This window comes from Polaromonas sp. CG_9.7 (genome assembly GCF_015752205.1).
Classification (GTDB): domain Bacteria; phylum Pseudomonadota; class Gammaproteobacteria; order Burkholderiales; family Burkholderiaceae_C; genus Polaromonas.
This window is the reverse complement of sequence record NZ_JADOVG010000005.1, coordinates 110,156-165,885: the sequence shown is the minus strand read 5'-3', so window position 1 is coordinate 165,885 and position 55,730 is coordinate 110,156. Positions and strand designations below refer to the sequence as shown.

General features: G+C 62.9%; 55 protein-coding genes (2 of these 55 running past the window's edge). 31 read left to right on the top strand and 24 right to left on the bottom strand.

Annotation, left to right across the window (positions count from 1 at the left end):
* Window positions 1-2,258: the 3' portion of a hydantoinase B/oxoprolinase family protein gene (locus tag IWX87_RS07165; RefSeq protein WP_196862835.1), read on the top strand. 1,333 nt of this gene lie to the left of the window's left edge; the window shows 2,258 of its 3,591 coding nt (coding positions 1,334-3,591); its start codon lies beyond the left edge, outside the window; its stop codon occupies window positions 2,256-2,258.
* Window positions 2,259-2,576: 318 nt separating this feature from the next.
* On the opposite strand, the gene IWX87_RS07160 is transcribed toward IWX87_RS07165, so the two are convergent.
* The 7 genes from IWX87_RS07160 to mtnP all read right to left on the bottom strand — a co-directional run bounded on the left by IWX87_RS07160 (window position 2,577) and on the right by mtnP (window position 8,450).
* Window positions 2,577-3,383 (bottom strand): phosphonate ABC transporter ATP-binding protein, encoded by an 807-nt coding sequence (locus IWX87_RS07160; protein WP_231374650.1) that lies wholly within the window; start codon window positions 3,381-3,383, stop codon window positions 2,577-2,579.
* A complete protein-coding gene (gene phnE, locus IWX87_RS07155) occupies window positions 3,380-4,258 on the bottom strand; it encodes a phosphonate ABC transporter, permease protein PhnE (protein ID WP_196862834.1) in 879 nt (292 codons plus the stop codon). Before phnE ends, IWX87_RS07160 begins: the two co-directional genes overlap by 4 nt.
* Window positions 4,259-4,260: 2 nt before the next feature.
* Entirely contained in the window at window positions 4,261-5,124 is an 864-nt protein-coding gene (locus IWX87_RS07150) for a phosphate/phosphite/phosphonate ABC transporter substrate-binding protein (protein ID WP_196862833.1), read from the bottom strand.
* 110 nt (window positions 5,125-5,234) lie between these two features.
* Window positions 5,235-5,879 carry a TIGR04282 family arsenosugar biosynthesis glycosyltransferase gene (locus IWX87_RS07145; RefSeq protein WP_196862832.1) on the bottom strand — a complete coding sequence of 215 codons (645 nt, stop codon included), beginning with the start codon at window positions 5,877-5,879 and terminating at the stop codon, window positions 5,235-5,237.
* Window positions 5,880-5,886: 7 nt separating this feature from the next.
* The gene (locus tag IWX87_RS07140) at window positions 5,887-6,570 is read right to left on the bottom strand and encodes a TIGR04283 family arsenosugar biosynthesis glycosyltransferase (RefSeq protein WP_196862831.1); all 684 of its coding nucleotides are present in this window, start codon (window positions 6,568-6,570) and stop codon (window positions 5,887-5,889) included.
* A gap of 7 nt (window positions 6,571-6,577) precedes the next feature.
* Window positions 6,578-7,540, bottom strand: coding sequence for an arsenosugar biosynthesis radical SAM (seleno)protein ArsS (gene arsS / locus IWX87_RS07135; RefSeq protein ID WP_196862830.1), 963 nt, complete (start codon window positions 7,538-7,540; stop codon window positions 6,578-6,580).
* A gap of 31 nt (window positions 7,541-7,571) precedes the next feature.
* Entirely contained in the window at window positions 7,572-8,450 is an 879-nt protein-coding gene (gene mtnP / locus IWX87_RS07130; protein ID WP_196862829.1) for an S-methyl-5'-thioadenosine phosphorylase, read from the bottom strand.
* 229 nt (window positions 8,451-8,679) lie between these two features.
* Between mtnP and IWX87_RS07125 the strand changes: the two genes are divergently transcribed.
* The 3 genes from IWX87_RS07125 to IWX87_RS07115 all read left to right on the top strand — a co-directional run bounded on the left by IWX87_RS07125 (window position 8,680) and on the right by IWX87_RS07115 (window position 12,822).
* Window positions 8,680-10,842 carry an FAD-dependent oxidoreductase gene (locus IWX87_RS07125; protein ID WP_196862828.1) on the top strand — a complete coding sequence of 721 codons (2,163 nt, stop codon included), beginning with the start codon at window positions 8,680-8,682 and terminating at the stop codon, window positions 10,840-10,842.
* A gap of 118 nt (window positions 10,843-10,960) precedes the next feature.
* Window positions 10,961-11,632, top strand: coding sequence for a DUF3047 domain-containing protein (locus tag IWX87_RS07120; protein WP_196862827.1), 672 nt, complete (start codon window positions 10,961-10,963; stop codon window positions 11,630-11,632).
* Window positions 11,629-12,822, top strand: a complete 1,194-nt coding sequence (locus IWX87_RS07115; RefSeq protein ID WP_196862826.1) for an FAD-dependent oxidoreductase — start codon at window positions 11,629-11,631, stop codon at window positions 12,820-12,822. Before IWX87_RS07120 ends, IWX87_RS07115 begins: the two co-directional genes overlap by 4 nt.
* Window positions 12,823-12,885: 63 nt before the next feature.
* Here IWX87_RS07115 and IWX87_RS07110 read toward each other — a convergent pair whose 3' ends face one another.
* The 9 genes from IWX87_RS07110 to grpE form a co-directional block, all read right to left on the bottom strand.
* Window positions 12,886-13,263 (bottom strand): monovalent cation/H(+) antiporter subunit G, encoded by a 378-nt coding sequence (locus tag IWX87_RS07110; protein WP_196862825.1) that lies wholly within the window; start codon window positions 13,261-13,263, stop codon window positions 12,886-12,888.
* Window positions 13,260-13,538, bottom strand: a complete 279-nt coding sequence (locus IWX87_RS07105; protein WP_196862824.1) for a K+/H+ antiporter subunit F — start codon at window positions 13,536-13,538, stop codon at window positions 13,260-13,262. The genes IWX87_RS07110 and IWX87_RS07105 overlap by 4 nt, the downstream gene beginning before the upstream one ends.
* On the bottom strand, window positions 13,538-14,026 hold the full coding sequence (locus tag IWX87_RS07100; protein ID WP_196862823.1) for a Na+/H+ antiporter subunit E: 489 nt from the start codon (window positions 14,024-14,026) through the stop codon (window positions 13,538-13,540). Before IWX87_RS07100 ends, IWX87_RS07105 begins: the two co-directional genes overlap by 1 nt.
* Window positions 14,023-15,744, bottom strand: coding sequence for a monovalent cation/H+ antiporter subunit D (locus IWX87_RS07095; protein ID WP_196862822.1), 1,722 nt, complete (start codon window positions 15,742-15,744; stop codon window positions 14,023-14,025). Before IWX87_RS07095 ends, IWX87_RS07100 begins: the two co-directional genes overlap by 4 nt.
* A complete protein-coding gene (locus IWX87_RS07090) occupies window positions 15,741-16,103 on the bottom strand; it encodes a Na+/H+ antiporter subunit C (RefSeq protein ID WP_196862821.1) in 363 nt (120 codons plus the stop codon). The genes IWX87_RS07095 and IWX87_RS07090 overlap by 4 nt, the downstream gene beginning before the upstream one ends.
* Window positions 16,103-19,048, bottom strand: a complete 2,946-nt coding sequence (locus IWX87_RS07085; protein ID WP_196862820.1) for a monovalent cation/H+ antiporter subunit A — start codon at window positions 19,046-19,048, stop codon at window positions 16,103-16,105. The genes IWX87_RS07090 and IWX87_RS07085 overlap by 1 nt, the downstream gene beginning before the upstream one ends.
* A gap of 230 nt (window positions 19,049-19,278) precedes the next feature.
* A complete protein-coding gene (gene dnaJ / locus IWX87_RS07080; RefSeq protein WP_196862819.1) occupies window positions 19,279-20,421 on the bottom strand; it encodes a molecular chaperone DnaJ in 1,143 nt (380 codons plus the stop codon).
* Between the two features lie 184 nt (window positions 20,422-20,605).
* Window positions 20,606-22,540 (bottom strand): molecular chaperone DnaK, encoded by a 1,935-nt coding sequence (dnaK, locus tag IWX87_RS07075; RefSeq protein ID WP_196862818.1) that lies wholly within the window; start codon window positions 22,538-22,540, stop codon window positions 20,606-20,608.
* Window positions 22,541-22,684: 144 nt separating this feature from the next.
* Complete coding sequence (gene grpE, locus IWX87_RS07070; protein ID WP_196862817.1) at window positions 22,685-23,257, bottom strand: nucleotide exchange factor GrpE; 573 nt, start codon at window positions 23,255-23,257, stop codon at window positions 22,685-22,687.
* Window positions 23,258-23,437: 180 nt separating this feature from the next.
* Here grpE and IWX87_RS07065 point away from each other — a divergent pair, with 180 nt between their 5' ends.
* Window positions 23,438-23,602 carry a hypothetical protein gene (locus IWX87_RS07065; RefSeq protein ID WP_196862816.1) on the top strand — a complete coding sequence of 55 codons (165 nt, stop codon included), beginning with the start codon at window positions 23,438-23,440 and terminating at the stop codon, window positions 23,600-23,602.
* Here the strand turns inward: IWX87_RS07065 and IWX87_RS07060 are convergent.
* The 3 genes from IWX87_RS07060 to IWX87_RS07050 form a co-directional block, all read right to left on the bottom strand.
* The gene (locus tag IWX87_RS07060) at window positions 23,589-23,918 is read right to left on the bottom strand and encodes a helix-turn-helix domain-containing protein (protein WP_196862815.1); all 330 of its coding nucleotides are present in this window, start codon (window positions 23,916-23,918) and stop codon (window positions 23,589-23,591) included. The genes IWX87_RS07065 and IWX87_RS07060 overlap by 14 nt on opposite strands.
* A 225-nt stretch (window positions 23,919-24,143) precedes the next feature.
* On the bottom strand, window positions 24,144-25,217 hold the full coding sequence (locus IWX87_RS07055; RefSeq protein ID WP_196862814.1) for a Gfo/Idh/MocA family protein: 1,074 nt from the start codon (window positions 25,215-25,217) through the stop codon (window positions 24,144-24,146).
* 107 nt (window positions 25,218-25,324) lie between these two features.
* Window positions 25,325-26,152 (bottom strand): FadR/GntR family transcriptional regulator, encoded by an 828-nt coding sequence (locus IWX87_RS07050; RefSeq protein ID WP_196862813.1) that lies wholly within the window; start codon window positions 26,150-26,152, stop codon window positions 25,325-25,327.
* A 137-nt stretch (window positions 26,153-26,289) separates the two neighbouring features.
* Between IWX87_RS07050 and IWX87_RS07045 the strand changes: the two genes are divergently transcribed.
* The 11 genes from IWX87_RS07045 (at window position 26,290) to IWX87_RS06995 (ending at window position 37,855) form a co-directional block, all read left to right on the top strand.
* On the top strand, window positions 26,290-27,099 hold the full coding sequence (locus IWX87_RS07045) for an NAD(P)-dependent oxidoreductase (protein ID WP_196862812.1): 810 nt from the start codon (window positions 26,290-26,292) through the stop codon (window positions 27,097-27,099).
* Between the two features lie 7 nt (window positions 27,100-27,106).
* Window positions 27,107-28,027: an SMP-30/gluconolactonase/LRE family protein gene (locus tag IWX87_RS07040; protein ID WP_196862811.1), complete on the top strand. Its 921-nt coding sequence runs from the start codon at window positions 27,107-27,109 to the stop codon at window positions 28,025-28,027.
* A 22-nt stretch (window positions 28,028-28,049) separates the two neighbouring features.
* Window positions 28,050-29,039 carry a TRAP transporter substrate-binding protein gene (locus tag IWX87_RS07035; RefSeq protein WP_196862810.1) on the top strand — a complete coding sequence of 330 codons (990 nt, stop codon included), beginning with the start codon at window positions 28,050-28,052 and terminating at the stop codon, window positions 29,037-29,039.
* 69 nt (window positions 29,040-29,108) lie between these two features.
* Window positions 29,109-29,636, top strand: coding sequence for a TRAP transporter small permease (locus tag IWX87_RS07030; RefSeq protein WP_196862809.1), 528 nt, complete (start codon window positions 29,109-29,111; stop codon window positions 29,634-29,636).
* Window positions 29,636-30,919, top strand: coding sequence for a TRAP transporter large permease (locus IWX87_RS07025; protein WP_196862808.1), 1,284 nt, complete (start codon window positions 29,636-29,638; stop codon window positions 30,917-30,919). The genes IWX87_RS07030 and IWX87_RS07025 overlap by 1 nt, the downstream gene beginning before the upstream one ends.
* 182 nt (window positions 30,920-31,101) lie before the next feature.
* The gene (kdgD, locus tag IWX87_RS07020; protein WP_196862807.1) at window positions 31,102-32,013 is read left to right on the top strand and encodes a 5-dehydro-4-deoxyglucarate dehydratase; all 912 of its coding nucleotides are present in this window, start codon (window positions 31,102-31,104) and stop codon (window positions 32,011-32,013) included.
* Window positions 32,014-32,029: 16 nt separating this feature from the next.
* Window positions 32,030-33,589 carry a galactarate dehydratase gene (gene garD, locus IWX87_RS07015; protein WP_196862806.1) on the top strand — a complete coding sequence of 520 codons (1,560 nt, stop codon included), beginning with the start codon at window positions 32,030-32,032 and terminating at the stop codon, window positions 33,587-33,589.
* Window positions 33,590-33,629: 40 nt separating this feature from the next.
* A complete protein-coding gene (locus IWX87_RS07010) occupies window positions 33,630-35,069 on the top strand; it encodes an aldehyde dehydrogenase family protein (protein WP_196862805.1) in 1,440 nt (479 codons plus the stop codon).
* A 76-nt stretch (window positions 35,070-35,145) separates the two neighbouring features.
* Window positions 35,146-35,928, top strand: a complete 783-nt coding sequence (garL, locus tag IWX87_RS07005) for a 2-dehydro-3-deoxyglucarate aldolase (protein ID WP_196862804.1) — start codon at window positions 35,146-35,148, stop codon at window positions 35,926-35,928.
* A gap of 39 nt (window positions 35,929-35,967) precedes the next feature.
* Window positions 35,968-36,849: a 2-hydroxy-3-oxopropionate reductase gene (glxR, locus tag IWX87_RS07000; protein WP_196862803.1), complete on the top strand. Its 882-nt coding sequence runs from the start codon at window positions 35,968-35,970 to the stop codon at window positions 36,847-36,849.
* A 37-nt stretch (window positions 36,850-36,886) separates the two neighbouring features.
* Complete coding sequence (locus tag IWX87_RS06995) at window positions 36,887-37,855, top strand: tripartite tricarboxylate transporter substrate binding protein (protein ID WP_196862802.1); 969 nt, start codon at window positions 36,887-36,889, stop codon at window positions 37,853-37,855.
* An 83-nt stretch (window positions 37,856-37,938) separates the two neighbouring features.
* Here IWX87_RS06995 and IWX87_RS06990 read toward each other — a convergent pair whose 3' ends face one another.
* The 3 genes from IWX87_RS06990 to IWX87_RS06980 form a co-directional block, all read right to left on the bottom strand.
* The gene (locus IWX87_RS06990) at window positions 37,939-38,691 is read right to left on the bottom strand and encodes a hypothetical protein (protein WP_196862801.1); all 753 of its coding nucleotides are present in this window, start codon (window positions 38,689-38,691) and stop codon (window positions 37,939-37,941) included.
* Window positions 38,688-39,683 (bottom strand): hypothetical protein, encoded by a 996-nt coding sequence (locus IWX87_RS06985; protein WP_196862800.1) that lies wholly within the window; start codon window positions 39,681-39,683, stop codon window positions 38,688-38,690. The genes IWX87_RS06990 and IWX87_RS06985 overlap by 4 nt, the downstream gene beginning before the upstream one ends.
* 152 nt (window positions 39,684-39,835) lie before the next feature.
* The gene (locus tag IWX87_RS06980; protein ID WP_196862799.1) at window positions 39,836-40,108 is read right to left on the bottom strand and encodes a hypothetical protein; all 273 of its coding nucleotides are present in this window, start codon (window positions 40,106-40,108) and stop codon (window positions 39,836-39,838) included.
* A 201-nt stretch (window positions 40,109-40,309) separates the two neighbouring features.
* Here IWX87_RS06980 and IWX87_RS06975 point away from each other — a divergent pair, with 201 nt between their 5' ends.
* The 6 genes from IWX87_RS06975 (at window position 40,310) to otnI (ending at window position 46,467) form a co-directional block, all read left to right on the top strand.
* Window positions 40,310-41,083 carry a FadR/GntR family transcriptional regulator gene (locus IWX87_RS06975; protein WP_196862798.1) on the top strand — a complete coding sequence of 258 codons (774 nt, stop codon included), beginning with the start codon at window positions 40,310-40,312 and terminating at the stop codon, window positions 41,081-41,083.
* A gap of 461 nt (window positions 41,084-41,544) precedes the next feature.
* The gene (locus tag IWX87_RS06970) at window positions 41,545-42,516 is read left to right on the top strand and encodes a tripartite tricarboxylate transporter substrate binding protein (protein ID WP_196862797.1); all 972 of its coding nucleotides are present in this window, start codon (window positions 41,545-41,547) and stop codon (window positions 42,514-42,516) included.
* A gap of 10 nt (window positions 42,517-42,526) precedes the next feature.
* On the top strand, window positions 42,527-43,420 hold the full coding sequence (gene ltnD, locus IWX87_RS06965) for an L-threonate dehydrogenase (RefSeq protein ID WP_196862796.1): 894 nt from the start codon (window positions 42,527-42,529) through the stop codon (window positions 43,418-43,420).
* A complete protein-coding gene (gene otnK, locus IWX87_RS06960; RefSeq protein WP_196862795.1) occupies window positions 43,417-44,769 on the top strand; it encodes a 3-oxo-tetronate kinase in 1,353 nt (450 codons plus the stop codon). Before ltnD ends, otnK begins: the two co-directional genes overlap by 4 nt.
* A 94-nt stretch (window positions 44,770-44,863) precedes the next feature.
* Window positions 44,864-45,538 (top strand): aldolase, encoded by a 675-nt coding sequence (locus IWX87_RS06955; protein WP_196862925.1) that lies wholly within the window; start codon window positions 44,864-44,866, stop codon window positions 45,536-45,538.
* Window positions 45,539-45,633: 95 nt separating this feature from the next.
* Complete coding sequence (gene otnI / locus IWX87_RS06950; protein ID WP_196862794.1) at window positions 45,634-46,467, top strand: 2-oxo-tetronate isomerase; 834 nt, start codon at window positions 45,634-45,636, stop codon at window positions 46,465-46,467.
* Window positions 46,468-46,644: 177 nt separating this feature from the next.
* Here the strand turns inward: otnI and IWX87_RS06945 are convergent, their stop codons facing one another.
* On the bottom strand, window positions 46,645-47,697 hold the full coding sequence (locus IWX87_RS06945) for a quinone-dependent dihydroorotate dehydrogenase (RefSeq protein ID WP_196862793.1): 1,053 nt from the start codon (window positions 47,695-47,697) through the stop codon (window positions 46,645-46,647).
* A 126-nt stretch (window positions 47,698-47,823) separates the two neighbouring features.
* On the opposite strand from IWX87_RS06945, the gene rpiA reads away from it, so the two are divergent.
* From rpiA to mdcH, 9 genes are all read left to right on the top strand, one after another.
* A complete protein-coding gene (gene rpiA, locus IWX87_RS06940; protein WP_196862792.1) occupies window positions 47,824-48,495 on the top strand; it encodes a ribose-5-phosphate isomerase RpiA in 672 nt (223 codons plus the stop codon).
* Window positions 48,496-48,593: 98 nt separating this feature from the next.
* Complete coding sequence (locus IWX87_RS06935; protein WP_196862791.1) at window positions 48,594-49,124, top strand: DUF2062 domain-containing protein; 531 nt, start codon at window positions 48,594-48,596, stop codon at window positions 49,122-49,124.
* Window positions 49,125-49,274: 150 nt separating this feature from the next.
* Window positions 49,275-50,933: a malonate decarboxylase subunit alpha gene (gene mdcA / locus IWX87_RS06930; protein ID WP_196862790.1), complete on the top strand. Its 1,659-nt coding sequence runs from the start codon at window positions 49,275-49,277 to the stop codon at window positions 50,931-50,933.
* Entirely contained in the window at window positions 50,933-51,811 is an 879-nt protein-coding gene (locus IWX87_RS06925; RefSeq protein WP_196862789.1) for a triphosphoribosyl-dephospho-CoA synthase, read from the top strand. Before mdcA ends, IWX87_RS06925 begins: the two co-directional genes overlap by 1 nt.
* A gap of 8 nt (window positions 51,812-51,819) precedes the next feature.
* Complete coding sequence (locus IWX87_RS06920) at window positions 51,820-52,143, top strand: malonate decarboxylase subunit delta (protein ID WP_196862788.1); 324 nt, start codon at window positions 51,820-51,822, stop codon at window positions 52,141-52,143.
* Window positions 52,140-53,036, top strand: coding sequence for a biotin-independent malonate decarboxylase subunit beta (locus IWX87_RS06915; protein ID WP_196862787.1), 897 nt, complete (start codon window positions 52,140-52,142; stop codon window positions 53,034-53,036). Before IWX87_RS06920 ends, IWX87_RS06915 begins: the two co-directional genes overlap by 4 nt.
* Window positions 53,029-53,835: a biotin-independent malonate decarboxylase subunit gamma gene (gene mdcE, locus IWX87_RS06910; protein WP_196862786.1), complete on the top strand. Its 807-nt coding sequence runs from the start codon at window positions 53,029-53,031 to the stop codon at window positions 53,833-53,835. The genes IWX87_RS06915 and mdcE overlap by 8 nt, the downstream gene beginning before the upstream one ends.
* On the top strand, window positions 53,832-54,518 hold the full coding sequence (locus IWX87_RS06905) for a malonate decarboxylase holo-ACP synthase (RefSeq protein WP_280757462.1): 687 nt from the start codon (window positions 53,832-53,834) through the stop codon (window positions 54,516-54,518). The genes mdcE and IWX87_RS06905 overlap by 4 nt, the downstream gene beginning before the upstream one ends.
* Window positions 54,515-55,450 carry a malonate decarboxylase subunit epsilon gene (gene mdcH, locus IWX87_RS06900; protein ID WP_196862784.1) on the top strand — a complete coding sequence of 312 codons (936 nt, stop codon included), beginning with the start codon at window positions 54,515-54,517 and terminating at the stop codon, window positions 55,448-55,450. The genes IWX87_RS06905 and mdcH overlap by 4 nt, the downstream gene beginning before the upstream one ends.
* Before the next feature lie 246 nt (window positions 55,451-55,696).
* Here mdcH and madM read toward each other — a convergent pair whose 3' ends face one another.
* Window positions 55,697-55,730 carry the final stretch of a malonate transporter subunit MadM gene (gene madM / locus IWX87_RS06895; protein WP_196862783.1) on the bottom strand. It continues 740 nt past the right edge of the window, so the window shows 34 of its 774 coding nt (coding positions 741-774); the start codon falls outside the window, past its right edge — the gene reads right to left on this strand; the stop codon is at window positions 55,697-55,699.

The window sequence follows — 55,730 nt, the reverse complement described above, 5'->3', positions numbered from 1 at the left end:
CGCTGCAGTGTTTTGGCGGCGCGGGCGGACAGCACGCCTGCCTGGTGGCCGATGCGCTGGGCATGACCAAGGTGTTTGTGCATCCGCTGGCCGGTGTCCTGAGCGCCTACGGCATGGGGCTGGCCGACCAGAACGTGATTCGCGAGCAGGCGGTGGAACTCAAGCTGACAGACGCTGCCTTGCCCGAGATTGCCGACGCACTCAAGACGCTGGCCGCCACGGCCGAAGCCGAACTGCAGCGCCAGCAGGTCAGCACGGGCGCCATCACCACGCATCAGCGCGTGCATGTGCGTTACGACGGCAGCGACTCGGCGCTGATCGTGCCGTTTGGCAGTTTGCCGCAGATCGAAGCCGGTTTCGAAGCCGCTTATCGCCAGCGCTTTGCCTTCCTGATGCAAGGCAAGGGCCTGGTCGTCGAAGCCGTGTCGGTCGAGGCGGTGGTGGCGGGCGATGCACCCGCCGAGCCGCGCCACGCGGTGCATGCGCCGCGTGAGGTGCCTCGCCGTGAAACCGTGCGCATGTATTCGGGCGGCCAGTGGCTGGATGCCGCGCTGGTCGTGCGCGAAGACCTGCAGCCGGGCGACACCATTGCCGGCCCGGCCATCATTGCCGAGCAGAACGCCACCACCGTGGTCGAGCCCGGCTGGGAAGCGAATCTGACGTCGTTTGACCACCTGGTGCTTGACCGGCGGGTGCCGCGCGCTATCAAATTTGCAGTTGGCACGACGGTCGACCCGGTGCTGCTGGAGGTGTTCAACAACCTGTTCATGAACATTGCCGAGCAGATGGGGCTGCAGCTGCAAAACACGGCCTACTCGGTCAACATCAAGGAGCGGCTGGACTTCAGTTGCGCGCTGTTCGATACCGAAGGCAACCTGATCGCCAACGCACCGCACATGCCGGTGCACCTGGGCTCGATGGGCGAGAGCATCAAGACCGTGATCCGCGAGAACGCCGGCAAGATGCAGCCCGGCGATGTCTATGTGCTGAACGACCCCTACCACGGCGGCACGCACCTGCCTGACATCACCGTCATCACGCCGGTGTACCTGAATGAGTCCGCCGAGCCCACGTTCTACGTTGGCAGCCGTGGCCACCATGCCGACATTGGCGGCATCACGCCAGGTTCGATGCCGCCGTTTTCCACGCGCATCGAAGAAGAAGGCGTGCAGATCAACAACGTCAAGCTGGTGGACCGTGGCGTGTTGCGCGAGGCCGAAATGGTGGCGCTGCTGGAAAGCGGCGAATACCCGTCACGCAACCCGGCCCAGAACATGGCCGACCTGAAAGCCCAGATTGCCGCCAATGAAAAAGGCGTGCAGGAACTGCGCAAGATGGTCGCGCAATTCAGCCTGGATGTGGTTCTGGCCTACATGAACCATGTGCAGGACAACGCCGAAGAGTCGGTGCGCCGCGTCATCACGCGCTTGAAAGACGGTGCGTTCACGCTGCCGCTGGACAACGGCGCGCAGATCCAGGTGGCGATTCGCGTCGACACAGACAAGCGCAGCGCCGAGATCGACTTCACCGGCACGTCGGCGCAGCAGACCAACAACTTCAACGCGCCGACGGCGGTCTGCATGGCCGCCGTGCTGTATGTGTTCCGCACACTGGTCGATGACGACATTCCACTGAACGCCGGTTGCCTCAAGCCGCTGAAAGTGATCATCCCGGCGGGCTCGATGCTGAACCCGAACCCGCCGGCGTCGGTGGTGGCGGGCAACGTGGAAACGTCGAGCTGCATCACCAACGCGCTGTATGGCGCACTGGGCGTGATGGCCGCCAGCCAGTGCACGATGAACAATTTCACCTTCGGCAACGACCAGCACCAGTACTACGAAACCATCTCGGGTGGCAGCGGCGCGGGTGACGGCTTTGACGGCACCAGCGTGGTGCAGACCCACATGACCAACTCGCGCCTGACCGACCCGGAAGTGCTGGAATTCCGCTTTCCGGTGCGGCTGGAAAGCTACGAGATTCGCCAGGGTTCGGGCGGTGCAGGCCAGTGGCACGGCGGCAATGGTGGCGTGCGCCGGGTCAGGTTCCTCGAAGCCATGACGGCCAGCATCTTGTCGAACGGCCGAAAACACGGCGCCTTCGGCATGGCTGGCGGCGAGGCGGGGCAGGTCGGTCAAAACACTGTGGTGCGGGCCGATGGCCAAATCGAAGCACTGGCGCATATCGGCCAGGCCGAGATGCGGCCAGGCGACATATTCGAGATTCACACGCCGGGCGGCGGCGGCTTCGGCAAGCCTTGACGCGCGGTTGGCTGGTGCCTTTCCCGCGTGAAATTTATGGCAATTACTCAGTTCCCTCGAAGCTCTCCGTAATCTCTTTTGTCATTGCGGACTTGAAGAGCCTGCCCCGGACTTGATCCGGGGCAATCCATGACCCCGTTTGGGGAGAAGTCATGGTTCCCAGGTGCTGAAACCCCGGGCTTGATCCGGGGCCGGGATGACAGAGGCTGACTTCATTGCGCTTTAAACTGAAAAGCGATCTGAGTAGTTTAAATTTATGAATGAAATAGCGCTTTAGCGCTTATGTAGCGGGATCAAGCAGCTATTAATTCAGGAGTTTTAAATCAGCGCTGCGTTTCCAGATAGCTGCTGCCTTGCCTCGGTGTCCTGCAGGCAAGGCTCTGTGCGGCTGTAAAACGCCTCCAGTCCAGAACCGTTCAACTCGGCCATTGGCAGGTCGAAATCGATACCGCCGTTTTTCATGCCGATGACGCGATTGGCCAGCAAGGGCAGCAGGGCAGGGTTGTGCACGACGCAAACCAGAGTCGCGCCCGCGCTGGCTTCGACCAGCAGTTGGCAGACCTCGCGGGCTGCCGCCGGGTCGAGTGCGGCGGTCGGCTCGTCGGCAAGAATCAGGCGGGGCCGCTGCATCAGCAATCGGGCCAGGGCAACTTTTTGGCGTTCGCCGCCCGACAGCGCGTCGGTGCGCGTACCGGCCCGCTGGATCAGGCCGACAGCCCTCAGCGCTGTTTCTGCGGCCGCGACCTCGTGCGGCGCAAAGCAACGTGTCCAGCCGCGCCAGCCGCGCGTGCGGCCAAGGCAGCCGATCAGCACATTTTCCAGGACGCTCAAGCGCTCCACCGGGTGCAGGTCCTGCATGATTTGGCCTACTTCACAGCGCAATGCGCGCATGCCTTGCGCCGAAAGGGGCACGGCCAGCGACCGGCCCAGCACGACCACCTGCCCTGCGGCCGGGCGCACAAAACCGCTGATCAGGCGAAGCAGCGTGGATTTGCCCGCGCCATTCGGTCCGACGATGGCAACACGTTCGCCCAGGTTGATCTCCAGGTGCTTGATCTGCAGGCTCATCGGTCCGCCTGTGGGGCAGCGGACATCGTCCAGAAGCACCACGGCAGCCCGGCTCATGAGAGCGCCTTGCGGATGCGCCGGCTCAGCGCATCGAAGCTTGACACCAGCAGGACGATCACGATCAACACCGTCGACAGCCGGCCCCATTGAAACAAAGAGGTTGCCTCGGTGATGAGCAAGCCCAGCCCGCCTGCGCCGATGACGCCAAGAATGGTGGAGTCGCGAATGTTGAACTCCCAGATGTACAGGTGACTGGCGACAAACTGCGGCAATGCGGCGGGCCACACCGCATTGAAAAAGACCTGCGCGGGCGATGCACCCACGCTGCGCACCGCTTCGATCGCCGCCATGTCCAGCGCTTCGATGGATTCAGCAAACAGTTTTCCGTAGGTGCCCATGGAGTGAAAGGCAATTGCCAGTATTCCCGCCGTGGGTCCAAGTCCGACAATGCCGACCAGCACCAGACCGAAAACCAGCGTGTGGACAGCCCGTGCGATGTCGAGAATGCCTTTGGCCGGCAGGCGCAAAAAGCGGGGCGCGGCCAGGTTGCGGGCGGTGAGTACGCCCAGGGGCAACGCCAGCGCGGCACCCAATAATGAGCCGAGTGTCGCGATGCGAAAGGTGGTCCAGGTGGCGCTGGCCAGCCCCGACAGGTAATTTGCCTCGACGTCCTGCCGGTTTTCCACCCGCAAGACCGTGCCGTCGTCGCTGCGGTATTCAAGGCTAGTGTTGCCAAACCAGACATCGAGAAAACTGGGATGGGCAAATTCGCCTGCCGTTCGAATCAGGTTTTCCAGCGGCCTTCGGCCCAATGACAACTCGCCTTCCGCCATGAAGGTGGCCAGGCAACCAGCCACCAAAATGGCATACACCACGGCCAGTGTCAGAAAACCAATACGGCCGGCAAAGACCCGTGAAATCCGATGCCACATGCTTATTTGGTCTGCAATTTTCCGGTGGCCAGTCCGGCATCCCGGATTGGCTTGTAAAAGGCGTTGTCACGGCTCACAAACCCCGTGTAGTGCGGCGGCAGCAAGTCGGGCTGGACCTTGAGTTGATCCCCGATGCCTGCAAGCGCCTGCTGAAGGCGAACCACGAAGCCTTTGTCGCCTGCCAGCTGTCTGCTGACGGCGAAGGCGTCGTTGGGCAGCGGCGCGGACTGCCAGATGATGCGCGATGCATCGGCCTTGATCAGCCCTTGCTCGATCATTGCGTTGCGATTGCGGTTGTAGTCGGCACCGGCATCCAGCGCGCCCCGGGTGACTTGCGTCTCTATGGCTTGATGGCTGGTGTACAGAACCTTGCTGAAATAGGTTTCAGGGTCAATCCCCTGCGTCATGAAGTAGTGCAGGGGGATCAGATAGCCGGAAGTGGAGCCTTTATCGCCAAAGGCGAAGGTGCGGCCTTTCAGGTCTTTGGGGCTCTTGATGCCCGAATCGGGGTGGGTGACCATGATGCCGAAATACTCCGGCTTGCCGTCGTAGAGGATGGTGGAAACCACCTGGGCACCGGCTTGCTGGTTGGCCAGCACGTAGCCCCACGGTCCCATCAGGGCCAGGTCGGTTTCACCACTGGCGAGCGATTTGGCAAGGCCTTCCCAGCTGTCGACGGTGCGCAATTCGACCGTGCGCCCGAGCTTGTCCGCGAGATACGCGGCCAATGGACGGTAGGTGGCGTCGTTTTTGTCCTTGTTGGGCTGGAAAAGTCCAACTCCGAGTTTCAGCGGTTCCTCGGCCATGGCGCTCGCCGCGGTGAACCCGAAAAACAGGGTGATGATGAGTTGGGTGATGACGCGCATGGGCTGACTCCAGATGAAAAAAAGAACGGTAATCCGGCAGGATGGGGTGAGCAGATAATTTTCTGCTGGAATGAAAACGCTATGGAAAACGAAGCGGCTAATGCCCGTATTTATTGCGCCAAGGGCTTGTTGTTTTCAAGGAATGGCGGATTCGTGAAAGCCGCGGGCAGGTGTGCCAGGTCTGCCGGCTCGTCGATGTCATGCAACTGCGGGCCTTGCCACACACGCAGGCCCAGGCTTGCCATGCGGCGCAGGGTTTCGGCCGCCACCACCGGCGTGCTCCAGGCCATGTCGGTGAACAGGCCGGGGCAGGGCGCCCGCAAACCAATCAGCACATAGCCGCCATCGGCCACCGGCACCACTACGGCGTCGTGTTGTTCGAGCTGGCGGCCGGCTTCGGCGATGTGGGCGCTGCTCAGCGCCGGGCAGTCCGTGCCCATCAGCAGGACCGGACCCTGCTGCTGCGCCAAGGCACGGGCCATTGCCCGGCCCATGCGCGCGCCGAGGTCACCGTCGCCCTGATCGCTGCGCTCGATGGCGAGGGGCAACGCTACTGCATGCCATGCTGCATCGGACGGCGCCGGGCTCATGCACAACTCCACCGCCTGCACGTTTGCAGCCAGTGCCTGTGACAGCGTGTGGCACAGCATGCGCCGCGCCAGGGTTGCCGCGCCCTCGGCTCCCAAAGCCGGAATCAGCCGTGTCTTGGCCACTCCGGCCTGCGGCACCTTGGCAAACACCACCAGACGGGTCATGGCCGCATCACCGGTACAGCGCGGCCAGCCGCTCGGGCGTCGAACCGCGCCAGTAGGCCAGGCGCAGTCGCCACATCAGCAGCACCGTGCGCCACACGCCCTGCGTTTCCCAGCGCCGGCCCGAGGTGATGGCGCGTGCGCGCAGGCAGGCAGGACGCGAAATTTTCAGCAGCCGGGTTGACATCTCGATGTCTTCCATCAGCGGCTGGACCGGGAATCCGCCGACGGCGTCGAATGCGGCGCGGGTCATGAACAGCGCCTGATCGCCGGTCGCAATGTCGGTCAAGCGCGAGCGCCAGTTCATGAATGCGGCAATCACGCGCAGCATTCGGGGCCGGCCTTCAATGCACACATCAAAACGACCCCAGACTTGCGCGCCGTTGGCAAGTGCCAGGGTAATCAAGCGGTCGGCCTCTGGCGGCAGCCGGGTGTCGGCATGCAGGAACAGCAGGATGCCTCCGTTGGCCTTCTGAGCGCCCGCGTTCATCTGCAGCGCACGGCCGCGCGGGGCGTGGACTACTTGCGCGCCGCCAGCCTGCGCCAAAGTTGCAGTGCCATCAACGCTGCCGCCGTCAGCCACCAGCAGTTGCGCGCCGCGTGCCGCCATTGGCGCCAGTGCCTGCAGTGTGGCCGACATGCCAGCCGCCTCGTTCAGGGCAGGAATCACCACGGACAGGCGGACGGGCGTCATGGCGCGTTCAGTGTTCCAGCGCGCCGCCACAGCTGCTGCCCTGGCCGGCCGTGCAGCCGTAGCAGTGTCCCGCCACACGGATGGCTTTGCCGTCCAGGCTGGTCGTCAGCAGGTCGCGCAAATGCCTTTGTACGCCGGAGTTGCCCAGTGGCAGGCCGAGCTGCTGGTTGAAGTCGCAGTCCGACAGCCAGCCTTGGTAGTCGACGCTGACCGTGCTGCGGCACATCACGCCGGGCAGGTTCTGCGGCTGGTAGCTGCTTTTGAGCAGCTCCATGTAGCTGTCAAACGAGCCCTTGGACACCAGCGTGGAGCCAAAGCGCTGGATCGGCATGTTGGTCAGCGCAAACAACTCGTTGAAGACGATGCCGAAATGGGCCAGCAACTCGCGCTTGTAATCGGCTTGCAACGTTTGCTGCTCGGGCGGCAGCGAAGCGCCCTGCGGGTTGTAAACCAGGTTCAGCACCAGGCCCGAGCCGGGTTGCCCATAGCCCAGTGCATTGAGCTGCTGCAGCGCGGCAATGCTCAGGTCAAACACGCCGTCGCCGCGCTGCTTGTCGACGTTGGCGGCTGAATAGCAGGGCATGGAGGCCACAACCTCGACTTGCTGATCGGCCAGGAATTGCGCCAGATCTTGCTGGCCCGGCTCGAAAAGGATCGTCAGGTTGCAGCGGTCGATGACGCGCACGCCTTGCGCCCGCGCAGCGCGCACCAGGCCGCGAAAACCGTCGTGCAACTCGGGCGCACCGCCGGTCAGGTCCAGCGTGGAAAGGCCGCGCGCCGTCAGCACTTCGGGAATCAGGGCCATGGTGTCCGCGTCCATCATCTCGGTGCGGTTGGGCCCGGCGTTGACGTGACAGTGCACGCAACTCTGGTTGCATTTGTAGCCCAGGTTGACCTGCAGCGTGTCTAGACGCGAGCGGTCAATCGCCGGGAACTGGATTTTTTTGAGCAGGGGTAAGGTGGCGTGCATAAGTCTATGGGTCGTTGAGCGGCCGAAAAGTTCAGCCCAGCAATGCAGAAAGGCGCGCACGCACCTCGGGCGCCATGGCGTCAGGCTGGGTCACCAGCGCGTTTTTAAGGGCCGTGTGCGCTTCACTCGCAGGCTGCCTGGCGCCCAGCAGCCGAATGGCTTCACTGGCAACCTGCTGTGCCCGGCCGGCGTTCTTGAACAGGTTGGCCAGCGCCATGTCGGCGCTCACATGCGCCTCGCGCGGGTGCCAGCAGTCAAAGTCGGTCACCAGTGCCAGCGTGGTGTAGGCGATTTGCGCCTCACGGGCCAGCTTGGCTTCGGGCATGTTGGTCATGCCGATCACGCCGCCGCCCATGCTGCGGTACCAGTTCGATTCAGCCAGGCTGGAAAATTGCGGGCCTTCAATGCACACATAGGTACCGCCTTCGTGCAGCGTCACGCCGTGGCCGGGCGCCTCGAGTGCCAGAACGTTGCGCACTGCCTGCGCCAGCACGCCGGCGGTTGCCGGGCAGACCGGTTGCGCCATCGACACATGGGCCACCGCGCCCTGGCCAAAAAATGTGCTTTCGCGGCGTTTGGTCAGGTCAATGAACTGGTCGGGCAGCACCATGTCGAGTGGCCGGAAGTCTTCTTTCAGTGAACCCACGGCCGACACCGACAGCAGGTAGCGCACGCCCAACTGCTTCATTGCATGGATGTTGGCGCGGTAGGGCACTTCAAAGGGCAGCAGACGGTGGCCGCGCGCATGCCGGGCCAGGAAAGCCACCGGTACGCCATGCACACGGCCGGTGACCAGCACGTCGGACGGAGCGCCAAACGGCGTGCTGATAACCTGCTCTTGCGCGCCTTCCAGCGCGTCCATCTGGTAAAGACCGCTGCCTCCGATGATGCCGACCAATGCCTGGTTCATGCTTTGAATTCCTGTTTGAAGTGTGGCCGTTTCAGCGTTCTGAGACGGAGTATGTGTCGGTTCGCCTTTAATTCTGTCCGAGTTGTCAAGCAGCAGGCGGCTCCTGGGATAAAGTCCCTTTGCTCTGTTGGCAGGCGAACTGGACTTCCTCCTACACGGAGAATCGTTTTTTTTTGTAAAAATCACCTCTTGGTCCGACGCAAAAAAAGAATAAACCTCAAGGATCACCGTGAATCTGCGCAAACTTCTGATCGCCGCCTTGCTGCTGGCCGCCATCATCGCTTTTTTCGTACTGGACCTGGGCCGCTATTTCAGCCTGGCGTTCATCAAGGACAGCCAGGCATCGTTCACGACGCTGTTCAACGAACGGCCGGTGATGGTGACGCTGGTATTTTTTGCGGTCTATGTGGCCGTGACTGCGCTGTCGTTGCCGGGAGCCGCCATTTTGACGCTGGCAGGCGGTGCCAGTTTCGGGCTGGTTCTGGGCACAGTGGTGGTGTCGCTGGCTTCGACCCTGGGTGCCACGCTGGCCATGCTGGTGGCGCGCTACCTGCTACGAGATACGATTCAGGCGCGCTTTGGCCGGCGCCTGGATGACATCAACAAGGGCATTGAAAAAGAAGGCGCTTTCTATCTTTTTTCCCTGCGCCTGATCCCGGTTGTGCCGTTTTTTGCACTCAATTTGCTCATGGGCTTGACGCGCATCAAGGTCTGGACTTACTTCTGGGTCAGCCAGGTTGGCATGTTCGCCGGCACCGTGGCCTATGTGAACGCAGGCACGCAAATCGCCAAGATCGACTCGCTGCAGTCGATCTTGTCGCCGGGGCTGATTGGCTCATTCGTGCTGCTGGGGCTGCTGCCGCTGGCGGTCAGCAAGGTGCTGGCGCTGGTCAAGCGCCGCAAGGTGTATGCGCGCTGGAAGGGCGTGAAACCGTCAAGTTTTGACCGCAACCTGGTGGTGATTGGCGCCGGCGCGGGCGGGCTGGTGTCGGCCTACATTGCCGCCGTGGTCAAGGCCAGGGTGACGCTGGTGGAAGCGCACAAGATGGGCGGCGACTGCCTGAACTACGGCTGCGTGCCGTCCAAGGCCTTGATCCGCAGCGCCAAGCTGGCGCAGCAGATGCGGCACGGTGCCAACTATGGCTTGAGCAACGTCACGCCAGAGTTCAGCTTCAAGGCCATCATGCAGCGGATTCAGGATGTGATCCGTGCCATTGCCCCACACGACAGCGTCGAGCGCTACACCAGCCTGGGCGTCGAAGTGCTTCAGGGCCACGCCCGCATCGTCAACCCGTGGACGGTGGAAATTGCGCTGAACGGTGGCGGCACGCAAACGCTGACCACCCGCAGCATCGTGATCGCTGCCGGCGCCCGGCCATTCGTGCCGCCGCTGCCCGGTCTGGACGACGTGGGTTATGTCACCAGCGACACGCTGTGGGACGTGTTTGCCCAGCTGGACGCCGTGCCGCGACGCCTGGTGATACTGGGTGGTGGGCCGATTGGCTGCGAACTGGCGCAGGCCTTTGCGCGGCTGGGCGCTGAGGTCAAGCAGGTGGAAATGGCGCCGCGCCTGATGGGCCGTGAGGACGAAGAAGTGTCTGCGCTGGTCCGCGATGCACTGGCTGCCGACGGCGTGCAGGTGCTGACCGGCCACAAGGCGCTGCGCTGCGAGAAAATGGGCGACGTCAAAACCCTGTGGGTGACGCACCAGGACCAGGAAATCGCCATTGAATTCGACCAGCTGATCTGCGCCGTCGGCCGCGCGGCGCGCCTGACCGGTTACGGCCTTGAAGAGCTCGGCATTTCGACCGAACGCACGGTGCCCACCAACGACTATTTGCAGACCATCTACCCCAATATCTATGCGGCTGGCGACGTGGCCGGGCCTTACCAGCTGACGCACGTGGCGGCCCACCAGGCGTGGTACGCCGCGGTCAATGCGCTGTTTGGCGAGTTCAGGCTGTTCAAGGCCGACTACTCGGTGATTCCGTGGACCACTTTCATTGACCCGGAAGTCGCGCGCGTGGGCTTGAGCGAAGCCGAGGCGACCGAAAAAGGCGTGGCTTACGAGGTCACGAAATACAACATCGACGACCTGGACCGCGCCATTGCCGACAGCGAAGCGCGCGGTTTCGTCAAAGTGCTGACCGTGCCGGGCAAGGACAAAATCCTTGGCGTCACCATCGTCGGCACCCACGCCGGCGATTTGCTGGCCGAGTACGTGCTGGCAATGCGGCACGGGCTGGGGCTGAACAAGATTCTCTCGACCATTCACACCTACCCAACGCTGTCGGAAGCCAATAAGTACGCAGCCGGTGAGTGGAAGCGTGCGCACCAACCCGTGCGGCTGCTTGAATGGGTGCGTAAATACCACGACTGGAAACGAAGCTGACATGACACTGCATCCCGCCACAAGGCGCATACCTTATTTTTCAAGCGCTACTATTTTCATAGCTGCAAGTGCCCTGTGGATATGCGCGAATCCGGTATTTGCTCAAGATTCTGTCGCAATGACGGCGAATCTGCATCCTTTCTCATCCGCCAGCGGTACGGTGCCACCATCACCCTGGCGCGTGGTTGGCCTGCCCAAGGTAGCCAAACCGCCCACCCGCTTTGACCTGGTGCCCATGGACGGCCGCCCGGTATTGCGGGTGCAGACTGACCATTCCTATGCCAATTTGGTGCATGACTTGCCAGACCTTGCATTGGTGCCTGGCATGAAACTGCGCTGGCGCTGGCGGCTTGACCAACCGCTGCGCGGCACCGACCTGCGGCAAAAATCCGGCGATGACACGCCGCTCAAGGTCTGCGCCCTGTTCAACATGCCGCTGGAGCAGCTTGGCTTTGTCGAGCGCAACATGATGCGGGTTGCCCGCTCGGTGAGTGGCGAAAACCTGCCAGCCGCCACCTTGTGCTATGTCTGGGACGCCAGCCTGCCGGCCGGCACCCTGCTCGACAACGCCTACACGCACCGCATGCGCATGATCGTGGCTGACAGCGGCGAGCAGCATCTGGGCCAATGGATCACGCACTCGCAAGACCTGGCCGCTGATTTCCAACGCGCCTTCGGTCAGGAGTCCGCAACCTTGCCGCCCTTGCAAAGCCTGCTGGTAGGCGGCGATTCGGACAACACCGGCGGCCAAAGTCTGGGTTACGTGGGCGATGTCACGCTGTCCCCATGACCCAGGCTGCAAGCAAAGCCAAGCCTGCTGAAGACGCAGGCCTTTTCTCGGCAAGCGCTGCGCCAGCCGTCAAGCGGCATCTGGTGCTGCTGGGCGCCGGCCATGCGCACGTGCATGTGCTGCAAGGCCTGGCGCAAGACCGGCCGGCCGATCTGGCCATCACGGTGGTCGCGCCACATGCGCGCCAGCTGTATTCCGGCATGGTGCCGGGGTTTGTCGCCGGGCATTACACGCTGGACAACTGCATGATTCCGCTTGAGGGGCTGCTTGCCCGCTGCGGCGCGCGCTATGTGCAAGGCAGTGCGGCGGGCATTAATGCTGAAGCGCGCAGCGTGACCCTGGCCAGTGGCGCGACCCTGCCTTACGACTGGCTGAGCCTGAACACCGGCCCGGTCATGGACCGCCAACAGATTGAGGAAAAAATGCCCGGCGCGCGAGAGCATGCCTTGTTCGTGCGACCCATCGAAGCCTTCGGCCAGCTCTGGCCCCGGGTGATGGCGGTGGCGCGACAGAAAAAAATTCACTTGGTGGTGGTGGGCGCAGGTGCGGCGGGGCTGGAACTGGCCATGGCCGCTGCCCATGCGTTAAAAGGTGCGTCGTTTGCGCCGGGCAGCCGGGTGACATTGCTCAGTGGCGCGAATCCGCCGGGTGCCAGTTACACGGCTGGCGTGCAGCGCCGCCTTGCCAAGGCCTTGCAACGCCTTCGGATCGAGGTGCTGCCAGAGACCTGCGTCGGGCTGGATTCAGGCTGCATCAAGCTGGGCAGCGGCCAGCGCCTGGCTTGCGATGTGCCGTTGCTGGCCTTGGGCGCTCAGGCGCCGGCATGGCTGGCTGGCACCGGACTGGCCCTTGACGAAGGGGGCTTTGTGGCGGTCAACGGCTTTCAGCAAAGCACCAGCCATCCGGCGGTATTTGCTGCTGGCGATGTGGCCAGCCGCGTTGATGCGCCGCATCCGCGAAGCGGTGTGTACGCGGTGCGCGCCGGTCCGCCACTGCTGGCCAATTTGCGCGCCGCATGGCAAGGCCGGCCGCTCAAGCCCTATGCACCGCAAAAGCGCACGCTCAACCTGCTGTCATGCGGCGGTCGCCATGCAATTGCCGTGTGGGGCGGCCTTAGCGTCGAAGGCGCCTGGGTCTGGCGCTGGAAAGACCGGATTGACCGCAAGTTTGTGGCGGACTACGCCGTTTAAGCCAAGATTCAAGAGTCAAATAAGCTTGTAGCGCAATCCCAGATTGCACAAGCAGCTATTAAATCAGGAGTCCTGGGCATCGGGCGGGACGACACGGCTGACGCTGGGGGGCACTGCCTTGCCCATTTGCCGCGCCCTGAACAGTGCAGCGCGCATCAGGAAAATGGTCGGAATGGGCACGGTGATGGCGATGAACACAGCTGTCAACAGCGCAAAAACAGCCAGTTCACCTTGCTGGACAGAGAAGAAAAGCACGGTTCCCCACGTCACGCACCAGCAGCCCAGCGTGGCGACGATGGCTGGCATGTGGACCCGCTCGAAAAAAGTCGACAGGCGCAGCAGACCCAAAGAGCCCAGCAGCGCCAGTGCTGCGCCCGCCAGCACCGCCGCGGCAACGACGATTTCAACCCACAGCGGCAGGGCAACGCCCGCGTCGCTCACTCAATCACCTCGCCACGCAGCAAGAATTTGGCCATCGCCGTGGTGCTGACAAAGCCCAGCAGGGCGATCAGCAGCGCTGCCTCGAAATAATGCCGGTTGCCGTAGATCAGGCCCAGCACCAGTATCGCCAGCATGCCGTTGAGGTACATGCAGTCCAGCGCCAGCACGCGGTCTTGCGCCGCCGGTCCCTTGAGCAACCGGACCATGGTGCAGACCATGGCCAGCACCAGCATGAACAAGGCCAGCGGCAACGCCCAGGAAAGAATCGGGTTCATCACTCAAAAATCTCCATCAGGGGGCGCTCGTAGCGCGTTTTGATGTGCGCGGCCATGGCGCCGGCATCATCTAATTCCAGCGCATGCAGCAGCAAGGTGGCACGGTCCAGCGACAACTCGGCCCAGGCCGTGCCAGGCGTCAGGCAGACAATCATGGCCAGCGCTGCCAGCCCGTTCGGGTCCCTCAGGTCGAGTGCCACATGCACAAAACCGGGCGGATGGCGCCGGCTGCCCGGCCGGAGCAGCAGACGCACCACGGCAATGTTCGAGCGCGTCGAGTCGGCCGCCACGGTGAGCAGCAGACGCAGCGCCACGCCCGGCCTTCGCATGCGCACACGAACCGGCCGCAAGCCGGCGGTCATCAGCGGAATGGCCACCGCCAGAAGTCCGGCCAGCAGCAGGTGACCCACGCCCAGCGTGCGGTTCAGCAGCAGCCACAGCACGAACAGCGCGGCGGACAGCAGCGGTGCGGGGAACATTTTTTTCATGGGGTCTCCTGGGCCGAATCGACCCGTGGCGCTTGTGGTCCGGGGATCGGCCGGGCGGACATGACTGCACGTACATATAGTCGAGGCGTGTGCAGCGCATCGGCCGTGGCCTGCATGTAGCCCATCACCGGACCGGCCTGCAGCGTCATGACGGCACAAGCGCCCAGCAAAAAGGCGATGGGCAGGCCTTCAAGCACGCGCAGCTTGGGCGCTGCCCGGTCGTACGTCGCCCAGAAATGCAAAATGCCAGCCCGCGTCAGCGCAATCAGCGCCAGCAGGCCGGTGCCAATCAGGAGGGCCAGCAGCATCCAGCCGGCTGCCTCTGGCGGTTGGCTGGCTGACAGGCCCAGCCCGGACGGGTTGAGCAAGGCCGTCAGCATGGCAAACTTACCGACAAAGCCCGACAGCGGCGGCAGTCCGGCAATCACCAGCGTGCAAGCCATGAAACCCAGGCCGAGCAGGGCCACGGCGGCAGGAATCACCCGGCCGGTGAGCACTTCCTCGTCGTCGTCCAGGTTCAGCCCCTTGCCGGGCATCAGCTCGGCGGTCAGGAACGGCGTGTCGTCTTGCTCATAGGGCGCCAGACTGGCGCCGTCGTTGCGCCAGCGGTCCATCAGGTCGGCAAGCAGGAAAAGCGCGCTGATCGCCAGGGTCGAGCTGGGCAGGTAATACAGCAGCCCGGCCGTCAGTTGGGGCAGGCCAAATCCGGCGGCTGCCAGCAAGGTGCCTGACGAGACAATCGCGCCATACCCGGCCAGGTAGCCCAGCCGCTGCGAGCCGAGCATGCCAATGGCACCAAAGGCCATCGTCAGCATGCCGCCACCGATCAGCCACAGGCTGCCGAATTGCGCCGAAGCACCGGCATCCACGCCGAACAGCAGCAGCCACAGCCGCAGGATCACGTAGATCCCGACCTTGGTCATGAGGCCGAACAAGGCGCCAACCGGTGCGGTTGCCGCGCTGTAGGCCGGCACCAGCCAGAAGTTCAGCGGCCAGACGGCCGCCTTGATCAAAAATGCCGTGGCCAGGATGCCCGCCGCCGCATGCAGCAGGCCCCGGTCGGCCTCAAGCACCTCCGGAATGCTTTGCGCCAGATCGGCCATGTTCAGTGTGCCGGTGATGCCGTAAAGCATTGATGCGCCGATGAGGAAAAGCGACGATGCGGCCAGGTTGATGGCAATGAAATGCAGACCCGACTGCACCCGGACCCGGCCCGAACCATGCAGCAGCAGTCCGTAGGACGCCGCCAGCATGACCTCGAAAAAAACAAACAGGTTGAACAGGTCGGCTGTCAGGAAAGCACCGCACAGGCCCATCAGCTGAAGCTGGAACAGCGGGTGAAAGTGAACACCCGCGCGGTGCCAGCGGGCGCCGGCAAATACGCTTGACGCCAGCGCGATGGCGCTGGTCAGCACCAGCATCATGGCCGACAGGCGGTCCAGCGCCAGCGCAATGCCAAAGGGCGCCGGCCAGTTGCCTGCCAGGTAAACGTCCATGGTCGACGCCGGCCCCTGCTGGTTGGCCCAGCCCAGCAGCGCCACCGACACGCCCAGACCCAGCAGGGTGGACGCCATGTTCAGCAGCAGCTTGGCGCGTTGCTGGCGCTCGCCCATCAGCAGCATGAACGCGGCGGTCAGCAGCGGCAGCAGAATGGGCGCCAGCATCAGGTGCGGCATCAGTGGCGCAATGACTTCGTTCAGGGCTCCCAACGCACTCATTGCAATTCCTGTGCGTCGACCTTGCTGCCGTCCACGTGGTCGGTGCCCGACATGCCGCGCGATGCCAGCAACACCACAAGGAACAGCGCCGTCATGGCAAAGCCGATGACAATCGCCGTCAGCGTCAGCGCCTGCGGCATCGGGTCGGCATAGTTCACCAGCGTTTGCGCCACGCCAGGCTCAAGCACCGGCGCCTTGCCAAGGGCCAGCCCCAGCCGGCCCATGCTGAAGATGAACAGGTTGACGGCATATGACAGCAGCGCCAGGCCCATGACCACCTGGAACGTGCGCGGGCGCAGCAGCAGCCACACGCCCGAGCCGGTCAGCACGCCGATGGCAAGAGCCAGAACGATTTCCATTAAACGGTTTCCAGGGCGGGGGGCACAGCTGCAGCCTCACGCTTTTCTTCGGCCATGCGGTCGTGGTGGCGATGGCCGCGCACCGACTGGTGGGCAATCGAGGTGAGGATCATCAGCGTCGAGCCCACCACCAGGGCAAACACGCCAAGGTCAAAAAATATCGCGCTGGCGACATGGAGTTCACCGATCAGGGGAAGGTCCCAATGCGCCGTGTGGCTGGTCAGGAAAGGGTAGCCCCAGACCAGTGGGGCCAGCCCGGTGGCCAGCACGGTCAGCAGTCCGGCGGCCATCCAGCGGCGCAGCCGCAGCGGCATGTGCGCCTCGACCCAGTGGGTGCCCGAAACGATGTACTGCAGCAGCAATGCCACCGACAGCACCAGACCGGCCACAAAGCCGCCGCCCGGCTCATTGTGTCCGCGCATGAAGAAAAAGATCGCCACCATGACCGCTACCGGCAGCAGCAGCCGGGCCAGCACCGCCGGCACCATCAGGTAGCCCACGGCCGTGTCCGTGGCCTGGCGCGGATTGAGCAAATCGGTGGCCAGGTCGGCGGGCACAGCGCGCTGCTGCTCGGGCAGGTCCATGGTTTCGAGGGCCGGGCGAAAGCGCCGCAGCAGTGCATAGACCGTCAGCGCGACGATGCCCAGCACGACGATTTCGCCGAAGGTGTCAAAGCCCCGGAAGTCCACCAGCATCACATTGACCACGTTGCTGCCGCCGCCTTCGGTGAAGGCGCGTTCCAGGAAGAAGGTCGAGGTGCTTTCGGGAAAAGGCCGGCTCAGCATGGCCCAGGCCAGCAGCGCCATGCCGGTGCCTGCGCCCACGGACAGCAACAAATCGCGTATCCGGCGCCAGCGCGTGCCGCGCCGTTCGGCCCGGTTTGGCAGCCGCAGGCTTTCATGGCGCTTGGGCAGCCAGCGCAGACCCAGCAGGATCAGCACGGTGGTGACGATTTCCACCACCAGCTGGGTCAGCGCCAGGTCGGGCGCGGAAAACCATAAAAAAGTGATGCAGGTGCACAGCCCGGCCGCGCCCATCAGCGCGAGTGCTGCCATGCGGTGGTATTTGGCCTGCCAGGCGGCGGCGACCGCACAGACTGCGCCGACAACCCAGAGCACGGCGAAGGCGGGCGACAAGGCCAGCGACGCCCGGTCGCCCACATACAGCCCGCGCGTCCACAAGGGCAGGACACCCGCCACCAGCGTGGCGCTGACCAACCACAGCATCTGCCACTGCAGACGCTGTGTGTCCATCATCCGCCGGCCCTTGTGACCAGCCAGGGTCAGCAGGGCCAACGAGCCGTCAAACAGGCGTTTGCCGTTGATGCGGTGGAGCAAGATGGGGGCATCCACCTGGCCGCGCGAACGGTAGTGGCGCAGGATCAGGTACATCGCAATGCCGCCCCCCATCGCCACGATGCTCATCAGCAAGGGGGTGTTGATGCCATGCCATACGGCGAGGCTGTAAAACGGCAATTCGGTGCCCACCACCGGGCGCGCCGCCGCCGCGAGGAATCGGCCCACGCTCCAGCCCGGAAAGATGCCCACCACCAGGCAAGCCAATACCAGCAGTTCGACCGGTACACGCATCCAGTGCGGCGGTTCGTGGGGCTGCCGGGGCAGGTCGGTGGCTGGCGGGCCAAAAAATACATCGACCGTGAAACGCAGCGAATACGCCACGCTGAACATGCCGGCCAGCGTGGCGGCCACCGGCAGGAGCAGGGAAACCAGCGGCGAGGCCTGGATGAAAACGGTTTCGGCAAAGAACATTTCTTTCGACAAAAAGCCGTTGAGCAGCGGCACGCCCGCCATGGCCGCGCTGGCCACCATCGCCAGCGTGGCAGTCACCGGCATCAGGGTGCGCAGGCTTGAGAGCCGCCGAATGTCGCGCGTGCCGCTTTCATGGTCCAGGATGCCGGCCGCCATGAAGAGCGATGCCTTGAAAGTCGCATGGTTCATGATGTGGAAAACCGCCGCCACCGCCGCCAGCGGGCTGTTCAGGCCCAGCAGCAAGGTGATCAGGCCGAGGTGAGAAATCGTCGAATACGCCAGCAGGCCCTTCAGGTCGTTCTGGAACATGGCCGCATAGCCGCCGATCAGCAGCGTGATCAGGCCGGCGCCGCCGACCAGCCAGAACCACGGTTCCGTGCCGCCCAGCACCGGCCACATGCGGGCCAGCAAGAACACACCGGCCTTGACCATGGTAGCCGAATGCAAGTAGGCCGACACCGGCGTGGGCGCGGCCATGGCGTGCGGCAGCCAGAAGTGAAACGGAAACTGCGCGCTTTTGGTCAGCGCGCCCAGCAGCACCAGCACCAGGCAGGTCAGGTAAAGCGGATGCGCGCGGATCTGCGGCCCGGCGGCCAGCACCTGGTCCAGGTCGTAGCTGCCGACGATGTGCCCAATCACCAGCATGCCGGCCAGCATGCACAGCCCGCCGGTGCCGGTCACGGTCAGCGCCATGCGGGCGCCGCGCCGCGCATCCTTGCGGTGGTGCCAGTAGCCGATCAGCAGAAACGAAAAAAGGCTGGTCAATTCCCAGAAAAAGGCCAGCTGGATGAGGTTGCCTGACAGCACGATGCCCACCATCGAGCCCATGAACGCCAGAAAGAAGGAAAAAAAGCGCGGCACCGGGTCGCTCGGCGACATGTAGTAGCGCGCATACAGCACCACCAGCGAGCCGATGCCCAGCACCAGCATGCAGAACATCCAGGCAAAGCCGTCCAGCCGGATCACCAGGTTCAGGCCAAGGGCTGGCAGCCACTCGATTTCCTGCCGCAGCACGCCGCCGTCCGTGATTTGCGGAAAGTACAGCGCCGCCTGCACGGTGCAGAACAGTGCAATCAGGCCTGCCAGCGTCGATTCCGTGTTGCGCGCATTCGCCGGCAGCAACGCTGCAAGCAGGCTGCCGATGAACGGAAGAAGGATGAGCGTGGCGAGGGGCATGGCCCGAGGATTTTACGGGCGGTTTTTTGCAAAACCGGCAAAAGTCTCCCTGAGCTGATTTTTTTGGCTGTGCCTCGGCCTGAATTGCATAATGCTATGAAAAAAGAAGCACGTTACGCCCGCCCATATTGCGCAAATGGCATGTTTCGTTCTTAATCCAGGCTTGGTGCGGATAGGCCATGAAAAATGCCGGATTCAATCCGGCATTTCGAAACATCAAAGGCAGCTTGTCAGGCGCCGAAGAAGTTCTTCAGCTTGTCGGTCCAGCCTTCCTCGCTGGGTGAGTGCTTGGCGCCGCCTTTCTTGATCGACTCGTCGAGCTCCTTGAGCAGTTTGCGCTGGTGCTCGGTCAGCTTCACCGGCGTTTCCACCGAGATGTGGCAATACAGGTCACCCGGATAGCTTGAACGCACACCCTTGATGCCCTTGCCACGCAGCCGGAACTGCTTGCCGGCCTGCGTGCCATCGGGAATGTCGATGGCCGCCTTGCCCGCCAGCGTTGGCACCTCGATTTCGCCGCCCAGCGCCGCCGTGGTGAAGCTGATCGGCATCGAGCAGTGCAGGTCGTCGCCATCGCGCTCGAAGATGTCGTGCTTCTTGAGCCGGATCTCGATGTACAGGTCGCCAGGCGGGCCGCCGTTGGTGCCCGGTTCGCCGTTGCCGGTCGAGCGGATGCGCATGCCGTCGTCGATACCAGCCGGAATCTTCACTTCCAGCGTCTTGTTGGACTTGGTCTTGCCCACGCCGTGGCAGGCCATGCAGGGCGAAGGAATCAGCTTGCCGCTGCCCTTGCACTGCGGACACGTCTGCTGCACGCTGAAAAATCCCTGGCGCATCTGCACCACGCCATGGCCGTGGCAGGTCGTGCAGGTGGCCACCTTGGTGCCGGGCTTGGCGCCGCTGCCGTGGCAGATGCTGCAATCGTCCCAGCTCGGGATTCGGATCTGCGCATCCTTGCCGGTGGCCGCTTCTTCAAGCGTGACTTCCATTGCATAGCTCAGGTCGCCGCCACGGTAAATCTGCCGCCCGCCGCCCTGGCCGCCACGCTGCTGGCCACTGAACACATCGCCAAAAATGTCACCAAATGCCTCGGCAAAGCCGCCAAAACCTTCAGCGCCCGGGCCACCGCCGCCACGCATGTTGGGGTCGACGCCGGCATGACCGTACTGGTCATAGGCGGCGCGTTTTTGCGCATCGGAAAGCATTTCGTAGGCTTCCTTGGCCTCCTTGAACTTTTCTTCCGAGACCTTGCTGTCACCCTGATTGCGGTCAGGGTGGTGTTTCATCGCGAGCTTGCGGTACGCTTTCTTGATGTCATCGTCGCTGGCGTTCTTTGGAACGCCAAGCGTGTCGTAATAGTCTTTTTTGGCCATGTCTGGTCAGGCAATCATTGTTAAAAATTCAGCAGTTGGCCAAGGCAGGTGGGGCAGGCAAGACGCTGACGATGCATGCAGCGGCAAATGACAAAAGCGGAAATCCCGGATTGCTCCTGGTTTCCGCTCTTGCAATAACCATGCATTTTCATGCAGTCAGCAGGCCGTTTCCGGCCGGCTTGTCTTAGCCCTTCTTGACTTCCTTGACTTCGGCGTCCACGACATTGTCATCGGCGGCGGGCTTGGGCTGGGCCTGCTCGGCACCGGCTGGATTGCCGTCAGCGCCTTGCGAGGACTGCATGTCGGCATACATTTTTTCGCCCAGTTTCTGGCTGGCTTCCATGAGTGCAGCGTTTTTGCCTTCAATCGCGTCTTTGTCGTCAGACTTGAGGGCTTCATCCATGTCCTTGATGGCGGACTCGATCTTTTCCTTTTCGCCTGCGTCAAGCTTGTCGCCGTATTCGGCCAGGGATTTTTTAACGCTGTGGACCATGGCTTCGGCGCTGTTCTTGGCCTGCACGAATTCGACCTTTTTCTTGTCGTCTTCGGCGTTCAGTTCAGCGTCTTTCACCATCTGCTGGATTTCAGATTCCGACAGACCCGAGTTGGCCTTGATGGTGATCTTGTTTTCCTTGCCGGTGCCCTTGTCCTTGGCGCCGACGTGCAGAATGCCGTTGGCGTCAATGTCGAACGACACTTCAATTTGCGGCGTGCCGCGCGATGCTGGCGGAATGCCTTCGAGGTTGAACTCGCCGAGGCCCTTGTTGCCCGAGGCAATCTCGCGCTCGCCCTGGAACACCTTGATCGTCACGGCCGGCTGGTTGTCTTCAGCGGTCGAGAAGGTCTGGGCGAACTTGGTCGGGATGGTCGTGTTCTTCTTGATCATCTTGGTCATCACGCCGCCCATGGTTTCAATACCCAGGGACAAAGGCGTCACGTCAAGCAGCAGCACGTCGGAGCGGTCGCCGGACAGCACCTGGCCCTGAATCGCGGCGCCTACGGCGACGGCTTCATCGGGGTTGACGTCCTTGCGCGGCTCCTTGCCGAAGAATTCCTTGACCTTCTCCTGCACCTTGGGCATGCGGCTCATGCCGCCGACCAGAATCACGTCGTGGATGTCGCCCACGCTGATGCCGGCATCCTTGACGGCCACGCGGCACGGGGCAATCGTGCGCTCGATCAGTTCGTCGACCAGGCTTTCCAGCTTGGCACGGGTCATCTTGATGTTCAGGTGTTTTGGACCCGATGCATCGGCGGTGATGTAAGGCAGGTTGATGTCCGTCTGCGCGCTGTTCGACAGTTCGATCTTGGCCTTTTCAGCCGCTTCCTTCAGTCGCTGCAGGGCCAGCACATCGTTCTTGAGGTTGACGCCGGAGTCCTTCTTGAACTCGTCGATGATGTAGTCAATGATGCGCTGGTCGAAGTCTTCGCCGCCCAGGAAGGTGTCGCCGTTGGTGGACAACACTTCAAACTGCTTTTCGCCGTCAACGTCGGCAATCTCGATGATCGAGATGTCAAACGTGCCGCCACCCAGGTCATACACGGCAATCTTGCGGTCGCCCTTTTCCTGCTTGTCCAGGCCAAAGGCCAGGGCGGCAGCGGTCGGCTCGTTGATGATGCGCTTGACATCCAGGCCGGCAATACGGCCGGCGTCCTTGGTGGCCTGGCGCTGGGCGTCATTGAAGTAGGCCGGCACGGTGATGACCGCGTCAGTGACGGGTTCGCCGAGGTAGTCTTCGGCCGTCTTCTTCATTTTGCGCAGGATGTCGGCGCTGACCTGCTGGGCAGACAGTTTTTTGCCGCGCACTTCAATCCAGGCATCGCCGTTGTCGGCGGGCACGATGGCGTAAGGCATCAGGCCGATGTCCTTCTGGACTTCTTTTTCTGCGAACTTGCGGCCAATCAGGCGCTTGACGGCATACAGCGTGTTGCGTGGGTTGGTCACGGCCTGGCGCTTGGCCGAGGCGCCCACCAGCACTTCGCCGTCTTCCTGGTAGGCGACGATCGACGGCGTGGTGCGGGCGCCTTCCGAGTTTTCAATGACGCGGGGCGTGTTGCCTTCCATGATTGAGACGCAGCTGTTGGTCGTGCCCAAATCGATGCCGATGATTCTTCCCATGATTTACTCCAGTTTATTATTTCGTTAGGTTTTTGATGCCGGCTCAGTCACTGTTGGCTGCCGGGTTCATCAGGCTGCTGAAGAATTGCGGATAAGTTTTGCAAGTTCAAGAGCAGTCAACATGTTTTGGCCGTTTATTTGTACTTACTGCGGCGCCGCCACGGTGACCAGCGCAGGGCGCAGTACACGCTCGGCGATCAGGTAGCCCTTTTGCAATACGGTGACTACGGTGTTGGCTTCCTGCTGCGGCGCAGGCACCATGCTGATGGCCTGGTGCTGGTGCGGGTCGAACCTGGCGCCGGCTGCGGGATTGATCTCCAAGACCTTGTTGCGCTCCAGTGCGCTTTTGAGCTGCTTCAAGGTGGCTTCGGAGCCTTCGCGGAGCTGCTCCAGCGTGGCTTCTTTCAACGCCAGGGCTGCTTCAAAGCTGTCGAGCACCGGCAACAAGCTCTCGGAAAAACTTTCAAGGGCGAACTTGCGTGCCTTGGAAATCTCGTCGTCGGCACGGCGCCGGGCGTTTTCAGACTCCGCCTTGGCGCGCAAGTAGTTGTCCGACAAATCGGTGTTCTTGGCCTGCAATACGGCCAGTTGGGCCTGGACGTCGGTGAGGGCGTTCATGGCTTCAAACTCGTTGGCGGCCTGAGCGGCTTCGAGTTCTTCAGCGCTGGGCGCGCCTGTCAGGCCGTCATTTTGTTCGGTTTGTTTGTTCTCGGACATGTTGGTAGTGAAGTTTCCAAAGCTGGTAAGTTAACTAACTTGGGACCACAAGCCCCTTTTCAAGACAGGGATTTGGGGATTGGTAATGAAATGTCGCCTGAACTACAAGCGTGAGGGCAGCGCCGGCAAGTCCGGCTCGGTGCGTAAAGATTGTAGAGGCGTCAAGGTCCGGCACCAACCTTGTTTGAAGATTCGATGCCGGGTTTCCAGGCTTCGGCCAAGCCAGTGAACGTGTTTGCCAATGTGCCATCCATTCGCAAAGCAGCCGCAGCCGGATACAAAAAAACAGGCCTCTTGCCTGTTTTTTTTCTTTGCGGCAGTGGCGAGTTGCTTATTCCGGGGTGACTTTGTCTGCGTTGACCTTGGCCTGGCTGACCACCCATTTTCCGGCGAAAGCCTGCAGGTCGTTCAAGCGTTTGAGCAGGTCAGCCCCGAGTGACGTCACGGTGTAGCCTTTTTCACCATGACTGAGCAGGCTTGCTGCGCGCAGCTCCTTGATGCGGGTGTTCAGGGTATTGGGCGTGATGTTGCCAATACTGTCCTGAAGCAGGCGAAAGGTTTGCGGATGGCCGTCTTTGAGTGCCCACAGCACACGCAGTGCGTAGCGCGACTCCAGCAGTTCAAGCAACTGGCTTACGGCAGCGTTTTCTTTGACACTCATTGGTTTATCTCCTCAGGTCGGTCACAGGGAATGGAAATCAAGCCTTGCAAAGGCCTGTCGGTAAATATAACGCAAAATTCATTTTGCTACGAGTTCTATAGCTGGTAATGCCCGTGCTGTGTGCATTCCGAGACAAAACTGGCAAAAATATGCGTGCTGTCATGGTCTGTCTGTGCATTTCCGGAGTCGCTCGATTCAGAGGTCGTGATTACTTCAGCGCTGCATTCATGCTGGCTGGTGCGCGGTCGGCAGGCTGATCGTGCAGCCGGCCCTTGACGATTCCATGATGCTTTCAATCACCTGTTGCACACCCAGCGCTGAGCGTCCGCTGACTGCCGGCGTTCGTCCGGACTGCACTGCACGGATGAAATCCTGCAGCACCGTTCGGTGAGCCGCATGGTCGAATGCCATGGGGTCGGCGCCACCGCCCGAGCCTTGGCGCGCGCCCAGCGCCAAGCGCTTGCCGCTGGCAAACAAAACCTGCAGCTCGCCCGATTCCAGCGTTGCGGTGCCCAGCGTGGCATTGAATTCAATGCGCTCCGGAAACCCTGGGTAGGCTGCCGTGGTGGCTTGCACCACGCCGATGACGCCGCCCGCGTAATGCAGCAGCGCCGCTGCCGTGTCCTCGCTTTCCATGCGGTGCACTGGAGAGGTCGCCGTCAGGCCGGTCACGCGCTCGGGCAAACCGGTCAGGCTGAGCAGCAGGTCCAGCGTGTGGATGGCCTGGGTGATCAGCACGCCGCCGCCGTCCCGCGCCAGTGTGCCTCGCCCCGGTTCGTTGTAATAACTTTGCGCACGCCACCAGCGCACCGACGCGCTCGCGCTGATCAGCCGGCCGAGTTCGCCCGCGTCGAGCAAGGCCTTCAGGCCCACGGCGGCTTCACGCAGGCGGTGCTGCAGCATCACTGCGAGCGTGACGCCTGCGGTTTCGCAAACCTGCACCAGCCGGGTGGCCCGCTCAAGGTCGATCTCCAGCGGTTTTTCGACCAGCACGTGCTTGCCGGCCTGCGCCGCCCGCTGGACGATGTCCAGGTGCGTGTTCGGCGGTGTCAGTACCAGTACGGCCTTCACACTGGCATCTTCAAGGATGTCTTCAAGCCGGGTGGTCTTGCGTGTGTGCGCCGGCACCTGGACGCCGGCAAGCCGCTCGGCGCTTCGCCCGTACACCCAAGCCAGTTCGGCTTCCCCGGCCAGGTCCTCCAGGCTGCGAAAGTGAGGCGCCGAACCCAGCCCGGCGCCAATGACGGCCAGCCGCAGACGATTCGGGGGAGGGGCGTAAGCGACCGGTTGATCTTGCATGTGCACTTGAGGGTCTTCCTGAAAGGTTTGTGTTGCCTGCGAACGTAAACCTGCATGTTGGCCCGCAACTTCAACCGATTTATACCAATGGACTGATTTCACACCGCTTACTTCAAAGCGCCTTTGTCAGGCTGATCCGAAGGCTGCAGGGTGTGGGCGTTGTTTCCCTTGCGCAAGCGTTCACGGCTGTTTGACAAATGGGTCCGCATGGCGGTGCGGGCGGCTTCCGGGTCCTGGTCACGGATGGCGTTGTAAATGCTTTCGTGTTCGGTGTTGACGCGCTGCAGGTACTTCATCCGCCCCTCGGGGGCGTTGTGCGCCGTGTTCACCCGGGTGCGTGGAATGATCATGGTGCCCAGGTAGGTCATCAGGTCGGCAAAGTGCCGGTTTCCGGTCGAGCGCGCAATTTCCATGTGGAACTGGAAGTCGGGAGGCACGGCGTCCGAGTCCCGGTTGATCGAGTCCCGAAACGCATGCAGCGCGGTTTCCAGTGCCGTCAGGTTGTCGGGCGTTCTTCTTTGCGCGGCCAGACCAGCCGCTTCGGTTTCCAGGCTGATGCGCAGCTCCAGTACCGAAATGACATCGGTGATGGTCGCGAAGTCGTCCGCTGCAATCTTGAAATTTCCCGATTCTTCGGGAGACAGCACAAAGGTGCCAATGCCATGCCGCGTCTTGACCAGCCCGGAAGCCTGGAGCTTGGACAGGGACTCCCGGACCACCGTGCGGCTGACATCGAACTGCGCCATGATTTCGGCTTCGGTCGGAAGTTTTTCGCCCGGCTTCAGCTGTCCCGCGCGAATGCTGGCCGCCAGGCTACTGACAATTTCGCCCACCAGTCCGCGCGGCCGGCGCGCACGCGGCAGTTCGTCGCGGGCCGGGTGCGCATTGCCGTAATCGACGGTTTTGGCTGGACTAGGTGTTTTCCATGAGCTCATTTAAAAACCATTGACAAGTTAAAAAGACAATTAGACAATTTAAGTCATCAGACAACGTACGACTGATGACCGATGCGTTTGACTCTATCAAATCTGATGGAATTGTCCAGTGTTTTACAAAGAAACGGCCTCGATAAATGACGATAAAAGTGCATGACAAACTGTTGCTGACCGGCGCGGCCGGCGGTTTGGGAAAAGCCTTGCGAGAACGGCTCAAAGCCAATTGTTCGGTTCTGCGCCTGTCCGATATTCAGGCTTTTGGCGAGGCCGCCCCAGGCGAGGAAATCGCCTTGGGGGACTTGGCAGACGCAGCGACAGTCGATGCCATGGTGGCTGGCGTGAATGCCATTGTTCACCTGGGCGGCGTGTCGGTCGAAGGCCCGTTCGCACCGATCCTGCAGGCCAACATCGTGGGCGTCTACAACCTTTATGAAGCGGCCCGCAAGCATGGCGTCAAGCGGATCATCTTCGCCAGTTCCAACCATGTGACCGGCTTTTACCGCCAGGACGAAACCATCACAGCCGACCATCCGGCCCGGCCTGACGGCTTCTATGGCTTGAGCAAGGCTTTTGGTGAAGACCTGTCGCGTTTTTACTTTGACCGCTTCGGCATCGAAACGGCCTGCGTGCGCATTGGCTCGTCATTCCCGGAGCCCAGGGACCGCCGCATGCTGGCCACCTGGCTGAGCTTTGACGACCTGCACCGCCTGATCACCGCCTGCCTGACTACGCCGATCCTGGGCCACAGCATCATCTTCGGCATGTCCGACAACGCCGTGACCTGGTGGGACAACAGCCGCGCCCGCCACATTGGTTTTGTGCCGCAGGACAGCTCGGACGTGTTCCGCGACGCCGTCTATGCGCGCACCACGAATCCGGACCTGAACGATCCGGTGGCCCGGTACCAGGGCGGCGGCTTCGTGGTGGCCGGCCCGTTCGGCGAGTGATCAAATCATGGTTGACGACAACATCAAGGCCGAGCTGGTGCTCGACGCGCGCAACGGAACGGGTGAAAGCCCGGTCTGGCACGGCGCGGAGCAGGCGCTGTACTGGGTGGATATTCCGGCGCGCTCCCTGTGCCGCTGGACGCCCGCCACTGGTGAGAGCCGCAGCTGGCTGGCGCCCGAGATGCTGGCTTGCGTTGCGCGCATGGGCGGATCGAATGGCTGGATTGCCGGCGCCGAAAGCGGAATTTTCTCGCTGCATTTTCAGGACGACGGACAGCTCGGCTTTGAAAGCCTGGCCCCTGTCAGCCATGCCATGCCCGGCATGCGATTCAACGACGGCCGCTGCGACCGGCAAGGCCGCTTTCTGGCCGGAACGATGTTGATGAATATGGCCGTTGGCGCAAGCACAGGTTGCATCTACAGCTATCAAAAGAGTAGTGGTTTGACGCCGCTGCTGGAGGGCTTCATCACGCCCAATGGCATGGCTTTCAGCCCGGATGGCTGCACGATGTACCTGTCGGATTCGCATCCCTCGGTGCAGTTGGTCTGGGCTTATGACTACGACATCGAGACGGGCACACCTTCGAACCGCCGGCTGTTCATCGACATGAATCCGCTGCCCGGTCGCCCTGACGGCGCGGCGGTCGATGCCGACGGCTGCTACTGGATCTGCGGCAACGACGCCGGCCTGATCCACCGCTTCACGCCGGAAGGCAAGCTTGACCGCTCGCTGGCCGTTCCGGTCAAGAAGCCGGCCATGTGCGCTTTTGGCGGCGCCGGCCTGGACACCCTGTTCGTGACATCGATCCGTCCCGAAGGCATCGATTTATCTGACCAGCCGCTGGCCGGCGGTGTGTTTGCGCTGCGCCCCGGCGTGCGCGGGCTGCCTGAGCCTGTTTTTTCACCTGTTCCTGTTCATAACTTTTAACTGGTCCTTCAAGGAGACAACCATGACTTTCCGTAGAAACTTTATTGCTGCCGCTGTCGCCGCCGTGGTCCTTTCCACCTCCTTCGGCGCAATGGCGCAAAAGATGGTGCTCAAGGCGGTGGATACCCACCCGGCCGGTTACCCGACCGTGGTCGCTGTTGAAAACATGGGCAAAAAGCTCGATGCCGCCACCAACGGTCGCATCAAGATTCAAATGTTCCCCGGCGCCGTGCTGGGCCAGGAAAAGGAAGCCGTCGAGCAGGTCCAGATTGGCGCCTTGCAGATTGCCCGTATCTCGCTGGGCGTGGTCGGTCCCGTCGCACCTGACGTCGATGTGTTCAACATGCCCTTCGTGTTCCGCGACATTGCCCACATGCGCGCCGTGATTGACGGCCCGATCGGCGACGAACTGCTGGAAAAAGTCACCAACAGCCCGGCCCGCCTGGTGGCCCTGGGCTGGATGGATGGTGGTGCCCGCAGCCTGTACACCAAGACACTGGTCAAGACGCCCGCTGACATGAAGGGCATCAAGGTCCGCATGATGGGCAACCCCTTGTTTGTCGACACCATGAACGCCATGGGCGGTAACGGTATTTCGATGGCCTACGGCGAGGTGTTCAGCGCCCTGCAGACCGGCGTGATTGACGGTGCTGAAAACAATCCCCCCAGCTTTTTCACATCGAACCACTACACCACGGGCATGAAGTACTACGCCCAGACCAACCACCTGATCATTCCGGAATTGCTGGTGATGTCCAAGGTGACCTGGGACAAGCTGTCGGCCGACGACAAGGTGCTGATGAAGAAAGTCGCCCGCGAAGCCCAGATGGAGCAACGCGTGCTGTGGGACAAGAGCGTCGCCGACTACACCACCAAGCTCAAGGCCGCTGGCGTCGAGTTCGTGCCGGTGGACCAGAAGCTGTTCTTTGATGCCACGGCGCCGGTCCGTGCCAAGTACGGCGCCAAGTTCGCTGACCTGATGAAGCGCATCGACGCCACCAAGTCCAACTAAGAACTGCGGCCTGACCGGGGCGGCTGCCAGCAATGGCTTTGCCCCGGTCATGTCCGACCGGATACCCTCATGAAAAACAACCTTCTTCGTTTTAACGACATCCTCTACCTGGCCTGCATCTGGATTTCCGGTGCGGCGGTTTTCGTGATGTCGCTGATCATTCCCTGGGGCATCTTTGCCCGCTATGTGCTGGGCACCGGCTCCCAATGGCCCGAACCCGTTTCCATCCTGCTGATGGTGGTGTTCACCTTTTTTGGCGCAGCCGCCACCTACCGTGCCGGCGCCCATATTGCCGTGGCCATGATCACCGACCGCCTGCCTGCCAGTCTGCGCTGGCTGTGCGCCCGTGCGGTAGATCTTTTGATGCTGGCCGTGGCCCTGTTCATGGTGTTCTATGGCTTCAAGCTGGTCCTGGGAACCTGGGGCCAGACCATCGGCGACCTGCCGTGGATGCCCGTGGGCGCAACCTACCTGCCGGTGCCGGTGGGTGGCCTGCTGACGCTGGCGTTCATTCTGGAGCACATATTTATCGGCTACCAGGGCCAGCGTGCAGTGGTCACCTTTGACCATGAAAAAATTGAAGTGGGAGCGACCTGATGGATGCTTTTGTACTGCTGGGCTCATTTTTGAGCCTGATGATCATCGGCATGCCGGTGGCGTATGCCCTGGGCCTGGCCGCGCTGGTGGGCGCCTGGTGGATCGACATTCCGCTCGATGCCATCATGATTGCCATTTCCAGCGGCGTGAACAAGTTTTCTCTGCTGGCCATTCCCTTCTTCGTGCTGGCTGGCGCCATCATGGCAGAGGGCGGCATGTCGCGCCGGCTGGTGGCCTTTGCCAGCGTGCTGGTTGGCTTCATCCAGGGCGGACTGTCGCTGGTCAATATCCTGGCGTCAACCTTTTTTGGCGCGATTTCAGGTTCGTCCATGGCCGACACCGCCTCGATTGGATCGGTGCTGATTCCCGAGATGGAAAAGAAGGGCTATCCGCGTGACTTCGCCACGGCCGTGACGGTCAGCGGCTCGGTGCAGGCCATCCTGATTCCGCCCAGCCACAATGCCGTGATCTATTCGCTGGCGGCGGGCGGCGGCGTGTCGATTGCCGCGCTGTTCCTGGCGGGCATCTTGCCGGGGCTGCTGCTGGGCCTGACGCTGGCCATCATGTGCCTGTTCATTGCCAAAAAACGCAATTTCCCCAAGGGCGAGCGCATTCCCATGCGCCAGGCCCTCAAGATCTGCGTCGATGCACTCTGGGGCCTGATGACCATGGTGATCATCCTGGGCGGCATCTTGTCAGGCATCTTCACGGCCACCGAGTCGGCCGCGATTGCCGTGATATGGGCCTTCTTTGTCACCATGTTCATCTACCGCGACTACAAATGGAACGAGTTGCCCAAGCTGGTGCACCGCACGGTCAAGACGCTGTCCATCGTGATGATCCTGATCGGCTTTGCCGCCAGCTTCGGCTACGTCATGACGCTGATGCAGATTCCGCAGCAGATCACCGAGCTGTTCACCAGTGTGTCGGACAACAAGTATGTGGTTTTGATGATGATCAACGTGCTGCTGCTGGTGCTGGGCACGCTGATGGACATGGCGCCGCTGATCCTGATCATGACGCCCATTTTGCTGCCCGTCGTGACCGCCATGGGTGTTGATCCGGTGCATTTCGGCATGATCATGATGGTCAACCTGGGCATGGGCCTGATCACGCCTCCGGTGGGCGGCGTGCTGTTTGTCGGCGCTGCCGTGGCCAAGCTGCCGATTGAAAAAGTGGTCAAGGCGCTGTACCCCTTCTTTGGCGCGCTGCTGCTGGTGCTGCTGGCAGTGACCTATATCCCGGCATTGTCTTTGTGGCTGCCGAACCTGCTCTTGAAATAAGCGGGCACTTTCTTAAAGGTGTTTGCCGGCTAAAACTCTTTAGTTTCACCCCTCTCTTGCGAACCGTCGCTAGCGGCCTGTTGGAGAAGGGTTCTTGCCATGGCATGAAATTCATGGCGTGCTGGCCGCTGCTTTTTTTGTTTTTCCTCGATCCCACACAAAATTTTCCTGAACAACCATCCATGAACCCGCAAGACCTCAAAACCATCGTCAGTTCCGGTCTCTTGTCTTTCCCCGTCACCGACTTTGACGCGCAGGGCGACTTCAATCCCAAGGGCTATGCCGGGCGTCTGGAATGGCTGGCACCTTATGGCGCCAGCGCGCTGTTTGCCGCCGGCGGCACGGGCGAATTCTTCTCGCTCACCGGCGACGAGTACCCGTCCATCATCAAGACGGCGGTTGACACCTGCGCCGGCAAGGTGCCCATCATTGCCGGCGTCGGCGGCTCGACCCGTTTTGCCATTGCCTGCGCTAGGGAAGCCGAGCGCCTGGGCGCCCACGGTATCCTGCTGCTGCCGCACTACCTGATGGAAGCCTGCCAGGAAGGGCTGATTGCCCATGTCGAAGCCGTCTGCAAGAGCGTGAAGTTCGGCGTCATCGTCTACAACCGCAACGTTTGCAAGTTGACTGCCGATTCGCTGGCCATCCTGGCCGACCGCTGCCCGAACCTGATCGGCTTCAAGGACGGCGTGGGCAACATTGAAACCATGTCATCCATCTTCCTGAAGCTGGGCGATCGCTTCTCGTACCTGGGCGGCTTGCCCACGGCGGAGGTCTATGCCGCCGCCTACAAGGCGCTGGGCACGCCGGTGTATTCATCGGCGGTGTTCAACTTCATCCCGAAAACCGCCATGGATTTCTACCATGCCGTGGCGAGTGACGACATGGCGACCCAGCACCGCCTGCTCAAGGACTTCTTCATGCCCTATCTGGCGATTCGCAACAAGAATCCAGGCTACGCCGTCAGCATCGTCAAGGCCGGCGCGACCCTCGTCGGCCACAGTGCCGGCCCGGTGCGTCCGCCCCTGATTGACCTTAAGCCCGCCGAGATGGAAGCGCTGGCCGCGCTGATCAAGACGCTCGGCCCGCAGTAATCAACCGGAGCTTTTCATGACCCTCCTGCCAAGCGCCCAGCCCCGCTACATCCTCATGCACGAGGCCGACAACGTGGCCATCGTCGTGAATGACGGCGGCCTGCCTGCAGGCACCGTTTTTGACAGCGGCTTGAGCCTGCGCGACAAGGTCCCGCAAGGCCACAAGGTCGCGCTGAACGACGTGCCGCAGGGTGGCATCGTGCGGCGCTACAACGTGCCTATTGGCTATGCCGTCAAAGACATGCCGGCCGCGCGCGGGCTGGACAACCTGCCCATCGCCACGGTGAAACCCGAGCCTATGGCGCCGCTGGAGGGCTATACCTTTGAGGGCTACCGCAATGCCGACGGCTCGGTCGGCAGCCGCAACATCCTGGCCATCACCACCACGGTGCAGTGCGTGGCCGGCGTGGTCGAGTTCGCCGTCAAGCGCATCAAGGACGAACTGCTGCCACGCTTCCCGAACGTCGATGACGTGGTCGGGCTGGAGCACAGCTACGGTTGCGGCGTGGCGATTGACGCACCCGACGCCATCATCCCGATCCGCACGCTGCGCAACATCACGCTCAACCCGAACTTTGGCGGCGAGGTCATGGTCGTCAGCCTGGGCTGTGAAAAGCTGCAGCCCGAGCGTCTGCTGCCGCCCGGCACGATTCAGATTGTTGATGAGCGCAACGTCGCCGATGTCGGCATGACGGCGGAGGCACCGCTCGATGTGGTCTGCCTGCAGTCGGAACACCATGTCGGCTTCATGTCGATGATCGACTCCATCATGGGCGCTGCCGAGCTGCACCTGGAGCGGCTCGATGCGCGCCGGCGCGAAACCGTGCCGGCCAGCGAGCTGGTGGTCGGCGTGCAGTGCGGCGGCAGCGATGCGTTCTCGGGCGTCACCGCCAATCCGGCGGTCGGCTATTGCACCGACCTGCTGGTGCGCGCCGGCGCCACCGTGATGTTTTCCGAAACCACCGAGGTGCGCGACGGCATCGACCAGCTCACGTCGCGCGCCAGCACGCCGGAAGTGGCACAGGCGATGATCCGCGAAATGGCCTGGTACGACGCCTACCTCGAAAAAGGCCAGGTCGACCGCAGCGCCAACACCACGCCGGGCAACAAGAAAGGCGGCCTGTCCAACATTGTTGAAAAAGCCATGGGCTCGATTGTCAAGTCGGGCAGTGCGCCGATCAGCGGCGTGCTGTCGCCGGGCGAGAAAGTCCAGCAAAAAGGCCTGAAGGGACTGGTGTATGCCGCCACCCCGGCCAGCGACTTCATCTGCGGCACGCTGCAACTGGCCGCCGGCATCAACCTGCATGTGTTCACCACCGGACGCGGCACACCCTATGGCCTGGCCGAAGTGCCGGTGATCAAGGTGGCGACGCGCACCGACCTGGCGCGGCGCTGGCATGACCTGATGGACATCAATGCCGGCCGCATTGCCGACGGCGACGCAACGATCGAGGACGTGGGCCGCGAACTGTTCCAGTTCATGCTCGACGTGGCCAGCGGCCGCAAGAAAACCTGGGCCGAACACTGGAAGCTGCACAACGCGCTGGTGCTGTTCAACCCGGCGCCCGTGACGTGACCAGAACAACAACCCAACAACAAACTTCAAGGATTACGAAATGACCCAGAAACACGACAACCTGATAGCCGGCCAGTGGCTGGCCGGCACCGGCTATTCGCTCAATATCAACCCATCGGACCTTTCCGATGTGATTGGCGAGTACACCCAGGCCAGCGCCGGGCAGCTCGACGCCGCCGTGCAGGCCGCCCGCGCCGCCTTTCCCGACTGGTCCGTGTCCAGCATCCAGGCCCGGGCCGACGCGCTCGACAAGATCGGCACCGAGATCCTGGCGCGCCGCGAGGAACTCGGTACGTTGCTGGCCAGGGAAGAAGGCAAGACCAAGGCTGAAGGCATTGGCGAAGCCGCCAGAGCCGGCAACATTTTCAAGTTCTTCGCCGGCGAATGCCTGCGCCTGACCGGCGAGGTCGTGCCCTCGGTGCGCCCCGGCATCGGCGTTGAAATCACCCGTGAACCCGTTGGCGTGGTCGGCATCATCACGCCGTGGAACTTCCCGATTGCGATTCCCGCATGGAAGATCGCCCCCGCGCTGGCCTATGGCAACTGCGTGGTGATGAAGCCCGCCGACCTGGTGCCGGGCTGCGCCTGGGCGCTGGCAGAGATCATCAGCCGCAGCGGCATTCCGGCCGGTGTGTTCAACCTGGTCATGGGCCGGGGCAGCGTGATCGGCGACCCGCTGGTCAACCACACCGGCGTGGACGCCATCAGCTTCACTGGCTCGCAATCTGTAGGCGCCCGCATTGCCCAGCAATGCGCGGTCAACCTGAAAAAAGTCCAACTGGAAATGGGCGGCAAGAACCCGCAGGTCATCCTGGACGATGCCGACTTGGCGCAAGCGGTGGAACTCAGCGTGCAAAGCGCGTTCTTCTCGACCGGCCAGCGCTGCACCGCGTCGAGCCGGCTGATCGTCACCGAAGGCATCTACCCGAAATTCGCCCTGGCGATGAAGGCGCGCATGGCGACGCTCAAGGTCGGCGACGCGCTGGCCGCCGGCATCGACATCGGCCCGGTGTCGTCGCTGGCGCAGCTGGAGCAGGATTTGTCTTATGTGGACATCGGCCAGAAGGAAGGCGCGGTGCTGCTGGCCGGCGGCGAGCGCCTGAAGCTGGCCACCGACGGCTTCTTCATGGCGCCGGCGCTGCTGACCGACACCACGGCAGATATGCGCATCAACCGCGAGGAAGTGTTCGGCCCGGTCGCCAGCATCATCCGCGTCAAGGGTTACGACGAAGCGCTGTTTGAAGCCAATAACACGCCGTTTGGCCTGGCCGCCGGCGTCGCCACCACCAGCCTGAAATACGCCACGCATTTCAAACGCCACAGCCAGGCCGGCATGGTGATGGTCAACCTGCCGACCGCCGGCGTGGACTACCACGTGCCGTTTGGCGGCCGCAAGGGTTCGAGCTACGGGCCGCGCGAGCAGGGCCGCTATGCGCAGGAGTTTTACACCGTCGTCAAGACCGCCTACACGCTGGCGTGAGGCGCAACGCAACCGGCCCATCGATTCGTCAACGGCCCGGCCGTGAAAACCGGCAGGCTGAAAAAGGAGACCTTCCATGACACAAGCGAGCGCTTACCAAAGTTTTCCCAATAGCCTCAAGCGGGACCTGCTGGCTGGCAAAAAGCTGATCGGCTGCTGGTCGTCGCTCTCCAATGCCATCACCACCGAAGTGCTGGGCGTGGCCGGTTTTGACTGGATATTGCTCGACGGCGAGCATTCGCCCAACGACGTGACGACCTTTATTCCGCAATTGATGGCGCTAAAAGACAGCGTCAGCGCGCCGGTGGTGCGGCCGACCTGCAACGACGCGGTGGAAATCAAGCGCCTGCTGGACGCGGGTTTCTACAACTTCCTGATTCCGTTTGTCGAAAGCGCCGACGAGGCGCGGCGCGCGGTGGCTGCCACGCGTTACCCGCCGCAGGGCATTCGTGGCGTGTCGGTGTCGCAGCGCAGCAACCGCTACGGCACGGTGCCTGATTACTTCAAGTCGGTGAACGAGCATATCTGCGTCATGGTGCAAATCGAAAGCCATGCCGGCGTGGCGGCGGCGCGCGAGATTGCCGCCATCGACGGCGTGGACTGCATTTTTGTCGGACCGTCCGACCTGGCCGCCGGCATGGGCCACCTGGGCAACTCCGGACATCCTGACGTGCAGGCTGTGATTGCCGCCGTGTTTGCCGATGCCAAGGCCTGCGGCAAACCTTCAGGCATTTTGGCGCCGGTCGAGGCGGACGCCCGCCGCTACCTGGCGATGGGCGCGACCTTTGTCGGCGTCGGCAGCGACCTGGGCGCCTTCCGTTCGGCCACGCAGGCCCTGTGCGAACGCTACCGCAGCTGATTCCCACATTTTCAATTTCTTTTTGACTGGAGCAAAAAAATGAGCAAGCTTGGATTTATCGGCCTCGGCATTATGGGCGCGCCAATGGCCGCCCACCTGATCGCTGCGGGGCATGAAGTGTTCCTCAACACCCGAAGCAACGTTCCCGCGGACCTGCTGACCGGCCAGGCCACGGCCTGCGATTCGGCCAGGGAAGTCGCTGAAAAAGCCAATATCATTTTTTTGATGCTGCCCGACACGCCCGATGTGGCCAAGGTGCTGTTCGAAGGCGAGGGCGTGGCCAGCGGCCTGAGCCAGGGCAAGACCGTCGTGGACATGAGTTCCATTTCGCCGATGGACACCAAGGAGTTCGCTGAAAAAATCAATGCGCTCGGCTGCGATTACCTCGATGCGCCGGTGTCGGGCGGCGAAGTCGGCGCCAAGGCCGGCAGCCTGACCATCATGGTCGGCGGTCCCGATGCAACGTTCGAGCTGGTCAAGCCGCTGTTCGAACTGATGGGCAAGAACATCACGCTGGTCGGCGGCAACGGCGACGGCCAGACCTGCAAGGTCGCCAACCAGATCATCGTGGCGCTGAACATTGCCGCCGTCGGCGAAGCGCTGCTGTTCGCCAGCAAGGCCGGCGCTGATCCGGCCAAGGTGCGCCAGGCGCTGATGGGCGGTTTTGCCGCGTCGCGCATCCTGGAAGTGCATGGCGAACGCATGATCAAGCGGACCTTCAATCCGGGCTTTCGCATCGGCCTGCACCAGAAGGACTTGGGGCTGGCGCTGGCCGGTGCCAAAACGCTGGGTGTGGCGCTGCCGCAAACCGCCGGCGCGGCGCAACTGATGCAGGTGTGCGCTGCCAACGGCCTGCAGGACCTGGACCATTCCGCACTGGTGCGCAGCCTGGAAATCATGGCCAACCACACGGTGGCCTGAGCCAGCCGCTGCTTCCACACTGTTCAAGGAGACAGACATGACCCTCAATCGACGTGATCTTTTAGGCGCTTCACTGGCCCTTGGCCTGGGCGCCGCCAACGCGCAGCCAGCCAACTGGCCCGTCAAACCGATCCGCATCGTGGTGCCTTACCCGCCAGGCGGTTCGTCCGACATCATTGCCCGGTCGATTGCCCAGCCCCTGTCCGAAGCGCTCAAGCAGTCCGTCATCGTGGAAAACAAGGCCGGCGCAAATGGCAACCTGGGCGCCGATTACGTCGCCAAGTCGGCCCCTGACGGCTACACGCTGCTGTTGTGCGACACCGGCGCGCTGGCCATCAGCCCGTCCGTGTACACCAAGCTGCCTTTCGATCCGTCCAAAGACCTGCGCGGCGTGACCATGCTGGCCTATTCGCCGCACCTGCTGGTGGTGCATCCGTCAGTGCCGGCCAGCAACCTGAAGGAGCTGGTGGCGCTGTCGAAGAAAACCGAGCTGAACTTTGCCGTCACCGCCATGGGCAGTGCGCCGCACCTGGCCGGCGTGGCGGTCGAGCGTGCCAGCGGCGCCACATGGCAATACATCCCTTACAAGGGCGGCTCGCAGGCCATCACCGACACGATTGCCGGCCAGACCCAGATTTTGATGAACGGCATGCTGGCAACCCTGCCGTTTGTGCAAAGCGGCAAGCTCAAGATATTGGGCGTTTCCAAAAGCAGCCGCATGCCCTTGATTGGCGATGTACCGACGCTGGCCGAACAGGGGTTGACCGGTTTCGAGTCTGGCACCTGGCAGGGCATGCTGGTAGCCAACGGCACGCCGCCCGCGATCCTGAACCGCCTCAACAGCGAACTGATCAAGGTCATCCGCCATCCCGACATCCGCGCCAAGCTGGCGGGGCAGGGGGCCGAGGTGGTGACCATGGCGCCGGTGCAGCAGGACGAATTCTTCAACCGCGAAAAAGCCCGTTGGGCAAAGGTCGTCGAGCAGGCCAGCATCAAGCTGGACTGAAAACGCCTGGATATTTATGAAGTAAATGGCACTTTGCGCATGTACTGCGAGCATAGTTTGCTATTAATTTTGTATTTTTATATTCATCCTGGCCTGCGCGGCACCTGGGGCGTTGGATACTGCGGACGGGGAAACCTGAACGGCGGGAATTCAGGCGCCGGCGTGCTGCGGATGCGATTGCGGTAGTACTGCGTCCAGCCGATGGACTGGCGGATGGCTTCCTCTGGCACCCGGTAGGCGCGGCCGTCGCCCAGCAGGCCGCGACCCGTCAGGTCGATGCGCCACCCCGCCGGGACCGTGGCCGGCGCGGGTTCCAGGGTGCGGGCCTCGCCCTCGACCACGGTGATCTGAAGGTAGGCGCCCGCCGGCATTACGGAATAAGCCACCTTGCTGAACTGCTGGCTTTTGGTGCCCAGCGATTCCACGCAGGCATTGGACTTGTCGATAAAAATCCGGCCGCTGCGAAACAGGCTGACGACCAGGCAGTTCAGGTCCTGGAACAGGCTGGGGTCGGTGTTTTCGTCGATTTCGATATAGCCGCCGTTCCAGAAATCGATCTTCATGCGCGTTCCCGGGCCGGTATAAAAGCGGTCGCCGGCCAGCAGCGCCTGGCCCAATTGGGCGGGCTGCCCGGCGCCATGGTTGCCCCGGTCGACAAACGCATTCGGTCCCTCGATGAAGGTGATGCGGCCGACCGGGCGCAGCACGGGTGCCTGCCCCTGGCTGGCGGGAACGGGCGCAGGGGCTGGCGGCAGGGGAGCGCATGCCGGCAGCAGCGCAAGCAGCAAGACCAGCCCGAAGCGGCTGGACGGATAGAGAATACGGTTCAGGGTCATCTGGCGCCTCCTTCCGGGATTAAAAACAGGTTGGTCTGGCCCGTCACCTGGAGCCGTGCAATCGTCTCGCTCGGGTACCACACGGCCTTTCGCTCGGCAGGCAGCCACAGCAGCAGGTTTTTGTCGTTGCGCGTCATGAGGTTGCCGCTGGCCAGCGCACCGTCCCTGAATTCAAGGCTGGCCAGCGGATAGACCGCCGCCCGCACCAGGATGCCGAAAGCCACCGGCAGCAAGAGCGTATAGACCATGCCATAGACGGCCAGCACCAGCCGGCAGGCCCGCGCCAGCATCTCGGGCCGGATGGCCGCAGTGAAGGAAAACGACGCGCCTATGGCGATCAGCAGCACCAGGTAGCCGTCGAGCAGACGCCTGAACTCGGCCAGCAGGAACACATTGCAGCGCTCGCCCTGCATCAGGAGCGAAGCCGCCACATCCGGAGGCAATCCACTGCCGGCCACCGGAATCAAGGCCCGGCAGTCTGCTGCGGCCTGCACGCCGCTGCGAAACAGCAGGCTGTCAATGCGCCCCAGCGCCAAAAGCGGGTAGAAAAAGCGGTCGGTATGCGCAATCAGCAAGACCACCAGCGCCGTCAGAAGCAGCGTGCCCTTGAGCGCCGGACGCGCCGCAGCCAGCGCGGCGCGCCGTTGGGCCAGCCATTCGCCCGCACGCCGCCCACCTCGGGCCAGCGGTCCGATTTCACCCAGAAGCGCCAGCAGCACCAGCACGCCGACGCCGCCGGCGCCCAGGGCCAGCACCATCTGCAGCAGGTGGGCGGTGACGGCGAAAAAGAAGCGTGCGCCCTCCAGCAGCATGTCCTCGTGCTTGAAGTCCACCACCCGGCCCAGCCCAAGCATTGTCAGGTGGGCATGAAAGGCGTAGTAGCCGGTGGCATAGCAGATGGCGGTCAATGCCGCCAAGGCACCGCCAAGCCAGGCAATCGATTCCTTGAGCCGCTGAAGCAGTTCCATGGCCGCCACCCCGATGTGTTTCACGCCGTTCCGGCAGACTGTCTGCTCGCCCATCGATGGCAAGAACCGTGGCGCAATTAGGCAGGCATCGGCCGGATGCTAGCCAACTCTAAACGCAGAGCCGGTGGACAGCGGCATTCCAGCGTGCAGAAAGTTTCCGGATCAAGTAACTGATGTTACGCAGTGAAGTGGATGAGGGTATGGTGACCGCCAGAGCCGTTGGCTGGCAGTACGCCGGCCGGACGCTCAGACTGCTCCAGCCCTGCCGCGAGCCGCGTTTCCTGGTCATTCGCCTGCTTGGCATTGAACTCGCCGGCGCCGCCGATCAGGTGCGTCTTCATGCCTGCGGCGCGCAGCAGCTCCAGACACTCGCGAAATGGTTTCTGACCGGCGCCCATCACCACCCTGCGTTTTGGCCGGGGCGATGTGGATGACCCGTTCGGTTTCATGCCCATCGGGTGGATTGACCAGGCAACCCGCCCGGCTGGCCTTCAAGACGTGGTCCAGTCAGGCCTCGTTTCAGGCAATACAAATGTTTTAGTCCTGGCTTCGTCCCTGCGCAGCATTGTTGAGGAAATCCGGGTCGGCCAGTAAGGGCGGCGCCATGGCGCAAGAATGTTGTAAAGTGATATGACAAGTTTCAGCATTCCATGACCCAACGTTTTCATTCCATCACGCCCGGCGTGCATCTGTCCGAACGGGTGGCCGAGGCACTGTCTGCCGAAATCCGCGCGGGCCGGCCGGCCGCTGGTGAAAAGCTGCCGACCGAAGCTGCGCTGGTCGAGCAGTTTGCGGTCAGCCGCACAGTGGTGCGCGAGGCGGTGTCGCGGCTGAAGTCGCTGGGCGTGGTCGAGTCGCGCCAGGGCAGCGGGGTGTTTGTGCGACAGGCTGCGTTTGCGCCGCTGAATTTCGACACCCGCTCGGCTGCGTCCAGGCAGGCTGTCATTCAAATGGTGGAGGTGCGTCGCGCACTGGAAGCAGAGGTGGCGGCGCTTGCTGCGCAACGCCGAAATGCAACCGACATCGCGCGCATTCGCCAGGCGATTGTGGCCCTGGACGAGGCGGTCAAGGCCGGGGGCGACGGTGCCGATGAAGACGTGAACTACCACCGTGCTATTGCAGATGCTGCGCAAAATCCGTTTCTCATCAGCACGCTGGATTACCTGCGCCAGTTTTTGCGCGGGGTGACGCGTGTGACCCGCGCCAACGAGGCCCGGCGAGCGGATTTTGCCCGCCAGGTTCGCGACGAACACGAAGCCATCGCTGCGGCCATAGAGGCGGGCGACCCCACCATGGCGCGCCGGGCTGCGGCACAGCACATGGACAACGCCATCGAGCGCATCGAGCAGGCCGATCCAGACTTTTGGAAAGAGGCCGGTGTGCAATTGGCAAGCCCCCTGGTGTCCGGCGCCACCCGGCGGTAAGCCTCGCACCCAGTGCATGGACGCTTGTTTCGCATCCCTCGCCGGCACACGGCGGTGTGAAAAATTGAAGCCTCAGCATTCGATCAGACGATTTTCATACCGTGTGAACTCCCCAAAGACGCGATGCGCCCTGGCACGCATATTTGCCGCTACATCCACTTGCAGCACCGCTCGACGCTCCGTCTGATCATGGTTTTATAGAACCCGTTTGAACCCTGCTGGCGCGGCATGTTCAGCCAGATCAGTGAGGGTTTGCAAAATGCTCAGGGTAAACAAGGATGAGCAAACCACCAAAAAGTTGTAGGATGACCATATAAATATTGGCTGAAATTTAAGTTATCCCCTGTTGTGAGACCAACAGGCAAGCCATGAAAAACGAAATTTTTATCTTGAGTGTTCGTTGTTCGCGTGCATCTGCACACCGTTCTCGCAGCGGCCTTTTTTAATACCTGGAGAAAATCATGAAACCCATCACGCGGCGACAGGCCATTGTGTGGAGCGGCACCGCACTCGCCGCCCCACAGCTTGCCATGGCACAAACCTGGCCTTCCCGGCCAATTCGTTTGGTCGTGCCTTTTCCGCCAGGTGGGTTGATCGACAACATGGCGCGTCTCGTCGGCTCCCGGCTGGCGCAGGAACTCGGGCAAGCGGTGGTCATCGACAACAAACCCGGGGCGGGCGGCAATGTGGGCGCCGCTGAAGTGGCCCGCTCGCCAGCCGATGGCTACACCTTGTTGATGGCTTCGCCGCCGCTGACCATCAGCCCGGCGCTGTATGCGAGCCTTCCCTACAAGCCCGAGCAGCTTGCGCCGGTTGCCTTGCTGGGCCGTGTGCCCAATGTGCTGGTGGTCAACCCCAAAAGCGGCATCGGTTCGGTTGCCGACCTGTTGGCACGCGCCAAACGCGAACCCGGCAAGTTGAACTACGCCTCGAACGGCAACGGCACCTCGCTGCACCTCAGTGCCGAACTTTTCAAAAGCACGTCGGGAACGTTTGTCACGCACATTCCCTACCGCGGTGCCGCTGCCGCGGTGACAGGCCTGATCGCGGGGGAGGTCGAGATGATGTTCGAGAACCTGCCTTCGGTGCTGGGGCAGATCCAGGGCGGTACGGTGAAAGCCCTTGCCGTGACAACCCTTCGCCGCAGCAAGACGCTGCCTGACGTGCCCACGCTGGTCGAGCTGGGCATGCCGGAGTTTGACGTCAGCGCCTGGTACGGCGTCGCGGCGCCCGCAGGCACCCCTCCTGCTGTTGTCAGTGCCCTGGAGCAGGCGCTGCAAAAGATCATGCGTGAGCCTGAAGTTATCCGCGCCATGGAGTCCCGTGGTGCCGAGGTTGGCTTCATGCCGGCCGCAGACATGGGCGCCTTTATGGCGGCCGACGCGCAAAAGTGGAAACGCGTTGCCAGCTTTGCAAAAATTACCCTTGGTTGAAGGAGTGAACATGACACCAGTCGCAGGTTTGGTGGGTCTGGGTGCCATGGGCAAAGGCATGGCGCAGTCGCTGCGCCGCGCCGGATATGCACCGCATGTGTTTGACGTTCGGCCAGAAATCGCAAGCGCGTTTGCCGAGGAAGGCGGCGCTTTTGCCAGCCCTTCGCTGGCGGAACTGGCCCGGCAATGTGATGTGATTGTTTCGGTAGTGGTTAACGCCGCGCAAACCGAGGCGGTGCTGTTTGGCCCCGACGGCTGTGCTGCGGCCATGCGGCCAGGCAGTGTTTTCGTGATGTGTTCGACGGTGGACCCCAACGGGTCCATTGCCCTGGAAAAGCGCCTCAATGAACTGGGTCTGCTCTATATCGACGCGCCCATCTCTGGCGGGGCGGCCAAGGCGGCAAGTGGCGAAATGACCATGATGACCTCGGGCGCGCCAGCGGCTTATGCAAAAGCCGAACCGGTGCTTCATGCCATGGCTGCCAAGGTCTACAAACTTGGCGATTCGGCCGGCGCGGGCAGCAAGGTGAAGATCATCAACCAGCTGCTGGCCGGTGTTCATATCGCGGCCGCTGCTGAAGCGATGGCACTGGGACTGCGCGAAGGGGTGGATGCAGCTGCGCTGTACGAGGTCATCACGCACAGCGCCGGGAACAGCTGGATGTTTGAAAACCGCATGGCGCACGTGCTGGCGGCTGACTACACGCCCCTCTCGGCAGTGGACATCTTTGTCAAGGACTTGGGTCTTGTGCTAGACATGGCGCGCGCCAGCAAGTTTCCGCTGCCGCTGTCGTCCACCGCGCACCAGATGTTCATGCAGGCTTCGACGGCCGGTTTTGCCAATGAAGACGACAGTGCCGTAATCAAGATTTTCCCGGGCATTGAGTTGCCAAAAAAAGCATGAGTCCGATCAGCCTCGGCTGCATCGCCGACGATTTCACCGGCGCCACGGATCTGGCCAACAACCTGGTGCGCGCCGGCATGCGGGTGCTGCAAACCATTGGTGTGCCTGACGGCCCCCTGGACGCCGATGTTGACGCCGTGGTGGTGGCCCTCAAGTCGCGCACCGTATCGGCTGAGCAGGCGGTGGCGGAGTCGCTGGCCGCGCTGGCCTGGCTGCAGGGCCGGGGCGCGCAGCAGATCTATTTCAAATATTGCTCAACCTTCGACAGCACGGCTCAGGGCAACATCGGACCGGTGACGGATGCATTGATGGACGCGCTTGACACCGGGTTCACCATTGCCACCCCGGCTTTTCCCGACAATCAGCGCACCGTATTCAAGGGTTATCTGTTCGTCGGCGACGTGCTGCTCAACGAAAGCGGCATGCAGAACCACCCACTGACGCCCATGGCAGACGCCAACCTGGTGCGGGTGATGCAGGCCCAGACCAGACGACGTGTCGGACTGATCGACCACCGGGTGGTGGCGCTCGGTGAAGTCGCAGTGCGCGAGCGCATGGCCCGACTTCAAGCCGAAGGGGTGGGCGTGGCGATTGTGGATGCCGTGTCCAACGAGGATCTGTTGCTTCTTGGCGGCGCCCTCAAGGGCATGCCATTGGTAACGGCAGGCTCCGGCGTGGCGATCAGGTTGCCGGCCAACTTTGGCATCACCCCTTCGCTGCAGGCCAGCCGTTTGCCGGCTGCAGGGGGGCTGCAGGCGGTGGTGTCTGGCAGTTGCTCGCTGGCGACCAACCGGCAGGTGCTGGATTTCATCAAGCGGGGCCATCCCGCCTTCGCCATCGAACCGTTGCGTGTCGCCTCCGGCGTCGATGTGGCGGCCGAAGTGCTGGCGTGGGCCCGTCCGCTGCTGGCGCAGGGTCCGGTGCTGGTGTATTCCACGGCCGATAGCGCTGACGTCAAAGCCGTGCAGTCACGGTTGGGTGCCGAACAAGCCGGTGCGCTGGTCGAGCGTACCTTGGCGACAGTGGCGCGCGGCCTGGTGGAATGCGGTGTAGGGCAGCTTGTGGTGGCAGGGGGTGAAACCTCGGGCGCCTGTGTGCAGGCGCTGGGCGTCACGCAACTACAGATCGGCCCGCAGATTGATCCCGGTGTGCCGTGGTGTCACGCCAGACCAGCGTCCCCGCGATCTGCTCCGAAGGTCATCGCCGACGCCCCAGTGGCTGACGATGTCCCTGCTGCGATCCAGTACGTGCCGGCCATGGCCAGCCACGATGGACTGCACCTGACGCTGAAGTCCGGCAACTTCGGCAGCGACGATTTCTTCACCAAAGCCTTTACCATGCTGGCATGAAGCACCGCCACCACGTTTGCCGTTTTATAGCGGCGTTGCCACCGATGCGAACAGCGGTCTTTCTTGCGGTTGCCTGGCGGGCGACATGACAGGGCTGAGCGAAACCCGGGCGCGCGAAGAAATTTGCCGCGTGGGAAAAAGCCTGTTTGACCGGGGTTACGTGCATGCCACTGCAGGCAATATCAGCGTGCGGCTGGCGGCATCCGAAGGCGGGGGCTTTTTGATCACACCCACCGATGCCTGCCTGGGTTATCTGGACCCGGCACGTCTGGCGCGGCTTGACGCCAACGCAAGGCAGCTAAGTGGCGACACCGCCAGCAAGACCCTTGCGCTGCATGCCGGCATTTATGCCTCGGCCGAACCGTTTGACCCGGCAACGCAGTGCGTGATTCATACCCACAGCACGCACTGCGTCGCATTGAGCCTGTGCGCCACGGGTGAAGAGTTGTTGCCGCCCATCACGCCTTACTTTGTCATGAAGGTGGGTCATGTGCCGCTCATTGACTACCACCGGCCCGGCGATTGCGCAGCCGCAGCCAAAGTGGCGCAGGCCATCACGCATTACGGGCAGCAAGGAACGCCCGTACGCGCAGTGATGCTGGCCCGGCTCGGACCGAATGTCTGGCACGACAGTCCCGCATCCGCCATGGCCGTGCTGGAAGAGCTGGAAGAAACCGCACGGCTGATGGTGTTGGCAGCGTCGCCGCCGCTGCCCCTGAGCGCAGAGCAGATCGACGCGTTGCGCCAGACCTTCGGAGCGCGCTGGTAGGCTGAATATGGGTTCAATCAGGCTGTAGCCCTTTCCCTGAATGCGCAAGCAGCTATCAATTTAAACGGTTTTTTTATCACCTCACAAAGATCGCCATGCCGAAATTTGCAGCCAACCTGTCCATGATGTACCCCGAACTGCCGTTTCTGGACCGCTTTGAAGCGGCAGCCGCTGACGGCTTCAAAGCGGTAGAGTTTCTTTTTCCGTATGCCTTCGACAAACCTGAACTGGCTGCGCGCTTGAAAGCCAATGGATTGCAGCAGGTGTTGTTCAATGCGCCACCCGGTGGCGTCGATGCCGCCTCCATTGCCATGGCCTGGGACAAGTCCGGTGACCGAGGCACAGCCAGCGTGCCTGGCCGCGAGGCGGAGTTTCGTGCCGGTGTGCTGCTCGCCCTTGACTACGCCGAAGCGCTGGATTGCCCGCGTATTCATGTGATGGCCGGTTTGGTGGCCGAAGGGCAGGAGCGCGAGGACACACAGCCGCTCTATGTGGAAAACCTGCGCTGGGCGGCGGGCGAGGCGGCGAAGTGTGGGCGCGACGTGTTGATTGAGCCGATCAACACGCGGGACATTGCGCGTTTCTTCCTGAACCGGCAGGACCACGCACACGAGATCATTGCCGAGGTCGGCGCGCCCAACCTCAAGGTGCAGATGGACCTCTACCACTGCCAGATTGTCGAAGGCGATGTGGCCATGAAAATCCGCAAGTACCTGCCCACGGGCGCTGTCGGGCACTTTCAGGTGGCCGGTGTGCCCGAGCGCCACGAGCCGGACATCGGCGAAATGAATTATTCCTACCTGTTCAGAGTGATCGACGAGGTGTCGGCGGGCTGCAACTGGGACGGCTGGATTGGCTGCGAATACCGCCCGAAAAAGGGCGGCGAGCCAGGAGGAACTTCGGCTGGCCTGGGGTGGATGCCGCGCTGAGTGCGGGCAAAGCGGCAGCGTGCCAACCAGGTGGTGCCCCGCCATGCGCTAACGCATGCATCACAACAGCATGGAAATCGACATGCACGCCCTACGCACTTTCAGGCAACCTTCAAGCCACTTTTCAAGTGTTTTAAGCTATCAAAATAGTAGCTGCTTGCGCCCGCCAGTATTGAGCTAGCGGCACTTTTTAATTGAATTTGCAGCCTCGGCGACCAGTGCCGGGCCTTTGTAGATCAGGCCGGTGTAGATCTGCACCACGTCGGCACCGGCCTTGATCTTGGACACTGCATCCAGCCCGCTCATCACGCCGCCCACGCCGACGATGGGAAAATTCGTGCCCAGCGCGGCACGCAACTGGCCGATGACGCGGTTGCTGGCGTCGAGCACTGGCGCGCCGCTCAGGCCGCCCATTTCTTCGGCATGTCGCAGGCCTTTGACGGCGTCGCGGCTCAGCGTGGTGTTGGTCGCGACGACGCCGTCCATCGCGTGGCGTTTCAAAGTGGCGGCAATCACTTCGACCTGCGCGTCATCGAGATCGGGCGCAATCTTGACAAAAATCGGCACCCGCTTGCCATGCCGGCCCGCCAGTGTCTCGCGGCGTTCGGCAATCTGGCCAAGCAGGGCGTCCAGCGCCTCGTCGCTTTGCAGCGCGCGCAGGTTCTTGGTGTTGGGGCTGGAAATATTGACGGTCACGTAGTCGGCATGCGGGTACACGCCGTCGAGGCAGATCAGGTAATCGTCCACCGCGTTTTCAATCGGCGTGGCGGCGTTTTTGCCGATGTTCAGGCCCAGCAGCAACGGGCTTTTCGCGCCTGGCTTGCGGATGCTCGACTTCTGCACGTTGGCAAGGAAAGCGTCCAGCCCGTCGTTGTTGAAGCCCAGGCGGTTAATCAATGCATTGGCCTCGGGCAGGCGGAACATGCGTGGCTTCGGGTTGCCAGGCTGGGCTTTCGGCGTCACCGTGCCGACCTCGACAAAGCCGAATCCCATGGCTGCCAGTCCGTCGATGCAGCGGGCGTTCTTGTCCAGCCCGGCGGCCAAGCCCACCCGGTTGGGAAAGCTCAAGCCGGCAAGCTCGATCGGATCGCTGACCCGCGTGCCGCAATACAGGGCTGACAGCGGCGTGCCCTGGGTGCGCGCCAGTGACGCCATGGTCAGGTCATGGGCGGTCTCGGGGTCGAATCCGAATAAAAAGGGGCGGGCCAGGGCATAGGGGAGCAGGGGCATTGGATAATTCGGGCAGAGAGCAGTGGATTTTTATGGGCCTGGCAAAGCGCTTGGCCCCGAAAGGCATGAGCCGCGATTGTCGCAAAAACTGCTTCACCCCAACCGCATTTCCCAACAAAGCACACCATGACCCAAGACGAACTCAAAACCCTGGTGGGCCAGGCGGCCCTGCATTACATCGAGGACGGCAGCATCGTCGGCGTCGGCACCGGCTCGACGGTGAACAAGTTTATCGACGCGCTGGCCAGCATGAAGGACCGGATTCAAGGGGCCGTGTCCAGCTCGAACGCCTCGACCGAGCGGCTGCAGGCGCTGGGCATCAAGGTGTTCGATGCCAGCGAAGTAGACGAACTGGCGGTTTACATCGACGGCGCCGACGAGATCGACCACGCCGGCCACATGGTCAAGGGCGGCGGCGCGGCCTTGACGCGAGAAAAGATCGTCGCCGCGCAGTCGCGCCGCTTCATCTGCATTGCCGACAAGTCCAAATACGTTGCCACGCTGGGCGGCTTTCCCCTGCCGGTCGAGGTCATTCCGATGGCCGCGCGGCGCATTGCGCGCCAGTTCGAGGCCATGGGTGGCGCCGCCACGGTGCGCCACAAGGGCGGCCAGCCGCTGGTGACCGACAACGGCCAGCACATCCTGGACGTGACCGGCCTGAAGATGACCGATCCGCTGGCCTTCGAGTCGCTGGTCAGCCAGTGGCCTGGCGTGGTGACGGTGGGGGTGTTTGCCTTCCAGAAGGCGGATGTGTGCTTGCTGGGAACGGATGACGGCGTTGAAACCCTGCTCTTTTAAGCGGGCTTACATTGATGAGCGCCTTGTTCTTGTCTTTTTCAGCCGGCAGCGGTGATGCGTAACGCAAGAGCTGCTTGTCCACCGGGAAACCATGGCATATGAGCCTGCTTGATCGATTGCGTGCCCGCATCCCGAGCCGTCAGCAGATCAGCCGCAACCGCTGGCTGGCCTGGCTCGGCCCGTGGCTGGACCAGCCCAAGCTCTGGCACTGGTCGCGGCGCGGTGTGGCGATGGGCGTGGCCGTGGGCGTCTTTTTTGGCCTGCTGGTGCCACTTGCGCAGATTCCGCTGTTGGTGGGCGCGGCGATTGTGCTGCGCGTCAACGTGCCGGCTGCCGTGGCCAGCACGCTCGTGAGCAATCCGCTGACCTTCGCGCCGATCTACTACGGCGCCTACCGGCTGGGGATCTGGGTCACGGGCGAGAAGGCAGTGCACAAAGACCTCGAAGTCATCGGCGCGGAGGAGATCGAAAATACCCTGAGCCTGTGGCAGCGCATTGCCGCCCTGGGCAAGCCGCTGGTGGTCGGGCTGTGCATCACCGCCGTCCTGATGGGGCTGCTCAGTTATGCACTGATCTCGCTGGTCTGGCGCTGGCGGACGATGGCGAAACGGCGCGGCAGAAGGCGCTGAGGCTGGCCTGCCTGCCGCCGCCGTTCATGGATTTGAGGTCTTTCCCGGCCGCAACCTTTGCGCCCAGCGTAATGAATCCACGGCAAGGTTCATTGACCCGACCAGCCCGCTCGAATATCTTTGCTGTCAAAGCGATTTTATGGAGCAAAAATGCAGACTCAACCCAGCAGCCGGTCATGGGACACCCGCCGGACCGAAAAAAAACGGCGCCTGGCGCGTGCCGCCGCCTTCACTGACGGCCGGGTGGTTCCGACAGCCGACATTGTTTCCTTTCTTGAAGCGCTGATCGCGCCCGGCGACCGCGTGGTGCTGGAGGGCAACAACCAGAAGCAGGCGGATTTTTTGTCGCGCTCGCTGGCGCAAGTCGATGCAGCCAAGGTCAACGGCCTGCACATGATTATTCCCAGCGTCAGCCGGCCCGAGCACCTGGACCTGTTTGAAAGCGGCATTGCCCGCAAGCTCGATTTTTCCTACGCCGGCTCGCAAAGCCTGCGCATCTCGCAACTGCTCGAAGACGGGCAGTTAGAGATCGGCGCCATCCACACCTACATCGAACTCTATGCACGCCTGTACATCGACCTGACGCCGAACGTCGTACTGATCGCCGGCTTCACGGCCGACCGTGCCGGCAACCTGTACACGGGCGCCAGCACCGAGGACACGCCCGCGCTGGTCGAGGCGGCGACGTTTCGCGACGGCATCGTGATCGCGCAGGTCAACGAGATCGTGGACGATGTGGGCGACCTGCCGCGCGTTGACATTCCGGGCTCATGGATCGACTTTGTGGTGAAAGCTGACAAGCCCTTCTTCATCGAGCCGCTGTTCACCCGCGACCCGCGCCTGATCAAGCCGGTGCACATCCTGATGGCGATGATGGCGATTCGCGGCATCTACGAGCGCCATCAGGTGCAGTCGCTGAACCACGGCATCGGCTTCAACACCGCCGCCATCGAGCTGATCTTGCCGACCTATGGCGAGTCGCTCGGGCTCAAGGGCAAGATCTGCCGCCACTGGGCGCTCAATCCGCACCCTTCCCTGATTCCGGCCATCGAGTCGGGCTGGGTCGAGAGCGTGCATTCGTTTGGCGGCGAACTCGGCATGGAAAAGTACGTCGCGGCGCGGCCCGATGTGTTCTTCACCGGCGCCGACGGCTCGATGCGCTCGAACCGCGCGCTGTGCCAGCTGGCGGGCCAGTACGCGGTCGATCTGTTCATCGGCTCCACCCTGCAGGTTGACGGCGACGGCCACTCTTCGACCGTCACCCGGGGCCGGTTGTCAGGCTTTGGCGGCGCGCCCAACATGGGCCACCAGCCCGGCGGCCGGCGCCACTGCACGCCCGCCTGGCTCGACATGCTGCAGACCGACAGCCCGCTGGAAAAGGGCCGCAAACTGGTAGTGCAGATGGTCGAGACCTTCCAGGCCGGCGGCAAGCCGACCTTCGTCGAGGAACTCGACGCAGTGCAGGTTGCCAAAGATTCAGGCATGGCGCTGGCGCCGGTGATGATCTACGGCGACGACGTGACCCATGTGCTGACGGAGGAGGGCATTGCCTACCTGTACAAGGCGCAGTCGCTGGCGCAGCGCCAGGCGATGATCGCAGCCGTCGCGGGCGTCACGCCGATTGGCCTGCGCCATGACCCGGCGCAGACGCGGCAGATGCGCAGCGAAGGGCTGATCGCGCTGCCGGAAGACCTGGGCGTGGACCGATCCAAAGCCACACGCTCGCTGCTCGCGGCCAAGAGCATGGCCGATCTGGTGGATTGGTCGGGCGGGCTGTACGAGCCGCCGGCCCGGTTCAGGAGCTGGTAATGAAGGCATTGGACCTTGAATTCCTCCCTGCACCAAGCCACTCGTCAAGGCTGGCAGTGCAGGCGGTCGATGCGCTGCTCGACGAAGCGCGGCTGACGCCCAAGCCGGGGCTGGTGGACCGCCGGGGCCGGGGCGCGCACACCGACCTGGACCTGGAGCTGATGTGCCGCTCGGCCTGCGCGCTGGCGCCGGCATTCATTGAAATGGCCGAGGTCGCACGCGACGCCGGCGCGCCCACGCTGGGGCTGCGCGAATCGCTGGGCCGGATTGGCCGCGAAGCCGAGGCCGCCATGATGCAGACGACACAGGGCGTCAACACCCACAGAGGCGCGATCTGGGCGCTGGGCCTGCTGGTGGCCGGCGCAGCGTTGGAGTCCGAGGCGACCAGCCCGGCGCGAACGGCGCAGCTGGCCGCCGCCATTGCCCGCATGCCGGACTGCCATGCACCGCAAGTGACCGGCAATAAGGGTGAACGCGCCTGCCGCGACTTTGGCGTCACTGGCGCACGCGGCCAGGCTCAGGCCGGATTTCCGCAGGTCATCGAGCGCGGATTGCCCGAACTGCAGCGCAGCCGCGCGCGCGGGAATAGCGAAACGGCGTCCCGCCTCAATGCGCTGCTGGCCATTTTGAGTGGTCTGGACGACACCTGCGTGCTGTCCCGGGCCGGGCCGGCCGCGTTGCGGGCGCTGCAAGACGATGCCGCCGACGTGCTGGCCGGAGGCGGCGTGGCCAGCCTGACGGGCCGGCGTCTGCTGCATCAACTCGATGCACGAGCGCTGGCCTTGAATGCCTCGCCGGGCGGTGCGGCCGATCTGCTGGCCGCCACCTTGTTTCTCGATCGCCTGGACCTTCCGGTCTGCAGGCCTTCACTTAATTGAAAGCTGATATGGAAACCTTTGATTTTCAATACCCTGCAGGCCAGCCCGCTGGTGGGCGGGTGATGGTCGGCGTTGTTGGCTCCGGCGACCTTGAAGTGCTGCTGGAGCCGGGCACGGCGGGGCAAACCCGCGTGCGCGTGACGACCTCGGTCAATGGCTATGGCGCTGTCTGGCAGGCGCAGCTCGACCGGTTGTTCAAGGCCGATGCACAGGGCTGGCCTGCGGTAGCGCTTGAGATCAACGATTTTGGCGCGACACCGGGCGTGGTCGGCATGCGCGTGGCGCAGGCCTTCCAGACGCTGGGTGATGCGGCCCCAGGAGAAAAATCATGAGCGCTTTGCCCCTGGGCCTGACGGGCCATGACAGCTTTGTCGAACTCGACGCCAGGGCCCGGGTGCGCGCGCTGCTCGATGCCGGGACATTTCGCGAACTCATCGACCCGTTCGAGCGCATGACCTCGCCGTGGCTGGCCCGCCAAGGCGTGGTGACGCAATCGGACGACGGCGTGGTGGTTGCCAAGGGCTGCATCGACGGCCAGCCGGCCGTCGTGCTGGCGATTGAAGGCGCGTTCCAGGGCGGCAGTCTGGGCGAGGTTGGCGGGGCAAAGATGGCCGGCGCGCTGGAACTGGCGGCTGATGACAACCGCCAAGGCGTGCCGATGCGCGCCGTCATCCTGTTTGAAACCGGCGGCGTTCGCCTGCAGGAAGCCAACCTGGGCCTGGCCGCCATTGCCGAGATCCATTCGGCCATTGTCGATCTGCGGCAGTACCAGCCGGTCATCGGCGTGATTGCCGGCAGCGTGGGCTGCTTTGGCGGCATGTCGATTGCCGCGGGCCTGTGCAGCTACCTGGTCGCCACGCGCGAGGCGCGGCTGGGCCTGAACGGGCCGCAGGTGATCGAGCAGGAAGCCGGCATTGCCGAATACGATTCGCGCGACCGGCCCTTCATCTGGAGCTTCACCGGCGGCGAGCAGCGCTTTCGCACCGGGCTGGTCGATGCCTATGTCCAGGACGACACCAGCGACATCCGCAGCGCCGTCGTCGGCCTGCTGGCGCGCGGCCGCCCCGGCGTCGAGCGCAGCGACCAGTACGCGCACTACCTGGCGCGGCTGTCGTCTTACGACGCCGGCGTGCAGGCCACGCCCGACATCGTGCGGCAGGTCTACAACGTCACTCACACCGATAGCGTCAATCGCGTCAACAGCGCAGGAGCCGGACATGAATGAGCAAACCCCAAGCCGTGGCGCCATCTGGCTGGCTGCCCTGACCGACAACGCTGACGTGTTGCGGGGCTATCCGCCCTCGGTTCGCGTGGCCGATGCGATGCTGGCCGGCCAGCCAGCGCGCTACATCGCAGTGGTGCCGGATGCCGAAAGCAGCTACCCGCGTGCGCGTACCGGCGAGACAGGGCTGATCGAAGGCTGGGCGCTGGCGCAGTCCGTGCATGAGGCCATCGCGGCGGATCGCGAGGGCGCCAAACGCGCCATCGTCGCGGTGATCGACGTCAGCAGCCAGGCCTATGGCCGACGCGAGGAGGCGTTTGGCATCCACCAGGCGCTGGCTGGCGCCGCCGGGGCCTATGCGCAGGCGCGCCAGCAGGGCCATCCGGTGATCGGCCTGATCGTCGGCAAGGCCATGTCGGGCGCCTTTTTGGCCCACGGCTACCAGGCCAGCCGGCTGATTGCCTTGAACGACGACGGCGTGATGGTGCATGCCATGGGCAAGGCCGCCGCCGCCCGCGTGACGCTGCGCAGCGTCGAAGACCTTGAACGGCTGGCCGCCGACGTGCCGCCAATGGCCTACGACATTGCCAGCTACGCCACGCTGGGCTTGCTGTGGAAGCTGGTCGATGTGGCCAGCGCCGAACATCCGTTGGCGGCCGACTTGGAACATGTGCGTGGCGCGCTCGTGGCCGCACTGGACAACATCAAAACCGACCCTGCGGCTGACTTGCGCAGCCGTCTGGGCGGCGTCAACCGGCAGGCTTCGTCGCGCGTCCGAGAGAAGCTGCGCGCGCAGTGGTGAATGCACCTGCCGCCATCCATCGTCCGCACGATCTGCTGTGGCCGGTGGCGGCTTCGGCATTGATTTTTTCGGAACCGCCGCCGTCGTGGGCCACGCCGGCCTGGCTTGCCGCGGCCCCGGTGGTGGTGCGGCGCGCCACGCTGGCTGACGCGGTCCAGGTGCCGGTGGGGCTGCGCGGCATCACCCGCAGCGAGCGCTGTGCTGCCCGGCTGGCGGCTGGGCACGTCGTGCGGGTGCTCACGCCGGAGCAAATTGCCCACAGCGCGGCAGTCAGTGTCCGGGTGCGCAAATCGCCGCTGGCCTGCCTGCAAGCGCTGGCCCGGCTCGGCCCGAAACTCGACGCCCTGCCGCTCGCATGGGGTGTAACAGGCGGAGTCGGATTTTTTCTGGCCAGCGGCTGCGATGTGCTGCGCCCCGGCAGCGACCTGGACCTGATCCTGCGCGTGCCGCTGGCGCCCGATGCCGATGCCTTGCGTGCAGTTGCCCAGCTGCTGCACGACCTTGATGCGCGCGTCGATGTGCAGGTCGAGACACCGTTTGGTGCCTTTGCCTTGAACGAGTGGACGCGCACCGGCGGGGCGGTTTTGCTCAAGACGAACCGAGGCCCCGTCCTGACCGACAACGCCTGGGCGCGTCCGGACCCGGCTTTTTTCAGTGCTGCCTGCTGCCCCATGCCGGCATGAGCATCCTGTTCACCTTCCCGGGTCAGGGCGCACAACGCGCCGGCATGCTGCATGCGTTGCCGCACAATGCGCTCGTGCGCGAGGTGATGGACGAGGCCAGCGAGGTGCTGGGTCGCGATGCCCTGGCGCTGGACAGCGATGCAGCGCTGCGTTCGTCCGTCGCGGTCCAGCTTGCCTTGCTGATCGCCGGCGTTGCCACGGCGCGCCATTTGATCCGCGAGGCCGGTCCGCCCGATGCCGTGGCCGGCTTGTCGGTGGGCGCCTATCCGGCGGCGGTGGTTGCGTCGGTGCTGTCCTATGCAAATGCGCTGCGGCTGGTCGAGCGCCGTGCCCGGCTGATGGAAGCGGCCTATCCCTGCGGCTATGGCATGACCGCGATCCTCGGTCTGGAGCGTGCCGCGCTGGAGCCGCTCATTGCCCAGGTGCATTCAGCCGTTTCACCCGTTTTCCTGGCCAACGTCAATGCCCCGACGCAACTGGTGGTGGCCGGCGCGCATGCCGCCATGGCGCATGTGGCTGAACTCGCGCAGAAGCGGGGCGCCTATGCCGCCAAGCCGGTGGCGATCAGTGTTCCGTCGCACTGCCCGCTGCTTGACGCGCCGGCAGCCGAACTGGCGCTGGCCATGGCTGCTGTGCCGGTGGCTGCGCCGCGCCTGCGCTACTTCAGCGCCAGCCTGGGCCGCGCGCTGAGTGCGCCCGCCCTTATTGCCGACGACCTGGCGCGCAACATGGCGTTGCCGGTGAAATGGCACGACACCAGCGTGCTGGCCCACGAGCACGGCGTTCGCCTGAGCGTTGAAATGCCGCCGGGCAGCGTGCTGACCAAGCTTGGCGGGCTGGCGTTTCCCGATGCCGTGTCGGTGGCCGCAGCCGGCACCCGCACCGACACGCTGGCGGTCCTGATGGCGCGGGAGCGGCAGCGCGAACAATAGGTGTCGGGGTCAATGCAGGCCGATGAGAGCCTGCCGCCAGCTTTGCAAACGCATGACGCCGCGCGGCATGGGTTTTAAGACCGCTGCGGCCTGGGCTTGCTGTGGTGCCGGTCTTGCCAAAAAACAGGATTTTAAGCATGAAATATGCCTCTGGCGCTTGACTGGCATGTACAAGCAGCTATATATTTAATAGCAATAAGCTGTTTTTGCCTTGACTGGCGTGATGCACAGTCAGCGCAAATGTCCTTAACCGATCAATGCGCGCGTGGCAAAGAACAGC

Excerpts from the sequence above, each read along its gene's own strand:
- IWX87_RS07160 (WP_231374650.1), bottom strand. The coding sequence starts at position 3,383 with ATGAGCCGGGCTGCCGTGGTGCTTCTGGACGATGTCCGCTGCCCCACA.
- phnE (WP_196862834.1), bottom strand. The coding sequence starts at position 4,258 with ATGTGGCATCGGATTTCACGGGTCTTTGCCGGCCGTATTGGTTTTCTG.
- IWX87_RS07150 (WP_196862833.1), bottom strand. The coding sequence starts at position 5,124 with ATGCGCGTCATCACCCAACTCATCATCACCCTGTTTTTCGGGTTCACC.
- IWX87_RS07145 (WP_196862832.1), bottom strand. The coding sequence starts at position 5,879 with ATGACCCGTCTGGTGGTGTTTGCCAAGGTGCCGCAGGCCGGAGTGGCC.
- IWX87_RS07140 (WP_196862831.1), bottom strand. The coding sequence starts at position 6,570 with ATGACGCCCGTCCGCCTGTCCGTGGTGATTCCTGCCCTGAACGAGGCG.
- arsS (WP_196862830.1), bottom strand. The coding sequence starts at position 7,540 with ATGCACGCCACCTTACCCCTGCTCAAAAAAATCCAGTTCCCGGCGATT.
- mtnP (WP_196862829.1), bottom strand. The coding sequence starts at position 8,450 with ATGAACCAGGCATTGGTCGGCATCATCGGAGGCAGCGGTCTTTACCAG.
- IWX87_RS07120 (WP_196862827.1), top strand. The coding sequence starts at position 10,961 with ATGACGGCGAATCTGCATCCTTTCTCATCCGCCAGCGGTACGGTGCCA.
- IWX87_RS07115 (WP_196862826.1), top strand. The coding sequence starts at position 11,629 with ATGACCCAGGCTGCAAGCAAAGCCAAGCCTGCTGAAGACGCAGGCCTT.
- IWX87_RS07105 (WP_196862824.1), bottom strand. The coding sequence starts at position 13,538 with ATGAACCCGATTCTTTCCTGGGCGTTGCCGCTGGCCTTGTTCATGCTG.
- IWX87_RS07100 (WP_196862823.1), bottom strand. The coding sequence starts at position 14,026 with ATGAAAAAAATGTTCCCCGCACCGCTGCTGTCCGCCGCGCTGTTCGTG.
- IWX87_RS07095 (WP_196862822.1), bottom strand. The coding sequence starts at position 15,744 with ATGAGTGCGTTGGGAGCCCTGAACGAAGTCATTGCGCCACTGATGCCG.
- IWX87_RS07090 (WP_196862821.1), bottom strand. The coding sequence starts at position 16,103 with ATGGAAATCGTTCTGGCTCTTGCCATCGGCGTGCTGACCGGCTCGGGC.
- IWX87_RS07085 (WP_196862820.1), bottom strand. The coding sequence starts at position 19,048 with ATGCCCCTCGCCACGCTCATCCTTCTTCCGTTCATCGGCAGCCTGCTT.
- dnaJ (WP_196862819.1), bottom strand. The coding sequence starts at position 20,421 with ATGGCCAAAAAAGACTATTACGACACGCTTGGCGTTCCAAAGAACGCC.
- dnaK (WP_196862818.1), bottom strand. The coding sequence starts at position 22,540 with ATGGGAAGAATCATCGGCATCGATTTGGGCACGACCAACAGCTGCGTC.
- grpE (WP_196862817.1), bottom strand. The coding sequence starts at position 23,257 with ATGTCCGAGAACAAACAAACCGAACAAAATGACGGCCTGACAGGCGCG.
- IWX87_RS07060 (WP_196862815.1), bottom strand. The coding sequence starts at position 23,918 with ATGAGTGTCAAAGAAAACGCTGCCGTAAGCCAGTTGCTTGAACTGCTG.
- IWX87_RS07055 (WP_196862814.1), bottom strand. The coding sequence starts at position 25,217 with ATGCAAGATCAACCGGTCGCTTACGCCCCTCCCCCGAATCGTCTGCGG.
- IWX87_RS07050 (WP_196862813.1), bottom strand. The coding sequence starts at position 26,152 with ATGAGCTCATGGAAAACACCTAGTCCAGCCAAAACCGTCGATTACGGC.
- IWX87_RS07045 (WP_196862812.1), top strand. The coding sequence starts at position 26,290 with ATGACGATAAAAGTGCATGACAAACTGTTGCTGACCGGCGCGGCCGGC.
- IWX87_RS07040 (WP_196862811.1), top strand. The coding sequence starts at position 27,107 with ATGGTTGACGACAACATCAAGGCCGAGCTGGTGCTCGACGCGCGCAAC.
- IWX87_RS07035 (WP_196862810.1), top strand. The coding sequence starts at position 28,050 with ATGACTTTCCGTAGAAACTTTATTGCTGCCGCTGTCGCCGCCGTGGTC.
- IWX87_RS07030 (WP_196862809.1), top strand. The coding sequence starts at position 29,109 with ATGAAAAACAACCTTCTTCGTTTTAACGACATCCTCTACCTGGCCTGC.
- IWX87_RS07025 (WP_196862808.1), top strand. The coding sequence starts at position 29,636 with ATGGATGCTTTTGTACTGCTGGGCTCATTTTTGAGCCTGATGATCATC.
- kdgD (WP_196862807.1), top strand. The coding sequence starts at position 31,102 with ATGAACCCGCAAGACCTCAAAACCATCGTCAGTTCCGGTCTCTTGTCT.
- garD (WP_196862806.1), top strand. The coding sequence starts at position 32,030 with ATGACCCTCCTGCCAAGCGCCCAGCCCCGCTACATCCTCATGCACGAG.
- IWX87_RS07010 (WP_196862805.1), top strand. The coding sequence starts at position 33,630 with ATGACCCAGAAACACGACAACCTGATAGCCGGCCAGTGGCTGGCCGGC.
- garL (WP_196862804.1), top strand. The coding sequence starts at position 35,146 with ATGACACAAGCGAGCGCTTACCAAAGTTTTCCCAATAGCCTCAAGCGG.
- glxR (WP_196862803.1), top strand. The coding sequence starts at position 35,968 with ATGAGCAAGCTTGGATTTATCGGCCTCGGCATTATGGGCGCGCCAATG.
- IWX87_RS06995 (WP_196862802.1), top strand. The coding sequence starts at position 36,887 with ATGACCCTCAATCGACGTGATCTTTTAGGCGCTTCACTGGCCCTTGGC.
- IWX87_RS06990 (WP_196862801.1), bottom strand. The coding sequence starts at position 38,691 with ATGACCCTGAACCGTATTCTCTATCCGTCCAGCCGCTTCGGGCTGGTC.
- IWX87_RS06980 (WP_196862799.1), bottom strand. The coding sequence starts at position 40,108 with ATGAAACCGAACGGGTCATCCACATCGCCCCGGCCAAAACGCAGGGTG.
- IWX87_RS06975 (WP_196862798.1), top strand. The coding sequence starts at position 40,310 with ATGACCCAACGTTTTCATTCCATCACGCCCGGCGTGCATCTGTCCGAA.
- IWX87_RS06970 (WP_196862797.1), top strand. The coding sequence starts at position 41,545 with ATGAAACCCATCACGCGGCGACAGGCCATTGTGTGGAGCGGCACCGCA.
- ltnD (WP_196862796.1), top strand. The coding sequence starts at position 42,527 with ATGACACCAGTCGCAGGTTTGGTGGGTCTGGGTGCCATGGGCAAAGGC.
- otnK (WP_196862795.1), top strand. The coding sequence starts at position 43,417 with ATGAGTCCGATCAGCCTCGGCTGCATCGCCGACGATTTCACCGGCGCC.
- otnI (WP_196862794.1), top strand. The coding sequence starts at position 45,634 with ATGCCGAAATTTGCAGCCAACCTGTCCATGATGTACCCCGAACTGCCG.
- IWX87_RS06945 (WP_196862793.1), bottom strand. The coding sequence starts at position 47,697 with ATGCCCCTGCTCCCCTATGCCCTGGCCCGCCCCTTTTTATTCGGATTC.
- rpiA (WP_196862792.1), top strand. The coding sequence starts at position 47,824 with ATGACCCAAGACGAACTCAAAACCCTGGTGGGCCAGGCGGCCCTGCAT.
- IWX87_RS06935 (WP_196862791.1), top strand. The coding sequence starts at position 48,594 with ATGAGCCTGCTTGATCGATTGCGTGCCCGCATCCCGAGCCGTCAGCAG.
- mdcA (WP_196862790.1), top strand. The coding sequence starts at position 49,275 with ATGCAGACTCAACCCAGCAGCCGGTCATGGGACACCCGCCGGACCGAA.
- IWX87_RS06925 (WP_196862789.1), top strand. The coding sequence starts at position 50,933 with ATGAAGGCATTGGACCTTGAATTCCTCCCTGCACCAAGCCACTCGTCA.
- IWX87_RS06920 (WP_196862788.1), top strand. The coding sequence starts at position 51,820 with ATGGAAACCTTTGATTTTCAATACCCTGCAGGCCAGCCCGCTGGTGGG.
- IWX87_RS06915 (WP_196862787.1), top strand. The coding sequence starts at position 52,140 with ATGAGCGCTTTGCCCCTGGGCCTGACGGGCCATGACAGCTTTGTCGAA.
- mdcE (WP_196862786.1), top strand. The coding sequence starts at position 53,029 with ATGAATGAGCAAACCCCAAGCCGTGGCGCCATCTGGCTGGCTGCCCTG.
- mdcH (WP_196862784.1), top strand. The coding sequence starts at position 54,515 with ATGAGCATCCTGTTCACCTTCCCGGGTCAGGGCGCACAACGCGCCGGC.